The following is a 57671-nucleotide window of genomic DNA, read 5'->3' as shown; positions in this document are numbered from 1 at the left end:
TCAGCAATCTCCCCTGTTGGTATCCCGAAATCATATGAGGCTGCGTCGTTTTCTGGTAAGTTTCTCTTCTTAATTTTTTCAGAATTTCAGGTTCCGAGGAAGCGTGTGTTTCCAGATACCTGTCCATTTCAGGATTCTTTTCTTCAAAAAAACTCATTCTACAATTTTTTGTTATTCAAATTTACTTAAATATTAAGAAAAAAGACAAATAAACGCCAAGTTTCCGCGTAATGGGGAAAACCCCATATCAATTACCGTAAAAATACGGATGTTTTGGTGTCACAATAGCTCTACCTTTGCAGAGAAGGGTAAAAACACTAGAAAAAAATAAAATGAATGCAGGGGAAAAACAAATTACCAGAGAGAATCAAAAGCCCGCAGTACCGACAGGTAAGGCGGCTTCTTCTTTAGAAAAAACTAAGCCGAAAATATCCAATTCATTTTTTCAACGGATTATTTCATTATTGAAAAAAGAAGAATTAATTTGATTAAAAAAATAAATCCCGAATTATTTCGGGATTTATTTTTTATTGATTGAATGATGTTTTTAATTATTTTTTTGGCGCGATGTCCATCAGTTTCATAAATTCATCAAGTTTAGGCATGATGATAATTTCCGTTCTTCTGTTTTCTGCTCTTCCTGAAACGCTCATGTTTGTAGCTTTAGGATTGTATTCTGAACGTCCACCTGCTGTGATTCTTGCAGGATCAACCCCGAATTGAGTCTGTAAAACTTTAGCAACAGCCGTACCTCTCAAAGCAGAAAGATCCCAGTTGTCTCTTGGCAAATTGGCAGACGCCAACGGTGCATTATCTGTGTTACCCTCGATCAATACAGAATATTTATCATAATCGTTGATTACTTTAGCAACTTTCCCCAACACTTCCTGAGCAGCTGGTAAAACGTTGTAATCACCCGTTTTATATAACATTTTGTCTGAAAGTGAAATCATTACCACCCCTTTCAATACTTTTACCTGTACATCATCATCAGTTACGTTATCCAAAGATCTTTTTAACTTGTTTGATAATGCTAAATTCAAACTGTCATTTTTAGCATTGTTTGATATTAATTGTTTGATATAAGAATTGGATGCATTGATCTCTCCTACTAACTTATCAATATTGGCAGAACTTTTTCCAGAGTTTGACAAACAAGCATCAAGTGAAGATTTTAAAGCATCATGCTGACTTTTTAGTAAATTATTTTCACTCGTTAAAGCAGAATTTTGAGACTTCAGATCCTGAATTTCTCTCTGTCTTTCTCCTACGTTTTCAATACATTGCTTGTAGTTTGAGCTTAATGCGTCGTATTGCTTTTTGCTGATACAAGATGTCATTCCCAGCACCATTGCAGAAACTGCTAACATTTTAAAAATTTTCATAAATAATCATTTTTAGACGAACCAAAGGTAGAAAATTCATTTTAATTATATAAATTATCTTTGCATAAAAGAAATTCTCAACATCAATGTTGAACGCATTAAATTTTAAAAATCAATTAGAAAATCTCATTCATTCTCCTGAAAATCACCGCTATCTTTTGGCAGTGAGCGGAGGTGCCGATTCTATGGTCTTAGCTCATTTTTTTAACGGATTACGGGATTCGGGGGCTGAGTTTCAGGTGGCGCATATCAATTATAAGCTTCGGTGTGAGGATTCGGATCTGGATCAAAGCGTGGTGCAGGATTTCTGTGAGAAAAATCACATTCAATTTCATCTGTATGAGGTATCTGAGAAAGACCGGAAACCGAAAAATTCTATCCAGCTTTGGGCAAGAGAATTAAGGTATCGTTTTTTTAAGCAAATTCAGGAAAGGGAAAATCTGGAGTTTCTGGTGACCGCTCATCATCTGAACGACCAACTGGAAACTTTCATCATTAATCTTTCCAAGGCAGCCGGAATAAACGGATTGAGTGGAATTCCCGCCAATGAAAATCAAATCTTAAGACCTCTTCTGCATTTCTCCAAAGAAGAAATCTACAAGTTTGCTAGAGAAAATAAGATTGAATACCGCGAAGATCTTTCCAACCAAAAAAGTGATTACTTAAGAAATAAAATCAGGCTCGAAATTGTCCCGAAATTGTTGGAAACCAATGAACATTTTCTGGAGAATTTCAAAAAAAGCTCTTCTTATCTGAATCAGACAAAGGATTTTGTTCATCAACAGATCGAAGAAATAGAAAATCGTATTTCCATTTTTAACAAGTACCACAAAATTGTATCAAAGGAAAAGCTGGAACGGGAAAGCCGCTTTGTACAGTTTGAAATTTTAAAAAAATACGGTTTTAACCAAGAAGAGGAAATTGCGAAAATTTTTAAAGCTGAAAACGGGAGTTCTTTTTTTTCAAAAGATTATCAATTGATTGTTAATTATGATGAATTAATCATAAGCACGAAGATAGAAGATGGAAGATGGGCGTTTGATAATGAGAACAAAAACATAAAAGACGAAATTCTCCTGATTGAAAATTTTCACTTTTCTGAAAATCAGATTAATATTAATCTTGGAAAGGTTATCGGAGAAATTGAAGAAATCAATAAAAATTTCGAATGGGACTTTGATGCCGAAAAACTCCACTTCCCACTGCGATTAAGGCGCCAAGAAGACGGTGACGAATTTTATCCTTTGGGATTTTCGGGGAAAAAGAAAGTGGCTAAGTTTTTTAGGGACGAAAAAATATCTATTTTAGCGAGGCAAAAAATATGGATCCTGACCGACAGTGAAAATTCCGTACTCGGAATTATTCCTTACAGGCAAGACCGCAGAAATGCGAGGGATGAGAAAACAAATAAAATTCTCAAAATTTTTAATGAAAAGTAAAATGAAATTTAGAAACTGGTTTTTATTAATTCTGCTTTTTTTAGCAACAGGAATTAATGCACAAATCAAAAATCCTGTAAAATTTAAATTTACAATCAACGATTTAGGAAACAATCAATACGAAGCCGTGCTGAATGCCACGATGGAAAGCGGCTGGCATATTTATTCCAAAGATATTCCTGAAGATACGGGAATCCCAACAGAATATAAAGTTTCCGGGAAAAATATCGAGTTGATCGGTAAATTTACGGAAGTAGGAAAAAAACATGAAGAATTTTCCGAAGCTTTTGGAGGAAAAATTATTTTTTACTCTAATTCAGCAGGATTTAAGCAAAAATTCAAATTAAAAGACGGAACAAAACCAGGAGATGTAGTGGCCGAGATTACTTATCAAACCTGCGACGACAGGGTTTGTCTGGCTCCAAATACATTAGAATTCAACCAAAAAGTTACGCCAAAAGGAGCAACGGAAGAAGCTGCAACTGAAGAAAAAACAGAACCTGCGAAAGATTCTGCAAAAACTGTTGAAACTGTTGTAGAAAACCCTGCGAAAACAGAAATGACCGTAACGGAAACTTCAAAACTAGACCCGAAGCAATTGAAAATCCAATCAATTGATTTCCAAAAACCATTGACGGATTGCGGAACCGGTTCTACAAAAGTTGACGAAAATTACTGGACATATTTATTTTTAGGTTTCATCGGAGGATTGATCGCATTGCTTACTCCGTGCGTGTTCCCAATGATTCCATTGACGGTTTCGTTCTTTACCAAAGGCAATAAAAACAAAGCAAAAGGAAAAAGAGATGCATTAATCTACGGATTTTTCATCCTATTAATTTTTGTTTTATTAAGTCTTCCGTTCCATTTGATTGACGGGATTGCAGGAAATATTTTCAACCAAATTTCCACCAGCGTATGGCTGAATATTGCTTTCTTTATCATATTCATTTTCTTCGCGGGAAGTTTCTTCGGATATTATGATATTACGCTACCAAGCTCAATTGCAAACAAATCTTCAAAAGCGGAAGAAGCCGGTGGAATTATCGGAATTTTCTTCATGGCTTTAACGCTGGTGATCGTTTCATTCTCTTGTACAGGTCCTATTTTGGGAAGTTTATTAGGAAGTGCCGTGACAGGATCTGCCAACGTTCCGATGCTGCTTACATTTGCTTTGGCCGGTTTCGGATTGGCTTGGGCGATTGTTTTCGGATTACTGGCCTTATTCCCGCAGGCTTTGCAAAGTCTTCCAAAATCCGGAGGGTGGATGAATACGGTGAAAGTGGTTTTAGGTTTTGTGGAATTGGCTTTAGCTTTAAAATTCTTGTCAAAAGCAGATTTGGTTTCTAAAACTTTCTTCTTAAAAAGAGAACTTTTCATCGCAATATGGATCATCGTTGCGCTTGGATTGGCATTATATTTATTTGGATTAATCAGATTTCCGCATGACGATAAAAAACCGAAAATTTCTATTGCAAGAAAGATTTTAGGAGTTTTAGGATTCGGATTTGTGATTTATCTGATTCAGGGACTGATTCCTTCCGAACGTCCGAAACTGCAGCTATTAAGCGGAATTTTACCTCCGTTGAACGTCAGCTATTTCCACGATGAAAAAGACGGAATCTTAGGCATGCATCCAGAGCACGATTTCTTCAAAGCTGTTGAACTTGCTAAGAAAGAAGACAAACCGATTTTGATCGACTTCACAGGATACGGTTGTGAAAACTGTAGAAAAATGGAGGAATTTGTTTGGAGTCAACCAGATATTTTACCAATCCTTCAAAACGATGTGGTATTGGCTTCTCTGTATGTGGACGATAAAGAAGAGCTTCCTGAAGATCAGAAAACCAAGATCGATCTGGGTGACGGACAGGTGAAAAAGGTAAAAACAATCGGTGACAGATGGAGCTTATTCCAACAGGTGAATTTTAATAATAATTCCCAGCCGCATTATGTTTTGGTAACGCCGGACGGCAAAGTAATCAATACCCCGGTTTCAGGATATATGCCGAAAGAGGATTTCAAAAAGTTCCTGGAATGTGGTGTTAATTATTATAAAAAGAATAAATAATTTTTCACATAAAACGTATAAAGCCTTATCAATTAATTGGTAAGGCTTTTTTAATGCACTGATTTTAACACTATTTATAAATAAATTTTTAAGTAAAATAAAGAATTAATATCATTTTAAAAAATTAGGTACAAACTTTGTATAGATTCCATAAAACGAATAGTGAATTTTCACATTTTATTAAAAACTGTTTAACATTTAAAAAATCATTATTATGGCTGAAGTAATTGCACAAGAAAAGCAAGGAGGAAGCAAACAAAGAAAAAAACTGATCCGGGTAGATATGACTCCTATGGTAGACCTTGGATTTTTATTGATCACATTCTTTATGTTTACCACAAATTTTACAAAACCCAATGTGATGGATCTGGGATTGCCGGCGAAAAGCCCACACCCACCAAAACATGTAGTTGATACCAAGAATCAGGTTACATTTATTTTAGGGAAAGATAATAGAGTGTTTTATCATCAAGAAGCTGCAGAAGATTTAAATTCAAGTAATTTAAAAGAAACAAATTTCAGTGGGATTAATATTACTAAAATCATTTCTGAAGCTTATAATAAAGCCCCTAAAAAGGAAAACTTTACCATCATCATCGAACCGACAGATGATGCAAACTATAAAAATTTCGTAGATATTCTGGATAACATCGCGATTTCCAAAAAAGAACGCTACGGAATTACCGACATCAAACCTTGGGAAAAGAAAGTTTATGAAGAATTAACCAAATAAAACAGAAAGGGCATTTTTAAAATGCTCTTTTTTATTTACTTTTGAGTATAATTTATTTTTTTAAATGAAAAACTTTTTAACCGCCTTTGCTATTATCGCTTTATTGATTTCTTGCTCTAAAAAAGAATCAAATCCGACAGCAAACAAAACCGACAGCACAAAAATTATCGATTCCATTAATGCTGCCAGAACAAAAATAAATGACAGTATCCGAAGTAAAAATCATTTTAAAGATTTTAGCGGAAAACATAAATTCACGCATAATTTAATTAAAAAATCAGGATTTATTGATTTCAAAAAAATTGATGGAGAAGCCGACCATTATAATGTTTCAGGAGATATAAGATCTGGAAAAGATTACGTCCATATCCAAGGTTTCACAGCAATTGTTTCTGACAAACATATGAATTTCACAGGAAGCATTTCTGAAAGTATTTCTGAAAATGAAAATGGAAAAATTTATATAAGACAAGGTACTAAAACTTTCATGTCGAAAGACGGCGGAAAAACCTCCAGACTGCAGGATAAGGTAAATGGTTCGGGATTTGTTGATTATATTGATATCCACTTTTAAATTTTGAAATTATGCTAAACTTTGAAAGAAAAGGAAACGGAAAAGAAACTTTGGTGCTGCTTCATGGCTTTATGGAAAATCTCTCCATTTGGGATGATATGGAACCTCATCTTTCCGAAAAGTTTTCCTTATTAAAAATCGATCTTCCCGGCCACGGACAGTCGGAGATTTTAGCAGAAGTTCAGACAATGGAACTGATGGCTGAAGAAGTGAAAAAAGTTTTGGATGATCAGAATCTGAAAAAAGTTCACTTACTGGGACATTCGATGGGAGGCTATATTTCTCTGGGATTTGCTGAAAAACATCCTGAATATCTGAAAAGTTTAACATTATTTTTCTCTTCTTATTTGCCGGACGATGCCGAGAAAAAAGAGCAACGTATAAAAAGCTACCGCATCATAAAAGACGCTTTTGCCCATTACGTAAGAGCCGGAGTACCGAATTTATTTAATCCTAATGAAAGAGATGTTCTGGAAGGAAAAATAGAAACCGCCCTGGAAGTCGCCCTTTCTACGAATAATCTTGGCGCTTTGGCTTCTGTAAAAGGAATGGTGGAGAGAACCGACAAAAAACACGTTCTGGAAAATCTTGATGCTAAAATTTTAGTTCTTGCCGGAAAACACGATAATGCAGTAAAAACCGAACTGATGATTAAAAATCTTCCTGATAAAACCAATATCAAATCTTATGTATTAGATTGCGGACACAACGGACATTGGGAAAAACCAAGTATCTGCGCAGAAATCATCAATACGGAGCTTCTTCATCATATGCCGAAACATTTAGTTTTTTAATATGCTGGATTTCCTCTCTTTCAAAAAAAAGAAACCGATCATCGGCCTGACCCTCTCAGGCGGAGGAATGCGCGGAATTGCTCATATTGCGGTTCTGAAAGCTTTGGAAGAGTACAACCTGAGACCGGATATTATTTCCGGAACCAGCGCAGGATCTATCATCGGGGCATTTTATTCTTTCGGAAAAACACCGGATGAAATGATGGACATTGTAAGACAGACAACTTTTTTTTCCAGGTCTTATTTAAAACTTTCCAAAAACGGGATTTTTAGTTCGAAATTTATTGTAAAACTATTTACCGACTATTTTCCTGAAGACGATTTTAAAATCCTGAAAATCCCATTATATGTGGCTGCAACGGAAATGACACACGGAATTGTTGATTTCTTTTCAGAAGGCGAACTTTTCGCTCCGTTACTGGCCTCCTCAAGCGTTCCATTCGTGCTTCCTCCGGTGAAAATCGGAGAAAAAATATATGTGGACGGCGGGGTTTTAGACAATCTCCCGATCGAACCTATTATTGATAAATGTGATTTTTTGATTGCCTCTCACGTTAATTCCATTAGCTACGACAGTTTGGAAAAAATGAGTTTGATGAAAGAGTTTGACCGGATTTTACACTTAGCCATCGCAAAGTCTGTGTACTCCAAGGTAAGCTCATGTGATATTTTCCTGGATCCGCCGAAGATGACGAAATTCAGTTTGTTCAACAAAAAGTTTTTTGATGTCATGTTTCAGGAAGTGTATGAATATACTTGTAAGGAACTGGAGGATAAAGGGTGTTCCAGGGGAGCTTGAGTGGGCGTGTTTTGAGTGTGGGAGTGTTTTAGGGTTTGTGAGTGTGTCATTGCGAGTAGTGAAACGAGCAACCTTAACCTTAACCTTAACCTTAACCTTAACCTTACCTCAATCTAAACTACAAACTTTCCTCTCCTTCTATTTTACCTTTAAAAGTTTCAATTGTTCCCTGCAAAGATTCGTAAGATTTTCCGCCGGCTGCATTGATGTGACCTCCCCCACTGAAATATTTTCTTGAGAACTGGTTTACGTCCATATCATCCTTGCTTCTGAAAGAAATTTTAATGAAATCTTCATACAAATCTTCCATGAAAAATGCGGCCATTTTTACGCCCATAATGCTTAGTCCGTAGTTTACAAAACCTTCCGTATCTCCTTTCTGGAAGCCATATTCTTTCAGCTCTTCTCTGGTAAGGTACAGAACAGCAACTTTCCCGTCTTTTACCACCTCAATTCTTCCTAAAATTAAAGCTAATAAATGAAGACGCGAAACGGTATTCGTGTCCCAGGTATTGGAAGTGATCATGGCAGGATCTGCCCCGTGTTCGATTAAATTTGCAATAATTCTATGCGTCGTTGCACTCGTAGAGCGGAAACGGAAACCACCCGTATCTGTCATAATTCCTGTATAAAGACATTCTGCAATATCCTTATTTACAAGATTTTCGTCACCCATCGCTTCGATGAAATGATAGATCATCTGGCAAGTCGCAGGAATAATCGTATCAGAATACACAAAATCAAATTTTTCCGGCTGCTGGTGATGGTCGATAAGGATTTTTTTACCTCTCGCATTCGTCAGCCAATCTCCCAGAATTCCGATTCTTGAAGGCGCATTGAAGTCAAGGCAAAAAATAACATCTGCTTCATTAATAATATCAGAAGCAACTTTTCTTTTGTATTCAGCAATAAGAGCTTTTTTGGCTTCGGGCATCCATTTCAGAAACTTCGGAAAATCGTTCGGAACAATTACTTCAGCATAAATTCCTTTTGCTTTTAAATAATGTTTTAAACCAAGGCTGGAACCAATAGCATCCCCATCAGGATTGTAGTGGGTAAGAATAACTATTCTGTTTTCTGGAGTAAGTAATGCTTTGATTTCTAATAGTTCCGCTGGAGTAAACATCATTGTGTTTATTTTTTCTTAAATTTGAGTCTTCAAAGATAGAGCTTTTAAATAAATCATTAACATTATTTTTGATTATATAAAAATTCGTTTAGGAATCGGGTTTTATAAATGACCGGTAAAAAAACAGATTAAAATTTCGAAAAAAAGAGCATTAAAGTTTGTAACTTTTAAAAAAATCTATATCTTTGCAACCTGAAAATTAATAGATAATTACGATTTAAACATATAGTAATGAGTAAAAGAACATTCCAGCCATCAGAAAGAAAGAGAAGAAACAAACACGGTTTCAGAGAAAGAATGTCTACGCCAAATGGAAGAAGAGTTTTGGCTGCAAGAAGAGCTAAAGGCAGAAAGAGATTAACTGTAAGTGCATCACGCGCTAAGAGATAATTTCGATATTATCATATACAAATCATGCTTGAAAATAAGATTTTCAGGCATTTTTTGTTTGTTAAAATTTACTAAAATTTAGGTTCTATACTCTTCTTTTTCCTATTTTTAAAATCTGAAAAAATATTTTAGAAATAGTACTATAAAACTGAATTATGCCACATACAAATATTGCCGGAGATAATATCATAAGTCTACAGCATGCCAAGATTGCGCAAAAAAATTTCACGGTTCTTTCTGATGTGAATCTTAATATCAAGAAAGGCAGATTTTGCTATCTTATCGGAAAAACAGGTTCCGGAAAAAGCTCGCTTCTAAAAACTTTGTACGGGCATATTCCGTTAGCTGCAGGACATGGTGCGGTGGTAGGTTTTGATCTGGAGAAAATGAAAACTTCAGACATTCCGAACCTGAGAAGAAAACTGGGAATTGTTTTCCAGGATTTCCAATTGCTTTCTGACAGAACGGTGGAGAAAAATTTGAAATTCGTTCTTGAAGCAACGGGCTGGAGCGATAAAGTAAAAATGGAAGACCGTATCAATGAGGTTTTGGGAAGCGTAAATATGAAGAGCAAAAAGCACAAAATGCCTCACGAGCTTTCAGGAGGTGAGCAGCAACGTGTGGCGATTGCAAGAGCTCTACTGAATCACCCTGATCTTATCCTTGCGGATGAGCCAACGGGAAATCTTGACCCGGAAACATCCAACGAAATCATGACATTATTGAAGCAGGTTGCCCTGGAAAATGGCGCTGCGGTAGTAATGGCAACACACGATTATCACATGATCCAGAACTTCCCGGGAGAAGCCATCAGATGTGAAGACGGAAAAGTATCTGTGTTGGATACAGCGGAATTGTTTGAATAATTTCTAAATTAAAATAAATAAAAAAGGATACAAATTTTGTATCCTTTTTTTATGTTTTATTCATTATATAAAACTTTGGGTTTTGAAGTGACGGTAGGAAGCGTAAGATCATTCCCAAGAAGAAAACCTTCATTTATCTTGGGAATTTCATAATCGTCAACATTTTTCACAGGATAATTCGTGTTTCTTGTCATATCTCCATTTTCATTATAACTCGTAACCTGCGTTGAAGAGCCATCTTTGGTTTCAAAGATCGTTTTCTTTTTGTCAGGATAGAAGAAAATAACCTTGCCGCTTTCCAGGACTTCATTTTTCACGACTGCCTTCGCAACCGGCTGTCCGTTTTGATAAGTAATAATTTCTGCCTGTGTTTTGTAAGAATCGGCTTCTTTTGTTATCGTAACAAATTTAATTTGCTTATAATCGGAGTTTTCATCAAATATTTTCTGTTCATACATTTGTGTTTTTGGATTGAAAATATTTTCTAATGCCAGAGTTTTCATATCATTCAGATAAATTCTAAATGAAATCATCTTTCCATTTTTAAATTCAAATAATTTGGCATCTTCTATGATCTCCGTTCCGTCAAAAGGTTCTCCATTCTTATAGATCATCGTATATTTTAAACTACCATCGGGAGCGTAATGGGTTACCTTTTCCTGACTTTCATCATTTTTCAATTTCCCGTTTTCGTAGAATATTTTTCTGGTAATTACTTCTCCCGCTTTATATTCTGCAATCACTGAAATATAGCTTTTATTTCCCGTTTCATCTGTAAAATCTTCGGATATATAAGTTCCTTCAATGGGGGTGATATTTTTTTGTTCGTCAACCTCAACCTTTGCACTGGAAAGCAGTTTTCCTTGGCGGTCAAATTTTTTCAACGTTCCTGATGTTCCAGCAGTTATAATTTCGCTTTCTAATTTTTTATCAGGAAAATAATTTTTAATTACTTTATACTTGCCTTTTTCATATTCTATAATCGTTCTTACTTTCATCGGATTATAAAAATAAATAACCTCAATTCCTGATTTCCCGTCGACATAATCATCATTTAATTTTCCGATCAAAGCACCTTTTTCATCGTAATACTCATAATTGCCATCACCTTTATAGACTCTTCTAATAAGTTTAATATCATTATCATATTCGGTTTCTGTAATAGTGTCATCTTTCCATTCCGTAAAAACATTGAAAGGCTGGGTTTCACTTTTATACTTATATTTTCTTGTATAAACATTTCCTTTTTCATTTGATAAATCTTCTTCAACAAGCTTTCCGTCGGCATCAAATTCTTTTTGCAGTCCTATCTGAGTTCCATTTTTAAAAATGCTGCTTTTTTCTACCTTTCCATTCTCGAAATACCACTTCACTTCTCCTTCAAAAACCTCATCTCCATTTTCAATTTTACTGGCAAGACCTTCCATCTGCAATTTCCCGCTGATAAAAAAGTCTTTAATTCGCATTAATTTTCCCTCATTTGAAACTTCTCTGTAATAAGAAGCTTTTTCTTTGGAAGTTTCTTTCCAATTCTTATCAAAGTATGTTATTTGTTGTGCAAAACAAATATTAAATGCAATAAAAAATATAAATAAATATAGTTTTCTCATCTATTTTCAAGGTTAATTATGTTTAAAAATATGAAACTCCTTCGTGAGTGCAATATATTGGTCCGAGTATTGTCTCGGACTTTTTTCTATGGTAAATTCAGATTCTTCAAGGCTTTTCTCAGATAAAGAAAATTCCAGAATCAGTCTTTTTGTTTTTGAATTTTCGATTCCTTTAATGTTGATTTTCCGGATTAAAAACAATTGATTTTCTTTAGCAATTTCAATAAAATCATCTCCGGCTTCAACAGGAATAATTACGGAAAAAATTCCATTTTCAGAAAGCAATGTTGAGGACTTTGAGATCAACTGTTTAAAATTAAGCTCAATGGTTTGCCGCGCAATTTTATCTTTTTCAGAATCTGATGCTTCAAAATAAGGCGGATTTGATACGATTAAATCAAATTTTTCTTCTGTTTTAAAATTTTTAAAATCCTGGAGGATATTTTTCAACCTTACTGTAAAAGGAGAATTATTAAAATTAATTGCAGTGAGATTTGCAGCTTCTTCATTAATATCAATTCCTAAAAATTCTGCATCTGGATTTCGCTGAGCCAGCATTAATGAAATCAAACCCGTTCCTGTTCCTACTTCCAGAACGTTGGAAACATTGTCGACACTCGCTAAAGAACCCAACAAAACACCGTCGGTTCCTACACGGAAGACGTTTTTTGATTGTTGAATCTGGAATTGTTTAAATGTAAAAGGTTTCACTATAAATTCGTCGGCAAAGTAATGGTGAATGTTGAACCTTTTCCGAGCTCCGATTTTACGGTAATCTCGCCTTTGTAATCTTCCACCATCTTTCTCACCATCGATAAGCCAAGCCCCATTCCACTGTTTTTGGACGTGAAATTAGGTTCAAAAATCCTTTCATACATATTGTCAGCAATACCAATACCGTTGTCCTGAACGGAAATCATCACTCTTCTCTGGTGCTGTTCCACATCTACATTAATAATTAATTTCCTTTCATCGCTTTCTGCCTGTTTTGCATTGGTAACGAGATTGGTGATAATCCTGGACAGATAAATTCTATCCATATTGATCATGATATTGCTTTTGTTGGAATGCATGAAAATACTGTCGTCATTGAAAACACGCAAGACGTCTTCCACTTCATTATTCAAATTAATGACTTCATTATTTTTTTCTGGAAGTTTGGCAAATTCTGAGAAAGCAGAGGCCACCGTGGCAATCAAATCGATCTGATCTACCATTGTTTTACTCATTTGTTTAACTCTTTCCCCGATGTTTGGATCTTTCGGATCGAATTTTCTTTCAAAATTCTGGATGGTCAATTTCATTGGTGTTAAAGGGTTTTTCACCTCATGCGCCACCTGTTTGGCCATTTCTCTCCAGGCTTCCTCCGATGCCTTGAAACGAAGCCTTTCCTTTTGATCCTGAATCTGAAGAATCATCCTGTTGTAGGCTCTTGCCAAAGCATTTAACTCATCATTTTTATAATATCTGATGGGTCGCATTTCATTTTCAAACAAAGTGATACGCGTGATCATGTCGGAAAATTTGGTAATATTTTTCGCTAAACTGTTAGACATTATCCAGCTTATCCAAATACTGAATAAAATTAACAGAATATCCACTAGCACAATATATTTTACATATACATGAAGTACCTCAAAATAAGCAGATTCATTATGATAAAGTGGAATATAGACTATCGCGATCGGCTCAAGATCATTGTTTTTTAAAAGTAAATAGGAAGAAGTAAGCACAGAATCTTTAGAAGCATCATATCCTTTAATATCTACTCTAGCATTGGTTGCCAGAATTTTATTGACAATATTAATAGGAATCGCCTTCTGCTCTACCAGACTTTCTTCCTTGTTGGAAAGAAGATAATTTCCTTTAAGGTCATATAATATAATGTCGTGCTGATTGATATCTGCAATTTCGAAAATTTTATTTTCCAAAACTGTTTTCAGATCATTGGTTTCCACACGGGTTCTGCTTACGGCATAGTCGAGATATCGTATTACAGCTCCGGTTTTCCCCTGCATATCAATCTCACTCTGCTGCACAGAATTTTCCTTTAAAACAAAATAAGGAACCAGCGAAGAAGCTACGACACTTAAAAGACATACCAGCAGGAAACCGAAAAATACCCGGTTTCTTAGGCTATATCCTTTGTACATATTAATTGACATTCTGTTTTTTTATTAACCTAGCAATATACTTACCAATTATATCAAATTCCAGGTTAACTTTATCTCCTACCTTTAAATATTTCATATTTGTAAATTCCCAAGTATACGGGATAATTGCCACCGAGAACTGTGTATCCTCACTTTTTGCCACTGTTAAACTGATTCCGTTTACCGTAATAGAACCTTGAGGAACGGTCACAAAACTTCCGTTATCTTCATATTTCATGGTAATAAAATAACTTCCGTCTTTATTTTCGATACTTACCACTTCACCCGTTTTATCAACATGACCTTGTACGATGTGCCCGTCTAATCTCCCGTCCATCTTCATGCAACGCTCAAGGTTTACCACTGTTCCTACTTCCCATTTTCCGAGATTGGTTTTTTCTAAAGTTTCATTAATGGCAGTTACCACATATTTGTCGCCTTTAATTTTTACAACCGTAAGACAACAGCCGTTATGAGCAAGGCTCTGATCTATTTTTAATTCGTTCGTAAAAGGGCAAGTAAGGGTAAAATCTATATTGCTTCCGTTGGTTTCTATTCTCTCAATAACTCCTACAGCTTCAATTATTCCTGTGAACATATTATTTTTTGCTAAATTTGTAAATTATAATGTTCAAAGATAATCAAAATGAGCCCAAAAAACCATAAAGTACGAGTAGGAATTTCAATCGGAGATTTCAACGGCATCGGTCCCGAAATCATCATGAAGTCTCTGAAAGACAAAAACATCACGGATTTTTTTACTCCGGTAATTTTTGGTTCGGGAAAATTATTTACCTATCAGAAAAATATTTTCAAGCTTAATCTTAATTTCAATTACATCAATGAACCTTCTCAGGCTCAGGGAGGAAAACTGAATATGGTGAACCTTGTAAAAGACAACGTCACCGTAGAATTGGGGACTCCTACCGAAGAATCTACCAATATGGCGATCGCTTCTCTGGAAGCAGCAACGGAAGCTTTAATGAAAGGTGAAATTGATGTTTTGGTAACAGCCCCGATCAACAAAGATGAAATGATGAAGATGGGCTTCAAACATGCCGGTCATACAGGATATTTTGAAGAAAAATTCAGTAAAAAAGGATTAATGTTCCTGGTAACGGAAGATTTAAAAGTTGCTGTTTTAACGCATCACATCCCAATTGCACAGGTTGCTGAAAACATTTCCAAAGAAAAAATCAAAAAGCAGATAAGAGTTTTAAACCAGACTTTAATTGAAGATTTTAATATTTCTAAACCTAAGATTGCTGTTTTAGGACTAAATCCGCATTCCGGAGACGGCGGCGTAATCGGAAATGAAGAAATTGAAATTATTTCTCCGGCGATCAAAGAACTTTCCGACAACGGAATTCTGGCTTTCGGGCCTTTTCCGGCGGACAGCTTTTTTCAGCCGAATAAATACAAAAGTTTTGATGCTGTTTTAGCGATGTACCATGACCAGGGTCTGGCTCCGTTTAAAACATTGGCTTATGAAGAAGGCGTAAATTATACAGCCGGACTTCCATTTATCAGGACTTCTCCCGACCACGGAGTTGCGTACGACATTGCAGGAAAAAACCTTGCCGATGAGCAGAGTTTTACCGAAGCAATTTTCACTGCTATTAAAATTTTTAAAAACAGAAGTGAATACAATGATCTTATGAGCAACCGCCTGCAACCTAGAAAAATGGTTGTGGATAACGGAATAGACGAAGATCTACCAGAGGAAATTGAACCTTAAATCTTTAAAATATATTTTAAAGTAATTTGTTGGAGAATTTATTTGTTATTATAAAAAAATTGCATATTTTTGCACACTCATTTTATGGACAAGTTAAGAAACTACGACGTAAGCTTTTCCGGGCTGAAAACCGGCAAGCACGAGTTCAGGTTTGAGATAGATAAAGAGTTCTTTCAATTATTTGACACTGAACAGGAATTTACAAATCCTAGAATTGTAGTAGATGTTTTTTTACATAAACACTCTACTTTTTTAGAGTTTGAAATAAAAATTCATGGATTGGTAGAATTGGTTTGTGATATTACAAATGAAAATTTCGACCATCCTATTGAAAATCAGATCAAGGTTTTGGTAAAATTTGGTGAAGAATACGACGACAGTGAAGAAGATGTAATCACCATTCCTACCAGCGACCATGCTTTCAACGTAGCACAACTGATTTACGAAAACGTGATGCTTTCCATTCCCATGAAAAAAATATCACCGAACGTAAGCGACGAAGATCTGCAGATTCTTGAAAAATTCAGTCCGAAGGAAGTTGAGGAAGAGGAAGAACCCAAAGGCGATCCCAGATGGGAAGCATTAAGAAAATTAAAAGATAAAAATTAAATAGTTTAATGATGAGATGATGAATCTCATCGCTCATCAATTAAAAAAGTTATTAGAAAATGGCACATCCAAAGAGAAGACAATCGTCTACAAGAAGAGATAAGAGAAGAACTCACTATAAAGCTGTAGTTCCTCAATTGGCTAAAGATGCAACAACAGGAGAGCTTCACCTATATCACAGAGCTCACTGGCATGAAGGAAAACTATACTACAGAGGAAAAGTAGTATTGGAAAAAGAAGTAGCTGCTACTGAAGAAAACTAAGAGTCGCTTTTCATCGAAAAAGCCTCATTTTAATACAAAAACCGCCCAATTTTGATAAAATTTGGCGGTTTTTTGTTGTTTTTTGTCTTTTTTTGGTATCTTTGGGACAAAATCAAATATCAAATTTATGGACATTAAAGACATACAAAATCTTATCAAGTTTGTATCTAAGGCAGAGGTTTCTGAAGTGAAGTACAAAACTAAAGATTTCGAAATCACTATTAAAACTCCATTAGCTGGAAGCGAAGTTGCTTATGCTCAACCTGCAGTATACCACACTGCTCCTCAACAAGTAGCTGCTCCAGCGCCTGTTGCTGCTCCCGCTGCCACTCCTGCTGAAAAAGCTGAAGCTGCGTCTGATGACAGCAAATATATCGCGATCAAATCTCCAATGATCGGAACTTTCTACAGAAAACCATCTCCTGATAAAGATGTATTCGTAAATGTTGGTGATGAAGTTTCTATCGGTAAAACAGTTTGTGTAATCGAGGCAATGAAATTATTCAACCAGATAGAATCTGAAGTAAGCGGAAAAATCGTTAAGATTTTAGTGGATGATGCTACACCTGTAGAATACGACCAGCCATTATTCTTAGTAGATCCATCATAATTTAGTTAGAAGTTAGAAGTTAGAAATTAGAAGTTAGATAGCTAACTTTTAAGTTTCACACTCATTATCTAATTACCTAATCATCTAATTACCTAATTAAAGTTATGTTCAAAAAAATATTAATTGCCAATCGTGGCGAAATTGCAATGCGTATTTTACGTACTTGCAAAGAAATGGGAATCAAAACTGTAGCAGTATACTCTACTGCCGACAAAGACAGTCTTCATGTAAGATTTGCTGACGAGGCTGTTTGTATTGGTCCTGCGATGAGTAAAGACTCATATCTTAAAATTCCTAACATTATTGCTGCGGCGGAAATTACAAACGCTGACGCCATTCACCCAGGTTACGGATTCTTATCTGAAAATGCTAATTTCTCAAGAATTTGCCAGAAAAACGGCATCAAATTCATTGGTGCTTCTCCCGAACAAATTGAAAAAATGGGAGATAAAGCGAATGCTAAAGCTACGATGAAAGCTGCAGGCGTACCATGTGTACCAGGTTCTGACGGCTTGATCGAATCTTATGAAATTGCTGCTACAACAGCAGAAGAAATCGGTTATCCGGTAATGATCAAAGCTACAGCAGGTGGTGGTGGAAAAGGAATGAGAGCTGTCTGGAAAGCTGAAGATCTGAAAGACCACTGGGAATCTGCAATTCAGGAAGCTGTGGCTGCATTCGGAAACGGAGGTATGTACATGGAAAAACTGATCGAAGAGCCTAGACATATCGAAATTCAGGTTGCAGGTGATCAATATGGTAAAGCTTGCCACCTTTCGGAAAGAGACTGTTCAGTTCAGAGAAGAAATCAGAAATTAACGGAAGAAACGCCTTCTCCTTTCATGACAGATGAACTTCGTGAGAAAATGGGTGAAGCAGCTGTAAAAGCAGCAGAATTCATTGGATATGAAGGTGTAGGAACTATCGAATTTTTGGTTGACAAACACAGAAATTTCTATTTCATGGAAATGAATACGAGAATTCAGGTGGAGCACCCGATCACTGAGCAGGTTATTGATTATGACCTGATCAGAGAGCAAATTCTTTTGGCCGCAGGAACTCCGATTTCAGGAATCAACTATTACCCGAAATTGCATTCTATCGAATGTAGAATCAATGCGGAAGATCCTTACGCAGATTTCAGACCGTCACCGGGAAAAATCACAGGATTAAACATTCCTGGAGGACACGGAGTAAGAGTTGACACCCACGTTTATGCCGGTTATACAATTCCTTCTAACTACGACTCTATGATTGCAAAATTGATCACGACGGCTCAAACCCGTGATGAGGCTATTGCAAAAATGAGAAGAGCGTTGGAAGAATTCTATATTGAAGGAGTAAAAACAACAATTCCTTTCCACAGACAACTGATGGATAATGAAGATTATCTTGCAGGAAACTATACGACAAAATTCATGGAAGATTTTGTAATGGATAGAAAATACGATAATCATTAAGATTATTTTAAATAAAATTTGGAACCGTCTCTTTTTGGGGGCGGTTTTTTTTGTTTTAAAATTGAACGGGTCTGTCACCCTTGTCAAGGCTATTTTTTAAAAATATCCCTTAAAAAGTATTGAATTAAATAAAACTTTTTTAAAGATAGAATAACTACAACATAGAATTTGTAAGAGCAATATTTTCTGATACACTTTTCCTTCAGCCTTAAAAGTACTTCAAACCGGTCATTTTTCAGTATCCCGTTTCTGTTTATCGATCTCATTTATAATGTTTAAATTTGTGGAAAACCAAAATTTATGTCAACAGTAGAAACAGCAAAAAACTCACAGTATTTCATTGACCTTGAAGACAAATTCGGCGCTCACAACTACCACCCTCTTCCGGTTGTTTTAGACAAAGGAGAAGGCGTTTTTGTTTGGGATGTAGAAGGCAAGAAATATTATGATTTTCTTTCAGCATATTCTGCTGTGAATCAGGGACATTCTCACCCGAAAATTGTAAATGCTTTAGTAGAACAGGCTAAAAAATTAGCATTAACATCAAGAGCTTTTTACAATTCGAAATTGGGCGAATACGAACAAAAAATCACGACTTTATTTGGTTTTGATAAAGTTTTACCCATGAATTCCGGTGCTGAGGCGGTGGAAACAGCGGTAAAATTAGCCAGAAAATGGAGCTACGAAGTAAAAGGTATTTCTGAAAACGCAGCGAAGATCATCGTTTGTGAAAATAATTTTCATGGAAGAACAACGACGATTGTTTCTTTCTCCAATGATCCTGATGCCAACCAGAATTACGGGCCTTTCACGCCTGGATTTATTAAAATTCCTTACAATGATATTGCCGCTTTAGAAGAAGTTTTAAACAGAGAAGCCGGAAATATCGCCGCATTTTTGGTTGAACCTATTCAGGGGGAAGCCGGAGTTTACGTTCCGAATGATGGATTTTTGAAAAACGCTTCTGAATTGTGTAAAAAACACAACGTTCTCTTCATCGCAGATGAAGTTCAGACAGGAATTGCAAGAACAGGGAAACTGATCGCGTGTCACCACGAAGATGTGCAGCCTGATATTTTAATTTTAGGAAAAGCACTTTCCGGCGGAATGTATCCTGTTTCAGCTGTTTTGGCCAATAATGAGATCATGAATGTCATTAAGCCCGGACAACACGGTTCTACTTTCGGTGGAAATCCGATTGCCTGTGCGGTGGCGGTGGCTGCTTTAGATGTTGTTGAGGAAGAAAAATTATCTGAGAGAGCGGAAGAATTAGGGAAATTATTCAGAGCGGAAATCGAAAAAATAATCGAAAAGACAGATTTAATTACAAAAGTTAGAGGAAAAGGTTTATTAAATGCAATTTTAATCAACGACACTCCAGACAGCTCTACAGCGTGGAATCTTTGTTTAAAATTGAAGGAAAACGGACTTTTGGCCAAACCAACTCACGGTAATATTATCAGATTGGCACCACCTTTGGTAATTACTGAAGAGCAGCTTTTAGACTGCGTCAGAATAATCGAAAAAACCTTATTAGAATTTTAAACACAAATGCCACTTTCACTCGCAGTCATTACTTACAATGAAGAAGAAAATATTGTAAGATTATTAGACTCACTCAAAAACACAGTAGATGAAATTGTAATCGTTGATAGTTTTTCAACCGATAAGACCAAAGAGATTTGCACTCAAAAATATCCTCAAGTAAAATTCTTTGAGAGAAAATTCAACGGGTATGGTGAACAAAAAAACCATGCCCTTGATTTATGTTCTCATGAATGGATCCTGTTTCTGGATGCGGATGAAGTTCCTGATGAAGATCTGAAAAATTCAATCAAAAAAATTACTTCTTCGGATCATCCGGAATTCAGCGTTTATAAAACGAAATTTAACAACCATCTAGGGATTCACTTAATAAAATTCGGAGGTTGGGGAAATGTTTACCGCGAACGGCTTTTCAGGAAAGATTGTGCGAGATACTCCAACGATAAAGTTCATGAGTATTTAATTACCAATAAAAAATCAGGAATTTTAGGCGGAACACTCAATCATTACACATACAAAAGTATCCAGCATCATATCACAAAAATCAATAAATATTCTGATTTGATGGCAGAAAAAATGTTCGAACGTGGAAAGAAAATCAAGCGGTTCAAAATCATTGTAAGTCCTATCTATGAGTTTATTAAAGTTTTTATTTTTAAATTGGGCTTTATGGACGGATTTCCGGGATACTACATCGCAAAAACCATGTCTTATTATACTTTTTTGAAATATATTAAGCTGTATGAAAAAATCAGGTTAAGAGAAATTGAAAACACACAATAAAGTAATATGATTCCACTTCTTATTTTACTTTTATTAATTTTTTTCTGTGTTTTTCATTTCCGGCTGTATCTTTTTGCCTTTCCTAAAAACAGACTGATTATCCTGATGTATCATCAGGTAAAAAAAGAAACGCATGAAAATCTTACGGTAAGCCTGAAGCAACTTGAACAGCAATTTGAGTATTTAAATAAAAAAAAATACAAGACAAGGTTCTTTTCTGAACTCAACACCTTGGGAAAAAAGAGCATTATTCTTACCTTTGACGACGGATACAAGAATAACTTTGAGTATTTGCCGTCACTGCTGGAAAAATACAATCTGAAAGCCACGATTTTTATCCCGACAAAATTTATTCAGGAAGGGTATAAAAACTATGAAATGATGGGTTTTGAAGACATTAGAAATTTAGATAAAAAACATTTCGAAATTGCTCTTCACAGCCATGCTCATGAAAACTTCAGACATCTTTCCACAGAATGTATTGCAAGCGACCTGAAGACCAATATGTTAATCTTGGATAATGAAAAGATTCCTTACTCGAAGGTTCTGTGCTATCCATACGGGAAATATCCTAAGAAAAGCCCCAAAAAAGAAGAAGTTTTTTCAGCTTTTGAGAGTTTAGGAATTGATTTTGCTGTAAGAATTGGTAATAAAGTGAATTATTTTCCTACAAAAAATCCTTATGAGCTTTGTAGGATAGACATAAAAGGCAAAGATTCGTTAAGAAAATTCAAATTAAAACTTATCTTTGGAAGATTAAAATTGTTTTAGATAGATATTTTATACTTCTAAACTGTATAAAAACGTTATGATGAATATAAGTGGTTTAATCATAACACATAATGAGGAAAAAAATATGCAGGAAGTTCTGGAGTGTTTTGATTTCTGCGATGAAATAATCGTAGTAGACTCATTCAGTACAGACAAAACTGTAGAAATTGCAGAAAGCTTTCCAAATGTAAAAGTGATTCAGAATACCTTTGAAGACTTTACAAAACAGAGAAACCTGGCTTTGGACGCTGCAAAAAACGATTGGGTTTTATTCCTTGACGGAGACGAGAGGATAACTCCCAAATTAAGAGAAGAAATTATTGAAGAACTAAATAAACCCGAGAAAAAAGATGCCTATTATTTTTACAGGAAATTCTTTTTTGCCGACAAACCGATCCACTTTTCCGGAACTCAGTCTGATAAAAATTTCAGGCTTTTCAGAAAATCGAAGGCAAGATATACTGCCGGAAAGAAAGTACATGAAACACTGGAAGTAAACGGAACTATTGGGATTTTAAAAAACAAACTCCTTCATTACTCTGTCTCGGATTATGAATCTTATCGGAAAAAGATGATCCATTACGGAATTTTAAAGGGGAAAGAATTGGCTGCAAAGGGAAAAAAGTTCAATATTTTAATTCAATATTTTAAAACAGCTTTTAAATTTTTTAAAGCATATGTAATAAGACTTGGGATTTTGGACGGGAAAGAAGGATACCAGCTTTCTTATTTGCAATCATTGAGTGTTTTTGAAACATATGAATCATTAAAAAAAGAGCAAAATTAGTTGAATGAAGATCTGTATCATTAGTTATGATTTCTGGGATTACGATAAGTATATTGTTGAAACATTATGCCAACGCGGTATTGATGCGCATCATATAAAAATCAGTACCGTTACTCATTCTAATTTTAATGAAAGGGCCGTCAATGCTTTAAGCAAAACTTTCTTAAGCAAAAATTTAAAAAAAGAAAAAAGACAAAAATACGTTCTTGATTCTTTGGAAAAACTAGGACATCAGGATCAGATTCTGGTCTTAAATCCGGATACTTTCGATATTGCCACGCTTGAAAAAATCAGAAAATATACCGACAGACTTATCACCTACCTTTACGACAACCTCGAAAGAGTACCTGTAGAAGGAAGACTTCATCTTTTTGATAAGATTTTATCTTTTGACATCATTGATGTTGAAAAACACGGCTTCGAAAAAATCACCAACTATATTTATCTTCCTTTCACACCTAAGGAGCAGCAAAATCCGCAGATGGATCTTTTCTACATCACTTCTTATGACAACCGCAGAGTTTCGCTTATAAAGAAATTAGCAAAAAAACTTCTGGCTCTCGGTCTGAAATTCCAGATCATGGTCATCGGAAAAAAATCGTGGAAACATCAGCTGACCAATATTTTTATTAAAGTTCCTGAAAATCTGTTTTTAATTTTCAGCATAAAAAAAATTCCGCACGACGATCTACCGTCCTACTACAAAAATTCTAAAGTACTTCTGGATTTGATGCGTGAAGGCCAGTACGGATTAAGCTTCCGAGTTTTTGAAGCGATGTCACTTGAAAAGAAAATCATTACTGATAATGAAGCCATTAAAAGCTATGATTTTTACAATCCCAATAATATTTTGATTTTAAACGAAAATATTAGTAATCTTGACAAATCTTTCTTTGAAACACCCTACGAAAAAATTCCTGAAGAAATCTATTACAGATATACGCTGGACAGCTGGGTAAACAAAGTTTTTGAATTGAACAATAAACACTAAGGGATGGGAATTTTAAAAAAAATAAAAAAACACTTTAAAAGAAAAAAAAAGCTCAAAGATCTTAAAACCAGGGATATCGTTAATATTCATTTGTACGATCCCACAAAAAAGACCATCCTTTTTGCTTCCAGAGATTTTCCCACTCACGATAAAGATTCCGGATCCAACAGACTTAAAGAAATTATTTTAATCTATAAAGAATTGGGTTATAACTGCATTTTGTTTGCCCCTAATGTTTTTGAAGACGACTCATATGTAAAATTTTACCAGCAACATAATGTCATCGTTTTTGTAGAAAATAACATGTACAAAAATATCTATGATTTTCTTAAATCTTTTAAAAATATAGATTATGTATGGTTCAATGGTCCTCTTGCTTTGAATTTATTCTATAAAAAAATGAAAAATATTCTGCCTCGTACAAAATTCATTTACGATATGGTAGATATTCACTTTCTACGGTACAAAAGAGCTATTGAGCTTGAGCCGAACCGTATTTCTTTAAAGAGAAAGTATACGCATTTTTTCCGTCTGGAAACAGTGATTGCTCCTCAACTCGATTATATTATTGCCATTTCGGATAAGGAAAAAGAGATCATGAGCGAATATGCCGACAAGAATAAAATCATCACGATCTCAAATATACATTATCCTAAAATTGATATTTCCGAACGAAAAAATTTCAGAGACAGTAAAGGAATTATTTTTATCGGATCCATTCACGAACCGAATATTGATGCGGTAAAATTTCTGTATGAAAAGATAATGCCCCTTGTCTGGAAAGAAAATCCTGATTTGGAGGTAAGTGTGATTGGAAATGTTGCCGATAAATTAGATATCAAACTATATCCTAAATTCAGATTTTTAGGGTTTGTAGAAAGTATTGAAGATCATTTTATGAATTCTAAAATCATGGTCGCTCCGTTGAGATTCGGGGCTGGTGTCAAAGGAAAAATAGGCCAGGCTTTTGAGTATTTTTTCCCTGTTGTCACCACAGATATTGGTGCTGAAGGAATGAAACTGGCCGACAAAAAAAATGTATTGATTGCCAATGACGAAAAAACTTTTGCAGAAGCCATTCTACAATTGAATAATAATGAAGAACTTTGGGATACATTAAGCAAAAATTCGGTAGACAGCCTGAGAGCGTTTTCTCCGGAAGAAGTAAAAGAAAAACTTAAAACATTGTAAGCGATGCAGTTGAGTATAAATTATCATGGTTTTTTTGACGGGAATTTCGGAATTGCCGAAGCAACACGTCTAAATGCTATTGCTATGGAGAGCGCTGGCATACAAGTAAATAGAATTAACTACTCAAGTGACACGCTTGAAAAAATAAAAAGTGAAACCGAACCGGAATTTCAGTCCTACATTAATATTTTTCACATCAACAGTAATGTTACCCATGAATTTTTTTCGAAAAATCAGGATATTAACCTTGCCGGACATTACAATATCGTTTATTGGGCTTGGGAATTTCCGGAAGTTTCTGATAAAACGGTTGATTTTTTAAATATTTTTGATGAATTATGGGTTCCAAGTGATTTCTGTGTCAACATTTTTACAAAATATACGGGAATTCCGGTCATGAGATTCTCCCACCCTATCCAAAAAATGGCAACATCGGAAGAATTTGATTTTAATACATACCAAATTAAACCAAATTCTAAAGTATATGTTACGATTTTCGATTCTCTAAGTACAACCATCAGAAAAAATCCGGAGGCTACTATTGAGTCTTTTATTAAAGTTTTTAACAATGATCCTGAAAGTGTTTTAATTGTAAAAACACACAATCTGGAAAGAAGCAAGGATGCTCAAAAAGCTTTAGAAAAATATAATAATATACCAAACATAATCATTATTAATGAACATTTTTCTAAAGAAAAGCTCCATTCATTAATTCAGAAGTCGGATGTTCTTATTTCTCTTCATGGCTCTGAAGGTTTTGGGTTAACTATGGCTGAAGCTATGTCGTACGGAAAAGTGGTGGTGGGAACAGGCTATTCCGGAAATCTTGATTTTATGAATGTAAACAACAGTTTCCTTATTCAGTATGACTTCATCAAAACCTCTAATACAAAAGGATTAATTGCGGAAGGGTTAACTTTGGCAAGACCTAATATTGAAGATGCTGTTGAAAAGTTGAAATATATTAAAGACAATTTTAATGCTTTAGATAATATAAAAAATAATGCAGAAGCCCAAATCCGTGAAAGTTTTTCAATTGAGTCGATTGGGAATTTATTTAAAATAAGATTATCTTTTATAGACCAGTTTGGCAAAAAAGAAAACACAGGAGGTAGCAATGCAGACAATGTTTTTCATTTAGCTGAAATTGATAGACTTACTCGTAAAGTCAATTATCTGGAAAAAACTTTATACAATAAAATCAGAAAAAAAGTAAATATTTTTTTGAAAAAAATGAAGGGTAAAAAATAATTACATTTTTAATTTAAGGATAAAAAAAGGCGGCCTTATTGAGCCGCCTTTTTTGTATTCATTTCTTTTCTTTTCTTTTTCGGAAGTACATTTTGATACCGTAAATAAATTCGATAGGCTTACTTTTTTTATAAATTCTCAAATCTTTTTTAAGGTAAATATTTTCGATATATAACTTGATAAGTCCAGATCTGTTTTGTGAGATTTTTTCGCCGGAAATCAATTCTTCGCATCTTTTTTTAATCAGCTTACCAATTCCTGAAAGTGAAAAATCATTAGCAATAGTTTCACGACCTTTCTCAGCAATAATTTTAACATCTGTTTCTCCTTCATATACTTTCTTTAAATATTCAGAAGCTTTTTCTAAAGATGGTTCCGACCAGATGGTATTAGAACTGTAATTAAGATCATCGGAACCGTAAGAAACTTTTTGAGCATCAATCAGAAAACTGTTTTCATGATTCATAAACTGTAAATTTCCCGAATAATTTGTCCCAATTGTAGGCTTTCCAAAATACATTGCTTCAGCCATAGTTAACCCAAAACCTTCCGATCTATGAAGAGAAATATAACTGTCACAATTGCTGATAATATAGTTTAAAGAATTTTTATCGAATATTTTCTCAACAATTTTTATTTTTTTTGAATCTCCGATTGCCTGTAAAATTTGTTCTTTTTCATCGGCAAAACGGTTAGATTTTGAGGTTTTAATTGTTAAAAAGGCATTATTTTCATATTTATCAAAAGTATCTTTAAAAACTTTTATCAAATTGATCACATTTTTTCTCTCAATAGAACTGTTGTAATCGAATATAAATAAAAAATTAAAAAAATCTTTAGTAAAGAAATTCAGAGCATCCTCATCTTCAGTCGGTTTCAGATCAATATTTATAGGATGCGGAATTACTTTTATAGGCAATGCGATGAATTTCTCCAGACATTTCTTGCAATATTCTGAAGGCGTCCAAACCTCATCAAACAAATTGATATTTACGATATAATCTTCAGGAATTGTTTCCGATTCCCAGGCAACATAAAGAATATTGTACTTTCCTTTAAATAAAGAATAATCAAAATATTCAAAAAAGTGAAGCACTTCTGATGGAGAAACCTGAATTAAATTAATGGGGTGTACTGCATGTTCGGAAAATTCAGTAAAAGTAAAGTCATTATTATTATGATTGGTATTCACGTTATAATTAAACAGGCTCATCGGAATACCAACTGATTGTATAGACCTGCAATTCAATCTTGTAGCTTCCGCAATGCCAAATTCTCCATTAATAAATCCAAAAACACTTATTCCTAAATCTACCATTCTATTATTATTCTAGTTCTTATTAGTCTTCTAATGTTCCATAAAAATCATTCTGCTTTTTCTGCTTTTCAAAATTCTTCTTATGAATTAATGATAATTTGTAATCTTTTGGTACTTCTGTAAAATTTTTATTTCCATATAAAATTTCGTGTACTTTATTTTTCCAGAAGATCTTTTTGTTGTTTTTAAGAATTCTCATCTGATAGTCCGGGAAGTTGATATATCCATCCTCGTTCATATCCCAACCCATTTCTTTTACATATTCATCTGTAATTCCTTCTACAATATTAATCCTGGGAACAGAGAAAACTTCTACACTTTTCTCTTTTCTCAAATATGGTTTCAAAGTCTTGATAAAATATTCCGTAGGATATTCATCCGCATCGATTTGGAAAAGATATCTTGAGTTTGAGTTCTCAATAAGCTTATTTTTGAAAGTTGCAAAATCTCCATTCAATTTAGCTTCAATCACTCTTATTTTTGATTGGTATTCATCCAACAATTCCCCTACTTTCTGATCCGGATTGGTGATATCACGCAGGATAAGAATCTCATCCTTCTTATCAATCAGCGGCAATAATATATCAAGAAGAACCCTTAATTCTTGGTGTTCATTACAGACAGTTATCCCGTAGGTAATGGTAATTGGCTTTAAGAAATTAAACATTATTTTTGTTAATTAATTGTTGTTCATAAGATTTATCATTCAAAATTTCAATTTTTAAATTATTAATTTTAAAAGAATTTGGTTTGCTGAAAAGCTTTTTTATAATGCTTTTCTTCGATTGTTTCAGTTCATCTGTAATATCTGCAAGATTTCTAAAACTATACATATTTTTTTCAGAAAGCTTTTTTGCATCAAATCTTATCAGAATATCATCAGAAAAATCTGCATTTTTAGCCCTGAATTTTTCTTTTAGATCAAACGAAGTATTTTCTTGTTCTTCTTTAATATATTTTTCAGCGTTGAAATCGGAATAGATATGATCTACAAATATCTCCAATGCTTTAATAGCTTCATCACTGGGATTCTCCAGAATAAGACCAAACTTCAATTTCTTTTTTGTTCTGGACTGATTCGTAAACCCCCACTTTCTAATAAAATTACGAAGTGAATTTTCTTCTATTTTTTTTGTTTTATTCTGAAATTCTTCAGAAAATCTTGATGTTTTGCTTACAAAATGATAAACAATGGCGTTCGGACAAACAAATGTTTTTTCTCCCGACATTCTCAGCCTCAGAATAAGATCGTCATCTTCGCAGAACATGGGCTTAAAAAGCGGATCCAGTCCGTTTATTTTTAATAAAAGTTCTTTTTTGGCAGCCAGAAAAAAGCTCACATCTTCCGTATATGCACCTTCCTGTTTTTTCTGCTCACTTTCAAATCGGAAAAAATCTTCAAATCTGAACGTTTCAAAATCACTTCCAAAGTCCTGAATTTCTTTCCAAAGCCTTTTGTCTGATGCAAAAATTGGAGGCTCAATCACTTTGTAATAAACAAGATTATTTTTTGCTAATGCTTTAGCGATTTCAGATAAAAAATTTCTACCAATAACCATATCGTTATGTAAAAAACAAACATAATCTTTAGTAGAAATTTCTATCGCTTTATTATAGGTATCAGAAAGAGTTTTTTCTTCCGGGTCTGAAAAGTAAACCAGGTTTTCATCTTTTAAAGAATCCAGCCATTCATGAGTTCCGTCGGAGCTTCCATAACTCACAAAAACAATTTCCGTATCAGGATAGTTTTCTCTTATCGAGTAATAACAACTTTTAGAATATTCTAAATTGTTTTTTAATCCTATTAAAAGCGAAATATTATTACTCATGTTCATACCAGTTTCTAATTTTTCCTTAGAAAATACAAATGTAAATATCTAAGATAAAAAAAACAGTAAAAATCCTGGAATTCTTACTGTTTAAAAAATTATTATTAAAATGTTATTATTTAACTTCTATCATAATCATCCTCTATCCTCACAATATCATCCTCCCCAAAATACGTTCCTGTCTGTACTTCGATGAAAACAACGGGCTTGTCGGAAAGGTTCATCATTCTGTGTTTTGAACCCAATGGGATGAAAATACTTTCACCGTATTTCAGGTTAATTTCTTTACCATCCAGCACTACGGTAGCATCCCCTTCAATGATGGTCCACTGTTCCTGTCTTTTGTGGTGATACTGGTAAGACAGTTTTTGTCCTGGATTTACTTCGATTCTTTTCAGTTTGTAATTCGGCTCATCAGCCAATACAAAATATTTTCCCCAAGGTCTTTCTCCTATTTCTAACATAACTTACTTCTTATTAATTTATACAAATGTAGATATTCAAAACAAAAAAGCCAACAACCAAAAGATTAAACCTCCTTAAAACACATAATTTTGAGTAAATTTGCATCAAAATTTTAATTAAAATGGAGAAAGTAAGAGTACGTTTTGCTCCAAGTCCTACAGGACCTTTACATTTAGGAGGCGTAAGAACCGCATTATATGATTATCTTTTTGCTAAAAACCAGGGTGGTGAGTTTGTATTGAGAATAGAAGATACAGACACTGCAAGATATGTGGAAGGAGCAGAAGAATACATCGAGGAAGCTCTGGAATGGTGCGGAATCATCGCGGATGAAAGTCCTAAAAAAGGAGGAAAATTCGCTCCATACAGACAATCGGAAAGAAGAGATATTTACGACAGATATACCGAGCAGATCCTGAAAACAGATTATGCTTACATCGCTTTTGATACGGCTGAAGAATTGGATGCCATCCGTGCAGAGTATGAAGCAAGAGGTGATGTTTTTTCTTATGATAACAAAACGAGAAACCGTTTGAAAAACAGTATTGCGCTTTCTGAAGAGGAAGTTGAAATGCTTTTACTTAATAAAACGCCTTATGTCGTAAGATTCAAAATGCCGGTTGACAGAACATTAAATCTTGAAGACATCATCCGTGGAAAATCTTCCGTAAATACCAATACTTTAGACGATAAAGTTTTAGTAAAAAACGACGGAATGCCGACTTACCATTTTGCCAATATCATCGATGACCACGAAATGGAAATTTCCCACGTGATTCGTGGTGAAGAATGGCTGCCTTCTCTAGGTTTACACATTTTATTATATGAAGCGATGGGTTGGGAAGCGCCTCAGTTTGCGCACCTTTCTTTGATTTTAAAACCTGAAGGAAAAGGAAAATTAAGCAAAAGAGATGGTGACAAATTCGGGTTCCCTGTATTTCCTTTAAACTTTACAGACCCTGCAACGGGAGCTGTTTCTAAAGGGTACAGAGAAAGCGGATATCTTCCGGAAGCATTCATCAATATGGTTGCTTTGCTGGGCTGGTCTCCTGCTGATGATAAAGAAATTTTATCTCTGGATGAAATGGCTAAAGAATTTGATTTAAATAAAGTTCATAAAGCCGGAGCAAGATTCAGTAAAGAAAAAGCAGAATGGTTCAATCATCAGTATATTCAAATGAAATCTGATGAAGAATTGCTTCAAATGTTAAAAAGCTCAGATTTACATTTAAATATTGAAGATGAAAAATTAATAAAGATTATTCATCTGATGAAAGAAAGAGCAACTTTCCCGAAAGACATCTACGAAAACGGAAAATTCTTCTTCGAAGCACCGACTTCTTATGATGAAAAAGCATCGAAAAAAGCTTGGAACGAAGAAACTTCAGGCATTTTAGGAGAATTGGCTTCCAATTTAGAAGCTGCGGACTTTAATGCTGAAAACCTGAAGCAGATTGTACATGATTTTGCGGAAAACAAAGGTCTGGGAATGGGTAAAGTAATGATGCCTTTGCGTTTGGCATTGGTTGGAGAATTGAAAGGTCCGGATGTTCCGGATATTCTGGAACTTATTGGTAGAGAGGAAAGTATCTCCAGAATAAATAATGCGATCAATAATTTTAAATAGTTTTTGATAATTTTTCATAAATTTGAAAGATTTAATTTACTTCAAGAAATGGAATATTTAAGTTTCGAACTACCTATCAAAGAACTCATGGATCAACTTCAAACCTGTTCTTTAGTAGGAGAAGAAAGTGGTGTTGATGTAAAATTAGCATGTAGCCAGATAGAAGACAAGATTATAGAAAAGAAAAAGGAAATCTATTCTAGCCTTACTCCTTGGCAGAGAGTACAACTGTCTCGTCACCCGGATCGCCCTTATACCCTGGATTATATCAACGGAATGGTAGACAAAGGAAGTTTCCTGGAACTTCACGGAGACAGAAATTTCGCTGATGATCCTGCCATGATCGGTGGTTTAGCTACCCTGGACGGCCAGAAAGTGATGATCATAGGAACTCAAAAAGGAAGAACAACTAAGGAAAGACAGCACAGAAGATTCGGAATGCCGAATCCTGAAGGATACAGAAAAGCCCTAAGACTGATGAAGCTTGCTGAAAAATTCCAGATTCCTGTAGTAACTTTGGTGGATACACCGGGAGCTTATCCTGGGCTGGAAGCTGAAGAAAGAGGACAGGGTGAAGCTATCGCAAGAAATATTTTCGAAATGGTTCAGCTTAAAACTCCGATCTTTACCTACATCATCGGTGAAGGAGCAAGTGGCGGAGCATTAGGAATCGGTGTCGGAAACAAAGTATATATGTTGGAAAATACATGGTATACGGTAATCGCGCCGGAAAGCTGCTCATCAATCCTTTGGAGAAACTGGGATCACAAAGAAGATGCTGCGAATGCATTGAATCTTACTCCGAAAGATGCGTTAAGAGAAAAATTCATCGACGGAATCATTGAAGAACCTCTTGGAGGAGCACATTATGATCCTGAGGCTACTTATTTAAATTTGAAAAATTCAATTTTACAAAATATCAAAGCCTTCTCAAAATTCACAGGACAAGAACTTGAAACCCAAAGACAAGACAAATTCATTGCGATGGGGCAGTTTAAAGGATAAAAAAAACGGTTAAGAAATTTCTTAACCGTTTTTTATTTTTCTTTTATAAATTAATCCTCCCTCAGATTCAGTTCGATCTCAATATCCTTATTGATTTTCTTTAACGAAGAATATTTGGCATCACAAACCATTGTCGTTAAAATATATTCGCCTTTATCCACCAATAAAAAGTTTTGCCCGTTGGCCGGTACGTCAAGGTTATAATATTTTTTCCCGCTGATCTTTACAATCAGGTTACATTTGGATCTGTTCTTAATATTAATGTACGCTTCCTTATCCATAGGATCGTTGTTGAACATATGAGTAAGCATCGCGGCGGTTTTCTTATGCTGTTCACTCGGTCCCGTTTTTTTACTTGCTCCGCCTACGCTTGCGTAGGTCACTGTTCTTTCCGGAGCTGCAGCACTTGCTGTATTGGCTGCGATAGTTTTACTGCTGTTAAGACTGTTGTTTTCTAGAATTTCCTGTTTTATTTTGTCTTCACTTACGGCTTTGATGGTAGGTTTTGCTTCCGGAGAATTGTCTGCCATGATGATCTGGATCAGCTTCTTTTTGAAATAATCGGTCTTGGCATGTCCCGGATTTTGTTTTAAAAACCCTGCAATCACTCTTGCCTCTGAAGTGGTTTCAGCATCACTTTCTGTATAGATGATGGCTGTTTCCTTCTCTACAATGGCTTTAGATTTCGCTTTTTTCTTTTTTTGCGAGAACCCAAGAGTGAAAATACATAAAAATATGAGGAGAAATATTTTTTTCATTAACTAAACATTTAAAATTTTATTAAATATACAAATAACGCAAAAAGTCATTTTTTAGTTTATCATTAAAATCATTATCTTTGCACTGCTTTAAAATTAAGCTAAATATTAATACTAAATTCTTACAATAAAAAAATAATAGATATTATGTCTTATACACCAGCTGCTGCAGACGTAGCAAAATTGAGAAACCAGACAGGTGCAGGTATGATGGACTGCAAAAAAGCTTTAGTTGAAGCTGAAGGAGACTTCGAAAAAGCAGTAGACATCCTTAGAAAAAAAGGACAAAAAGTTGCTGCTAACAGAGCTGACAGAGAGTCAACTGAAGGTGCGGTAATCGCAAGAGTAAACGAAGATAACACGTTAGGTGCTATCATTTCTTTGAACTGCGAAACTGATTTCGTTGCTAAAAACGAAGCTTTCATCGAGCTAGCTTACGAATTAGCTGAAATGGCAATCTTCGCTGCTACTAAAGAAGAGCTTTTGGCTACAGACTTCCACGGAATCACTGTTGCAGAGAAATTAGTTGAGCAAACAGGTGTTATCGGTGAAAAAATCGAGATCGGTGCATTCGAAAGAATTACAGGACCTTTCTTAGGAGCTTATATCCACGCTGGAAACAAAATCGCTTCTATCACTGCACTTTCTGCTAAAGTAGACGGAGCTGATGAAGCTGCTAAATCTGTTTCTATGCAGGTTGCTGCGATGAATCCTATCGCTCTTGACGAAACTGCTGTTTCTCAGGAAACTATCGACAGAGAATTGGAAATCGAAAGACACAAACTTACTGAAGAAGGTAAGCCTGCAAACATTATCGAAAACATTCTTAAAGGTAAAATGCAGAGATTCTACAAAGACAACACTTTGGTACACCAAGACTTCATCAAGGACGGAAGTATGTCAGTTGCTGACTATGTAAAGTCTATCAACGGAGACCTGAAAGTAACAGGATTCGTAAGAGTAAGCTTATAATCTTTTCAGATTAAAAATATTGATCCCGGTGATTTTTCATCGGGATTTTTTTATTTCACCAAATTATGAATTTGTTTTAAATATTAAAAAATAATTAAATTTTCACCAAAATGAACCATGAAGTACAAATACCAGAAAAATTTATGTAAAATTTTGATTATTAATGCTTAAATTTGCTCCCCTTATTGTAAACCATGAAAAAACTTCTACTAACCATTTGTACTTTTCTTTGTTTATTATGCAATGCACAACTCGATACGGATCATTGGTTTGCACCCATGTCTTCGAAAGCAGGAACCACCGGACTTCAGGGGTATTTATACCTCTCTACCAACGAAACCACACCGTTTTCTGTACAGATCTATAATAGCAATGTGCTTTTCACAACCGTTCAGGTAAGCAAAGGAAATCCCGCTCAGGTTAGTATCCCAAATTCTTTTTTAATTACGGATAATCCAAGCGATCTTTTCGCTCCCAATGCCATGGGAATGTATGTGAAAGGACCAAAAAAGTTTTTTGCCAACTACAGATTTTCGCTTCAAAATCATGCGGAAATTATTACTTCTAAAGGATTGGCAGGTCTCGGTACGACTTTCTACGCCGGAATGGCTCCGTTGACAGGAGTCGCTTTTTATGTCAATTCTATGATCGGAGTTACGGCAACTGAAGACAATACCTCAGTAGTCGTTTCGGGATATAACCCGAATGTTGTTTTTTCAGACGGATCTTCAAGCCCAACCAAAACTTTTGTGTTAAATAAAGGAGAATCCTATATCCTGGATGCAGTGAGTACCGATTCCAATTATAATCTTAATGGATTGGTCGGAGCAAAAATCGAGGCTACAAAACCGATTTCTGTGACGAACGGTAATTTTAACGGAATTTATACCAATTTAAATTTCACCAACAACGATGTCTTGATGGATCAGGCTGTCCCTGTCGAAAGATTGGGAAAAGATTTTGTCGTGGTAAAAGGCAACGGTTCTGTATTTTCTGAAATGGAAACCGCTTTAATCATTGCCACTGAAAACAATACACAGCTTACCATCAACGGAACAGGTACCGGAATTACCTTGAATGCAGGACAATATTATATGGTTCCAAGCAGTAATTATATTTACCAGGGCGGTACTGATAATTATAATATGGGAATTTCCGCCACTAAAAATATTTATGTTTACCAATTCTTAGCAGGAGTTTCAGGAGGAAATGAATATCCGACAGGAGGGATGAATTTTATCCCGCCACTCAGTTGTTTTATGCCTAATAAAATTGACGAAATCGGATTCATTAACCGAATCGGAAGCCAAAATTACAGCACAAGATTAAACATCATCACCCAAACCGGAGCAACAGTTACTTTAAACGGAAACGCAATTGCCGCTGCAAACGGCCCTTACCCGGTGAACGGGAATCCGAATTGGGTCACTTATTCTGTTCCGAACGTTACCGGAACAATTACGGTAAATTCTACAAAATCCGTAACTGCAGGAATTGCAGCGGGAAGCGGAGCCGTAGGATATGGCGGTTATTTTGCAGGATTTTCATCCATTCCGGCGATCACAAAAACCGGCGACTGCTATACCGGGATTTTACTACAGGTTGATAATACCTATGACGGCTATCAATGGTATCTTAATGGAAGTCCGATTTCAGGGGCTACCACCTACTCTATCAATCCTGAAATATACGGAGCAGGAACGTACACTTGTTTAGTTACAAAAAACAACTGCGAATCGAAGCTTACGACTGGTTATGACTACACATTATGTCCACCGATTACGACGACAACTTACAATATCGGAGCTTGTAATACAAAGGTAATTTCGCCTGCTTTTACAACTTCTACGCAAACCATCACTCCTTCTCATACAAGCATTGTTGCAGCACCGACTTCCGGAACAGCAACCGTGAATTCTGCAACAGGAGAAATTACTTATACCCCAAATCCGGGACTGACAGCTGATGCCACAGATACATTTATCTATTATGTAGAAGGAAGCGGAAATCCTGCTGATTTTGAATATTTTAAAATCATTATTAATATTGACGTCCTGCAAACGACCAACGGAGCATTAACATCATGCGCCGATGCCAGTGGAAACGGAACATTTGACCTTACCTCTGTGAGCGTTTCTCCGGATCCGGGAACTACAGTTCAGTATTATACCAATTCTGCCTTATCGGGAACTCCGATTGCCACGCCGGCAACCTATAACGGACCTGCAGGAACTATTTATGCCAATGTAACTTCCCAATACGGATGTACGAAAACGGCTCAGATTACTTTAACAACCATTCCGTCACCAAATATTAATACTAATAATTTTAATGCAACACTTTGCGATGACAATTTTGATGGTATTGTAAATGTTAATTTTTCGAATATTACTCCGGTAATTGTAACCAATTCTGCCAGTTTTAATGTAAGATATTACTTAAATCAGACCGATGCCAATGCCGGAAACACCAATACACTGCCCGCCAACTGGACGTATACAGCAAACACCACCGTCTATGTAAGAGTGGATGTTCTTACCGGAAATTGCCCGGCTGCATTCGGACAGATCAATTTTAAAATTGGAAACAGAATAACTTTGCTTACAGGAACTGCAACATCCGATGTTTGTGACAACGACATCAGCGGCTCTGAAAGTGTAAACCTTAATGATTATAAAAATTTATTTACCACAGATCCGGGTGTCACTTTGACATTCCATGCTACTTTGGCTAATGCTCAGGCTGGAACGAATGCGATTTCCCCAATTCAGACCATCACTTCTACAAGTACATTTTATATCAGATTTACAAGTGCCACAGAATGTCCGAATACCGGAATTTTAACATTAAATTTAAAAACACCTAAAAAATCCGACAGGCTGAAAGATCAGATTGTCTGTCCTAATGAACTGGTAACTCTGGACGCCGGGCCAGGATTTACTTCTTATACCTGGAGTACCGGAGCAACTACACAGACAGTGACAGTGGGAGCAGGAAGTTACTATGTAGATTTAGGATTTAACGGCTGTATCTATCGCCAATATGTCAATGTGACGACCGCACAGCCTCCGACAATTACAAAAATTGAAGTTTCAGGATATAATGCTACTGTTTTTGCTTCGGGAGGAACACCACCTTATCAATATTCCCTGAACGGAATCGATTATCAAAGTTCGAATATTTTCACAGGATTATCAAGAGGAATGCATACTGCTTATGTACTGGGAGCCGACGGATGCTCTCCTGTTGTGAAAGAATTTTTAATATTAAATTTAATTAATGCAATTACTCCGAATGGAGACGGTCTTAATGATGTTTTAAACTATTCGGATTTAAGAATTAAGCAGGATGTTTCCATAGAAGTTGTCGATCGTTACGGTGCGCTGGTTTACAGGTCTGCAGACAAAAATTATATCTGGGACGGAAAGGTAAACGGAAGGCCACTCTCAACCGGAACTTATTGGTATTTACTGAGATGGATTGAGCCGGACACAAAATTACCGGTTTCTTATTCAGGATGGGTATTAATCAAAAATCGTGAATAAATTTATAACTTTCTTTACATTTTATTAACAATATTTCAAATATTATTCTAAATTTGTAGAAATCCTAATTTCCCACTATATGAAAAGATTTCTACTTAGTTTAGTATTAGTTTTTTTGACGATTAATACTCTCTTTGCACAAAGGGATACAGAACATTGGTTTGCCCCAATGATGAACAGAACGGGTTTAACGGGAGGTACCAATAACCAGGCTATCTACCTTTCCACTGATTCTACAACACCATTTCCAGTAGATATTTACAATAATAATACTGTCATTGGTACTGTAACAATCAGTAAAGGAGACCCTAAGGTTTTTGTAGTCCCTCTGGCGACTATCATTACTTCATCACAGGCAGATCTGTTTACACCAATCACAAAAGGACTTTACACCAAAGGTACAAAACCTTATTATGCCAACCTTAGATTCTCAATTCCGAGCCACGGTGAGATTTTGACATCTAAAGGAAAAGCCGGTATCGGTAAAAAATTCTACGCAGCTGCCGCTCCTATTACAGATATCGGAGGTGGTGGTATCTACAACTTTATGGCAGGTATCATGGCGACTGAAGACAATACGGTTGTTACAGTTTCAGGATATTCAGCCGGCGTTACTTTTTCCAACGGAACTACCGGAGCAACGACTCCTTCCATGTCTTTTACTTTAAACAAAGGACAATCATACATCATTGAAGGAAGAGGAAACATCACTGCGAATTCATCAGGTTTCATCGGTGCCAAAATCGAATCTGACAAACCTGTTTCTTTGACCAACGGTAACTTCAACGGACAATTCTCTTGGGGAGCTGTAGGTGGAAGTTCTGATATTATCATGGACCAGTCTGTACCGGTTGACAGGTTAGGAAACGAATTCGTTTTGGTAAAAGGAAACGGAAACGTAACCGCTCAAATGGAAGATGCATTGATCATTGCAACGGAGAACAACACAGAAATACAGATCAACGGGGGCCCTGTGGTAGCAACCCTTAATGAAGGACAGTTCTACAGAGTAAATGGCCCGAATAACGGAAACCCGGCGAATAACGTCAACTATATAGATCAAGGTAACGGACATTACAACATGTACATTAAAACATCTAAAAATGTATATGTTTATCAGCTTCTTGCAGGTCTTGCAACTAGTATTGCAACTTTAGGGTACAACTATATCCCACCTTTGAACTGTTTCTTACCAAGAAAAATTGACGAAATCGCTTTCATTAATGATCTTAACGGAAGTGCGAGCCCGGATATTAAATTAAATATATTAACAGAAACCGGATCTACGGTTACGTATAGTACTAATGGCGGAGCGCCCATCACACCGACTGCAGCACAAGGACCTTATCCTGTTCAGGGTACGTCAGCTTGGGTATCGTACTCCATTCCCGGGCTAGCCGGAAACGTTACGGTAAACTCCACAAAAGCAGTTACTGCAGGTATTGCAGGAGGTAGTGGAGCGGTAGGATATGGCGGATATTTTGCCGGATTCTCATCAATCCCTGTTATTGCAAAACAATCAGGAGACTGTGTACCGGGAATCGTACTGGAAGTAGACGACAGTTTTGAAACCTATCAATGGTATCTGAATGGCGTTGCTATCTCAGGTGCTACACAAGCGACTCATACACCTACACAGGCGGGGAACTACACGGTAAAAGTAACAATGGGAACATGTCCTCCTGTTACAACACCGATTTATAAAGTATTCTCTTGTGTTAAAAATACAACAGCAACATTAAATGCGTGTGCAACCAAGGTAATTACACCTACATTCTCATTCAATACATCTCAGACTCCGGTAGCAAGTACAGTAACAATTCTTACGTACCCTACACACGGAACCGCTACACTGAACCCATCAACAGGACAAATCACTTATATTCCAAATGCTGGATATTTAGGTGCAGACCAGATTGTTTATCAGTTCTGTGGCAATGCTCCTGAGTTTATCGACTGTGAACATGTAACATTAAATTTAAATGTTGTTCCTTTCGTTTTAAATGACGCTACAATCAAAGCATGTCAGTACGACGGAAAAGGATTCTTTGACCTTACAACAGCGATCGTTACTTTGTATGATCCTGTAGTGAAGAAATTCTATCCTACTCTTGCAGATCTTAATGCAGGAACCAATATGATTACAAACCCTACCAATTATCTTTCTGCGGCAGGATTTGTATATGTAAAAGTAACGACTAACGAAGGCTGTACCGGAAATGCTAAAATCACTTTAGAGTTCCTTCCTACACCAACGGTAAACGAAGCTACTTTAAGCGAATGTTTCCTTGAAATGGACGAAACAAAAGCTAAGTTTGATTTAACAATTGCAAACGTTTCATCGGTAACGCCGATCACTAAAAAATATTATCCTACATTCACGGATGCCAACAACGGAACGAATGAGATCATGAATCCTCAGGCTCATATCTCAGGAGACGGAGCGGCTTATGTAAGAGTATACAACAGCAACGGATGTTATGCGATCGCCAAAATTATCTTAAAAGTAATTCCTCCTAAGAGATCTCCTCTATTGGTTGATAAAACGATCTGTATCGACAGCAGAACCAATCTTGATGCAGGACCTGGTTATGCTTCTTACGAATGGAGCACCGGAGCTACAACTCAGGTTTTATCAGGAGTACCTGTTGGAACATATTGGGTAATTCTTGAAGACAACGGTTGTTTTGTTAAGCAATTTGTAAATGTTAAAAAAGCTGAAGATCCAGTCATTAAAGAACTTGAAATTTCTAACAATACAGTGACAGTGCATGTAACAGGTGGAAAAGCTCCTTATCAATATGCAGTGGATGCGCCTACAAACTGGCAGGATTCTAATGTATTCACAGGACTTACAAGAGGACAGCATATATTCTATGTAAAAGATTCTTACAACTGTACACCAATCTCTGTAGAAGTTACCGTACCGAATCTGATCAACGCAATTACTCCAAACGGGGATAATAAAAATGATTTCATCGATTACAGCGAATTAGCCTATAAAAACAATCTTTCTTTCGTAATCTATGACAGATATGGGAACAAAATCTTCACAGGAGATAAGTTCAACAACTATAAGTGGGATGGTAAACATTACGACAAAAAAATAGTAACAGGAACGTACTGGTATCACATCAATTGGAATGAACCAAACAAAGAAAAAACTCCAATTAAGTACACCGGATGGATTTTAGTAAAAAACATTGACTAAAATTTTCAACATAAAAATTTTGAACCACGATTTTAAAATCGTGGTTTTTTATTTGTCCCAACCCTTCTTTTTTAAGGGTATTTTAATAATTAAATAAAATTCTCCTATTTTTGCATTAATCCTAATTCCATATTTATGAAAAGATTTCTATCTTTTGTATTAATGCTGTGTGCACTTAATACACTCTTTGCACAAAGAGACACAGACCATTGGTTTGCCCCCTACTATGACGTTTCTACGGGCGGTGTCTACAATCACGTTCTTTACTTTTCTACGGATGCAACAACTCCGTTTGAGGTAAAAATCTACAACAACAATACCGTGATCGGAACCGTTACCATCAGTAAAGGCTCACCACAAACTTTTGCTTTAAATGCAAATTTAATCAGAACTACGGCTGCATCAAGTGCAGCAGTGCCTACCAATCTTGGGGTTTACACCAAAGGAGACCGGGCTTATTTCGTTTCATTAAGAGCAGCGGTAAGCTCGCACGGTGAGATCATCACCTCCAAAGGGAAAGCCGGTATCGGTACAAAATTCTACGCTGCAGCGACGCCGGTGACCGTACCCGCTACAGACAAAAACTTTACAACAGGAATTTTAGCCACTGAAGACAACACGATTGTGACTGTTTCCGGATATGATCCTAATATTTCTTTTGTTAATGTTCCCTCCCCGACTCCTCTTACCTTAACCGTTACGTTGAACAAAGGGCAATCTTATATTCTTACAGGCTTGTCTACAACCACTCCGGTAAACAGAGACGGTTTCATCGGGGCGAAAATAGAATCCAACAAACCCGTTTCGGTAACGAATGGTAATGCCAATGGATTTTATGCAACCACAACTTCATCAGACGGTGCGGATTTAATCATGGATCAGTCGGTTCCTACGGATCGTCTCGGAAATGAATTCGCCATGGTGAAAAGCATCTCCACAAGTTCCGCCAACATGGAGGGCGGAATCATCGTAGGTACAGAAAATAATACGGATATTTATTTAAATAACGGAACTACGCCTGTTGCCACAATAGATGAAGGTGAATATTACAGAATCCTCGCTAATGAATATAAAGACCAGGGAGGAGGACACTCCAACCTGTATGTAAGAACAACGAAAAATGTTTACCTGTATCAATTGGTAGGTGCAGGATCTGCAAACAATACCGGAGGATTTAATTATATTCCGCCATTGAACTGTTTCTTGCCGAGAAAAATCGATGAGATCGGAAGAATTAATGTAATGCCGAATATTACTTCCGCCATTACTTTAAAGCTTAATATTTTAACAGAAGTAGGAGCCGCCGTTACTGTAAACGGAGTTACTCCAACCGCAGCTCAAGGGCCCTACCCGCTTACTGGAAATACACAATGGGTAACGTATGCCATCACCGGAATTACCGGCAATGTTACCATTACTTCTACAAAAGCAGTTACTGCCGGAGTCAACGGCGGATACAGTTCTGCAGGGTATGGAGGATATTTTGCAGGCTTCTCTTCTATTCCTTTAATTGCCAAGCAGACCGGAGATTGTATTCCGGGAATTGTTTTGGAAGTGGATGACAGCTATGATACTTATCAATGGTATTTAAACGGAACTGCTATTCCGGGAGCCAATTCAAATACGTATACCCCTGCTGTTTCAGGAAATTATACCGTAAGAATCACGGTAGGATCCTGTCCTCCTGCAGTTACACCTGTTTACAAAGTGTATACATGTCTTCATGAATCTACAAAAGCACTGACTGTCTGCGAAGGATACAAAGCCATTATTCCAGAGTTTACCAACTCTTCTCAGACGTATGTTCCAAGTACGGTAACCATTGTAACGCCACCAACTAATGGAACAGTCATTGTCGATCCAAGCGGTGTGATCGGATATACACCGAATTTCGGATTTACCGGAACAGATACCATTGTTTACAAATTCTGCGGAAACGATCCTGATTTTACAGATTGCGAACAGGTAACTTTAACATTAACTGTTTCTGAAAGTCCTGTCGTAACGAATGCAACTTTAAGATCTTGTTTTATCCCATCTAATCCCGCAACGGCATTATTTAATTTAACATTAGCTGCAGTGACAGGTCAGACGGGCATCACCAAACAATACTACCCATCTCCTACAGATGCCCAGAACGGAACAAATGAGATTTTGAACCCGACCAATTATATCGCACCCAACGGAGTTGTCTATATTAAAGTAAGCAACGCCAACGGATGTTACAGAGTGGCTGAAGTAACACTTATTGTTCTTCCGCCTGTTTATTCTAATGTGTTGGAAGATAAAATTATCTGTATTGAAGATACGACCACATTAGACGCCGGATCAGGTTTTACTGCTTATGCGTGGAGTACCGGGGCAACTACACAGTCCATCAACAATGTAGGAGTCGGAACCTATTGGGTTGATTTGAAAACGGGAGAATGTATCACAAGACAGACTGTAAAAGTGTATGCTTCCGAACAGCCTGTAATTTCAAGCATTGATATTTCTAACAATACCGTTACCGTAAATACAGTCGGAGGAACAGCACCTTATCAATACTCTCTGGATAATATCAACTGGCAGAACAGCAATGTATTTACCAATGTTCCGAGAGGGAACAGTAAGGTCTATGTGAAAGATGATTACAACTGTGATCCTATTGATGTGGAAATTACCGTTCCAAACCTTATCAATGTGATTACACCAAATGGAGACGGAGTAAACGATATTTTAGATTATTCAGAATTATCTTACAAACCGAATTTTGTTTTCAATATTTACGACAGATACGGAACCAAAATGCACGAAGGAAATAAAGCCAACGGATACAAGTGGGACGGCGCAGTAGGCGGCAAAAAAGTATCTACCGGAAACTATTGGTTTGACCTCAGCTGGAACGAACCCAACAGCAAAAAGACATCCATAAAATACTCCGGATGGATTATGGTAAAAAACAGAGAATAACACAATTTTATTAAAATTATTAAAAACACGGCTTAAAAACCGTGTTTTTTTTATGCTTTTTCCAATTAATTAGAAATAAAATTCTATTTTTGTCAAAACTAATCACCACAATATGAAAAAACAACTCTACTCATTAGTTTTATTTTTATTTACTTTCATTGCTATTTCAGCACAACGGGATACCGAACATTGGTTTGCTCCATTTTCAGCAGCTAATCTTTCTTCGACAGCCAAACAGGCGGTTTATCTCTCCACAGATTCTGCTACACCATTCAATGTTGATATTTATAATAATAATGTGATCATAGCAACTGTGGCGATCAGCAAAGGAAATCCTCAATCTTATAATATCACTGCTGCAGATATGATAGGATCTACGGCCGGAGACCTATTTACGGTCGGCACGAAAGGATTATATCTGAAAGGTGAAAAACCATTTTTTGCTTCATTCAGATTTGTTGTTCCGGCGCATGGTGAGATTTTAACATCAAAAGGAAAAGCCGGAGTCGGTACAAAATTCTATGCCGTCGTTGCTCCTATCACGAATCCTACCCAGGGTATGAATTTCACAACAGGAATTCTTGCCACGGAAAATAATACAACGGTGACTATTTCAGGATATTCTCCCAATGTTGTTTTTACCAACGGAGTGACAGCAACATCAACGCCAAGCATGTCTATTACTTTAAATAAAGGACAGTCTTACATTGTTGAAGGCAGAGGAAACGTTACAGGAAATTCAACAGGTTTTATTGGGTCTAAAATCACTTCAGACAAGCCGATTTCAGTTACAAACGGAAACTTCCTTGGTGAATATAATATCGGTACGTCTTTAACGGGTGGAGATATTGTCATGGATCAGTCGGTGCCTGTGGACAGATTAGGAAAAGAATTTGTCATCGTAAAAGGTTTTGGAAATATTGCTGCAAAAACTGAAGATGTTTTATTGGTAGCGACTGAAGATAATACTGAAATCTATGTCAATAACAACCCGGCTCCTGTTGCCACCATCAATGAAGGGCAGCATTATCGCGTAAATGAACCCAATAATGTCAACTATATCGATCAGGGAAGCGGGCATTACAATATGTATGTAAGAACTACCAAAAATGCATATGTCTACCAGCTTCTTGCGGGAACGGCAACTTCCAGTGCTACCATTGGTTTTAATTATATACCCCCGCTCAATTGTCTGTTACCAAGAAAAATTGATGAAATCGGGATGATCGAATGGCTTCCTCAGGCTGCAAATAATATTAAATTAAATATTTTAACAGAAAAAGGAGCTGCCGTAACCGTAAACGGGGTGACACCAACTGCTGCTCAGGGACCTTACGACGTTACAGGAACCACAGATTGGGTATCTTATTCCCTTACTGGCGTAACCGGAAATGTCACCATTATCTCAACAAAAGCCGTAACTGCAGGGATTGCAGGAGGAAGTGGTGTTGTAGGATACGGTGGATATTTTGCAGGATTCTCTTCGGTTCCGGCCATCAGTAAAAGTGGAGATTGTGTACCGGGAGCTATTCTGGAAACAGGCGACAGCTTTGAAACGTATCAATGGTATCTTAATGGAAACCCTATTCCCGGAGCAACAACGTACACATACACTCCGATGCAGCCAGGAAATTACACCGTAAAAGTGGGAATGGGAGGTTGTTTTGCAACCACACCGGTCTACGAAGTAGAATCTTGCTACGAGCAGGTAACAAAAAGTTTAATTGTCTGTGAAACTCAGAAAACGATCATTCCTAAATTTACCAATCATACCGTTCCATTTATTCCAAGTACTGTACAAATTGATACGGCTCCCACTAATGGTACAGCAACGATTGATGCTGCCACAGGAACCATCACCTATACAGCCAATACAAATTTTATCGGTAATGACTTAATGGTGTATCATTTCTGCGCAAATCCGACAACAGGAGTCGGCTGCGAACAGGTAACTTTACACTTAAAAGTAGACCCAAATCCTACCGTGAAAAATGTAACCATACAATCTTGCTATCTGGATTCTAACCCGAATATGGCGGCATTCAATCTTGAGACAGCTCCGATTGTAACTCAAACCGGATACACAATTTTGTACTATCCTACGCTTGCAGATCTTAACAACGGAACGAATGTAATTTCAAATGCTTCAACATATATTTCTTCAAATACAACAGTGTATGCGAATGTAACCAACTCAAACGGATGTTCAAGCATCGCGCAGATTACGCTTGTAGTACTTCCACCGGTGAAATCTACCGTTTTATCTGATAAAATTATCTGTATTGAAAATAAAGCTACGCTGGATGCAGGTCCAGGTTTCGACGGCTATCGTTGGAGTACGGGAGAAACAACTCAGGCCATCACCGTTCCGGTGGGTGCTTACTGGGTACAGCTAAAAACAGGAGAATGCTTCACAAGACAGGATGTAAAAGTACTTGCTGCAGAGCAACCTGTCATTTCAAATCTTGAAATTAAAAATAATACCATCACTGTAAGTGTAATTGGAGGAACTCAACCATATAAATATTCCCTTGATGGTGCTACGTGGCAGGATTCTAATTTCTTCGGAAATCTTCCAAGAGGGGAAAACAGTATTTATGTGAAAGATTTTTATAATTGCGAACCGATCGATGTAACGGTAACTGTCCCTAATCTTCTCAATGCAATTACACCAAACGGAGACAACAAAAACGATTATATCGATTACTCTGAATTAGCATACAAAAAGAATCTGATCTTCAATATTTATGACAGATACGGAAATAAAGTCTACCAAGCCGACCGCTTCAGTGCCTACAAATGGGACGGAACCATGTACGGGAAAAAAGTTCCTACGGCAACGTATTGGTACGAAATCACCTGGACAGAGCCTAATAAAGCCCAAACTCAAATAAAATATTCCGGCTGGATCCTGGTAAAAAATCTTGAATAACAGCCTTTAAATAAAACTTTGAAAACCATGATTTTAAAATCATGGTTTTTTATTTATTTTTTAAGCTATTAATACTTTTTATTATTAAATTTGTGATAAAACCAATTTCTGAATGAAGAAAATTTTATCTTTTTTATTTATATTTTATTTTTTCACCTCTACTTTTGCTCAATTGGATAGGGAGCACTGGTTTGCGCCTATGGTAGACCGGACAGGCAACCCAAATCCTTATCAGAAATTATATCTTTCTACTAACCGTACGACACCGTTTCCGGTAAGTATTTATAATAACAATACCTTAATTGCCACTGTAAACATCAGCAAAGGCAATCCTCAAAAAATTGATATCTTACGAAACTATATTATTACAACGCTTCAGGCAGACCTTTTCACTCCTATTACAAAAGGATTGTATGTAAAAGCAGAATTTCCTTTCTACGCCAATCTGAGATTTTCTGTTTTTAATCACGCTGAAATCATCACTTCCAAAGGGATTCCTTCTACCGGAAAATTATTTTATGCTGCCAGCGCGCCTATCTCCGTCACCAATTCGATTCTTAATTTTATGACGAGTGTATTGGCAACAGAAGACAATACCGTCGTTACAATTTCAGGATATAAACCTACGACACAGTTCTCAAACGGAACTACCGGAGCTACCACTCCCACCATAACTTTTACTTTAAACAAAGGGCAATCTTATATCATCGACGGAAATGGAATCAATTCGGGAAACTCTGATGGTTTTATCGGGGCTAAAATTGTTGCCACAAAACCAGTAAATGTCACCAACGGAAACTTTAACGGCCAATATGCCGGAAACTTTTCTTCCAGTTCAGACATCCTCATGGATCAGGCGGTTCCGGTGGAGCGGCTGGGAAATGAATTTGCTTTGGTAAAAGGTAACGGAAATATTGGCTCACATATGGAAGGCGCCTTGGTTATTGCAACAGAAGACAACACTGAAGTTCGTGTAAACAATGAGCTTGCTCCTATAACAGTACTCAATACCGGGCAATATTTTATGATCCCCGATTCTAAATATCAGCTTCAGGGAAACGGTCATTATAATTTATATATTAGAACGACAAAAAATGCCTACATCTATCAGGTTCTTGCGGGAGCCAATAATGTAGGAAATGAAGTGGCAACGGGTGGTTTCAATTTTATTCCGGCTCTTAACTGTTATTTACCGAAACAAATTAATGAGCTTGGTTTTATTGATGAAAATTTTGTTCATTCTAATGCCAATCCGGGTGGGATTTTAAATATTCCTACCAAATTAAATCTTATTACAGAAAAAGGAGCTGTTGTTACCGTAAATGGTGTTACTCCGCCGGCGACAACAGGACCATTCAATATGACAGGAACCAACAATTGGGTAACTTACGGAATTCCGAATACCGTGGGAACCATCACTGTGGTTTCTTCAAAAGCAATTACAGCGGGAATCAATGCGGGAAGTGATGCAGTCGGCTACGGAGGATTCTTTGCGGGATTCCCTACTCAACCGGTGATTTTAAAATCCGGAGGAGATTGTATTCCGGGAATTGTTCTTACCGTCGATCCTATTATTTACGATACCTATCAATGGTATATCAACGGAACTCTTATTCCTGGTGCGACAGGCACTTCTATTACCCCTACCCAACCGGGATATTATACCTGCTCTGTAACTATGGGAAGCTGTGCTCCTCTGGTAACTGAGCAATTTAAAGTTTTAAATTGTACAAAAGAAACCTCGACAACGTATGATTTCTGTACATCAAAAACCATTACTCCTGCGTTTACAAATTCAACTCAGACACCGGTTCCTTCTACCGTGGCGATTCTTACTCCACCGACATTAGGAACAGCAACCGTAAATGCAACAACGGGTGTAATTACGTATACTCCGACCAATCCGGGGACTCCTGCAACTGATACTTTTACCTATACATTCTGTGGAAATGATGTCAACTTCCCCGATTGTGAAACGGTGACAGTAACACTTAATATTCAGGTTTTAACGGTAAACAATGTTGCGATCAATGCCTGTAATGTTAACGGGACAGGACAGGGTGTATTTAACTTAACAACAGCCAATGTGACAGGTAGTTCGCCAGTTACGATTACTTATTATACAAGTTTAATAAACGCTCAAAACGAAACACCGGGAACTTCAATTCCTACTCCGACCACATATACCGCAGCCAATGGAACGATAGTATATGCCGTTGTAAAAAATAACATCGGCTGTAAAAATATTGCGGAAATTACCCTTAATTTATTTCCTTATGCTGTCGTAACGGATAACTATTCAGGAGTATTTTGTGATGAAAACGTAGACGGTACCGTGAATGTTACTTTATCGGATATTACCGCGATTGTTTTAAGTAACCCTGCTTATTTTACAGGAGTAAGGTATTACGCAAGTTTAACCGATGCCAATGCCGGAAATACAAATACACTTCCCAACAACTGGTCGTACACGACGACGACAACGATCTACATCAGGGTTGATTCTCCTGACGGATGTCCTCCTGTGATAAAACCACTTACCTTCAACGTTGCCGGAAAAATTCCTTTGATAAGAACCACTTTATCCGTTACAGTGTGTGATGATGATTTGGATGGTATTAAATTGATGGATTTACTTCCTTATATGACCCAGTATACCATAGATCCTCTTGTGACATTCAGCTTCCACGGAAGCTTGGCGGATGCACAAAATGATCTGGCTCCAATCGGTAACCCGATGAACTTAACGGGCGTGCAGACTATTTATATCCGATTTGAAAAACCGGGAGAATGTCCTAATGTTGCGTCTATTACCATCACCATTAAAATTCCTAAAAAATCTGATATTTTAGTGGATAAAATTATTTGTCCTAAAACAAAAACCACACTAGACGCTGGACCAGGCTTCGACAGCTATTTATGGAGCACAGGAGCAACGACTCCTTCTATTTCTAATGTTGGTGTGGGAAGTTACTGGGTAGATCTTACTGTAAACGGATGTACATACAGACAAAATGTAACCGTTACAGAATCTCCTCTTCCGATCATTACCACTATTGAAATCAATGGAACGACCGTTACTGTAGGTGTTGGCGGCGGAACTCCTCCTTATCAGTATTCTTTGGATGGTGTAAACTGGCAGGATACCAATGTCTTTACGAATGTTCCTAGAGGAAATCATATCGTTCACGTGCGTGATTCCAACAGATGTGAAGAAGTGACCAGACCTTTTGTTATTATTAATTTAATTAATACCATCACGCCAAATTCAGACGGCTACAATGATACGATAGATTATTCTGCATTAATGGATAACGATAACGTAGAATTCAGAATTTTCGACAGATATGGAGCTGAGGTTTTCAGAGGGAATTCGGCCAACAGATTCATCTGGGACGGCAAAATCACCGGAAGACCCGTGAATACGGCAACGTATTGGTATTTCATCAGCTGGACAGAATTCAAAGGAAGCACGACGGTGAAATATACAAGCTGGCTTTTGGTAAAAAATTATTAATTCCATTAATAAAAAGAACATTTTTCGTCTATTTTTAATAAAATGAAAGTCTTATAACATTCATTAACAATTTTATAGCAAAGTTTAATATAACTTTAACCTGTTTTCACTAATTAATTAGGTATAAATTATTGCTTTTCTCCGTAATTTTGCCACATTATATGAAGAAGCTATTCACCCTATTGCTGTTGATTTTTCTGGCAAAAATTAACGCTCAAATTTATTCTGGAGAAGTTTTTCTTAGAGATAATTCGATATTGTATCTTAATCAGGTATATGTCACCAATCTTACTACCCAAAAAACCGTCCTTACCGATTACAACGGTGATTTCAACATCCCTGCAAACCCGGGAGATGTAATCCGTTTTACGTCTATCGTTACAGAGAGGAAAGATATTAAACTGACGCCTCAGATGATGGGGCCTAAAAATTTAATTGAATTAAAAATAGCCTACCGAGAAATTCAGGAGGTGGTAATCAGCAGATTCAAACCGACCGGAAATTTGAGATACGACGTAAATTCCCTGAAAAAAGAAGACAAAGGACTTGCCATAAAAAAAGTGATCGGCCTGCCTGAACCGAAAGGTGACGGAACCCCTCCACAGCTTCCTGTTGCAGGATTGCGCGATGGCGGACTTACCTTCAGCCTGGAAAGTATCTATGATATTTTATCCGGTGAAAGAAAGAAAAAACAGCGGTATGTGGCATATGAAAGGATGAATAATTCAATCACGCAGATTAAAAATTATTTAGGAAAAGACTATTTTACAAGATTCAAAATTCCTGAAAATTTAATTGATAATTTCCTTCAGTTCGTTTATAGTTCAGAAAATATTGAACCTTATGTGTTGGCTGGTAATTTCGAAGCGGTAAAAATCCCGATTGAAAAATATTTACCAATTTATCAAAAAAGGTTAAAGAATTCTCATCTTCAGGAAGTTATAAAATAAATTAAAGCCCTGATATAAGATCCGGAAAATGTATATTCTGAAAATTAAGATATTCATTTTCCGGATTTTTAAAATATTGCTTATTTTTAATAAAAAAATCCAGTGTTTAAAATAAAAATGGCGTAATTTTCGTTATCAATTTAGACACTAAAAAAACTAATACCAAAACACCAACGCAAATCAAAAGGAAAAAAATATTGTATTTTTTAACTTTAATATTAGTGAATGAAAAAGCTACTTCTACTCTTTAGTGTAATTTTTTTCGCCCATCTTTCCGCTCAGTCAAGAGGAAAAGATTATAGCGAAATTTTAAAAAGTAAAAGCATCTACGAGATCAATGCTTTCCTGAGGGATGCCCATCCCGACGATCCACGAAGATCTGTCCTGAAACCCCGCGTGATGGACATGATGAAAGAGTACATCAAAAATGCCAAGCCCGGAGATCAGAAAGTAAAGCAAATGCAGGATTGGCTTGCCATGCTTAAAAGAAGGCCATCCACCAAAATATCTTTCGAAGAAATGAATGCTATCATTAAACAAAAGCAGATAGCAAAGTATCAAAAACAGTTGCAGATGGGCCAGGCTGCAGTGGTTTATACACCAAGTACTCCAAAAAATGTTTTTATCGAACCTACAACTCCTGAAGTGGCCAAACCTTCGGCGGCAATTCCCGATGCAGAAGCTTCTGAATTCAATATGCTGATGGCGGAAAATCCGGTAGAACATAAAAATAAAACGGTGAAAATTCTTAATTCTCTTTTCGACAACGACCCGAATACAAAAGAATGCATCGTAATGATCGAAAACAAATCCGACTGTAACATCATCGTAAGAATGGATGGAATCGGTAATACGAAATACAGACTTCCCGTTCCTGCGCACGGTGACAATTCGGTTGTAGTACAAAAAGGAGATTACCTGTTTACCAGTATCGTCTGCGGTGCTCAGTATGCCTCCCAAAAGACCATACAAAAGGCTCTCATGGTAGCTTTAGGAAGTTCTGCAAAAAAATAAAACCCTTTTGTTTCGATTTTTTCGTGGCTAAAAACAAGGCATTTGCATAAATTTTCATTATTTTTGCCGATTCAGAAATTACTCATGGGTAAAAATAAATTAGCAAGATTCGCAGAAAACAAAATATTACCAAACGTCATTCAGCCCACAAGGGAAGATGCTTTAAACGGCTTCGAACTTAAAGGTAAATGGCGCACAGATTTTTTCAAGAATGACCATCCCATCGTTCTGGAACTAGGCTGTGGAAAAGGAGAATATTCTGTAGGTCTTGCCAAAACGTTCCCAGAGAAAAACTTTATCGGTATTGACATTAAAGGAGCAAGGTTCTGGTTTGGCGCTAAAGAAGCAGTCGAAGCCGGGATGAATAATGTTGCTTTTCTAAGATCTCAAATCGAGCTTGTAGAATATTTTTTCGGAGAAAATGAAGTAGATGAAATTTGGATCACGTTCCCGGATCCTCAGATCAAATACAAACGTACAAAGCACAGATTGACACATCCTGACTTCCTGAACAGGTACAAAAAATTCCTGAAACCGGGTGGGATTATCCATCTAAAGACAGATTCCGAATTCCTTCACGGATATACTTTAGGCCTGCTGCAAGGGTTGGGATATGAAATTCTTACCGCTCACCACGATATCTATGGTGCACCGGAGTACGATCCGAAAACAGAGCATTTAAGAGATATCAGAACCTATTATGAAGAATTGTTTTCTGCAAAGGGCAAAACAATTACTTATATCAAGTTTAGAATTAATTAAAAACAGTACACAGATTGAAAAAAAATTATGAAAAATTCCGCAAACACATCTAAGTAAATTTTAAGGTTTTTAAGTGAAAATTTTTCACTTAGCAATTCCGGTTGTCATTTTGCAACCCGGTCTTTGGTATGTATACCTTACAAATAGAACACACACTCTAACAAATGAAAATTAATTTATTAAAAATCCCCATTTATGAAAAAAATTCATGTTGTTGTTTCACTATGTTTAATGCTCATTTCATGTAGTACCAACAAAAACGCTCACAAAAATGCCAACATTCTTGAAAGTAAAAATATTGCTGAAATTGAAAATTTCCTGAAAACAGCGCATCCCGAAGATCCCAGAAGAAGAGTTTTAAAACCCAAACTTATTGCTTTAAAAAATCTGGAATGGACAAAAGGTAAGAAGGACGCCAAACCAATGGAAGCAAGACCTGTGATTTCCGAAATTCCCAACAGTGTTATGAAAAACTCTAATTCGGCAGAAGCTGAAGAGTTTAAAAATTTAATTGCATCCACTTCAAAAGAACATAAGGATAAAACTGTAAAACTGCTTAATGCCATGTTTAATGAAGACATCAGCAGCAAGGAAGTTATTCTTTTATTTAAAAATCAGTCGGACTGTAATCTGGTGTTAAGGATTCAGGGAAAGGATTTCTATAATATGGCAGTTCCGGCGAAAGGAGAAAATTTCATTGTAATTAATAAAGGAAATTATACATTAACAAGCAATGTATGCGACGTTGTTTATTCTTCTAAAAAAGAAATTAATAAAAGTATTTTTTTAACCATAAACAATCCGGAACATATTGGAACTAAAAATTCTTTGAGTAAAAAGTAAATTATTTTATTGTTTTTTATAAAATTAAATAATAAAACACAATATGGTGCGTTATTTGCCTTAAAGAAAAAACATAAAAAGCGGGATCCGAAAAGCTTAGAGAGTAGGAAACAACAAATGAAACAAATATGAAAAATTTTAAAAAAATCTCGAGAGAAGGGTTAAAAAACATTGTTGGAGGAATAAGAAATCCTCATGAAGCTGAAGATCAAATTACAATGTGCTACAGTCTTCTTTATTGTTATTCAACATCAGCTAGTGATACTGCGCCTATTGTGTGGCATGTTGGTACAGCTCAACCACCAGCAGATGCAAATAATGCACACATATGTGGATGGACTCCAAATGGAAATATGGCAGGATGCCCATAATTGAAATTTAAGAAAAAAGCAGAGACTGAAAATCAGTCTCTTTTTTATTCCATGTTTTGTATTTTTGACAATCAAATACTAATAAATGAAAAAGCTATTACCTTTTTCCACAGCTCTTATTGCTGTATTCCTGACAAGTTGCGGTAGTACAAATTACAATACCAAACAGCCTGTCAGAAAACCGTCTTACCCTACTTCAAACACCGGAAGCAGCAATACCTCAGCCACACAGGTTGAAAGGGAATATCAGGCTTTAATAAAGACCTATAAATCTGAAACGGCAGAAGTTTTAACGGATCTTTTGAATGATTCATCGGACAGCCCAAAAACAGCCATTACGGTGGAAAATAAATCCCCTTGTAATATGGTGCTTACCATAAGCGGAAATAATTATTTTAAGAAAATCCCGATCGGAGCGAATAAAATTGGCTCTGCAATGGTACTGAAAAATCAAAACTATAATCTTTCCGGAATGGTTTGCAATTCTGTTTACCAGAAAACTAAGTTTGTTACCAGTTCGTATAATATTACAATATCAAATTAATCTTAAAAAATATAAAACAAAAAAGCGTCGGGAAAACCCAACGCTTTTTTTATTTTCAAGAAAATCTTTACTTATTCTCCATCGAAATCAGCATCTGTATCAGCAGATACTTTTTCTCCTTCTTCTTTAGATTTTTCTTTATCAGCTTTTCTTTGAGACTGACCTTCTTTGATAGCTTCAGAAACTACGCTAAGGATCATGTCAATAGATTTAGAAGCATCATCGTTTCCTGGGATAACGAAGTCTACTTTTCTAGGATCAGAGTTTGTATCAACGATACCGAAAACTGGGATACCTAGTTTTTTAGCTTCAGTCACAGCGATGTGTTCTCTTAAGATATCAACTACAAATACAGCAGATGGAAGTCTCACCATGTCAGCGATAGAACCTAAGTTCTTCTCAAGGTTAGCTCTTTGTCTGTCTACCTGTAATCTTTCTTTTTTAGATAAAGTTTCGAACGTACCGTCTTTTTTCATTTTGTCGATAGAGTTCATTTTCTTTACAGCCTTTCTGATTGTAACGAAGTTCGTCAACATACCACCCGGCCATCTTTCTGTAATATAAGGCATATTAAGTTCAGAAGCGTGTTTTGCAACCACTTCTTTCGCTTGCTTTTTAGTAGCTACGAAAAGAACTTTTTTACCTGCAGACGTTAATTTTTCTAAAGCGTTACAAGCTTCATCCAATTTAACAGCTGTTTTATGTAAGTCTACAATGTGAATACCATTTTTCTCCATAAAAATGTATGGAGCCATATTTGGGTTCCACTTTCTAGTCATGTGACCGAAGTGTACGCCAGCCTCTAGAAGGTCTTTTACATTTGCTTTTGCCATGTTTTTTGTTTTTGTTAGTTTACTTTCCGTCTTTTAAACAATCAACAACTTCTTTAGATGGGAGAAGCGTTTGGATGCTAAACGTAACGGGCAATTTGCTTTAGGCTTTAGGCACTAAGCTGTAAGCTTCAAGCGAGTTAAAAAGTTTAATAAGTTTTTCAAATAGCTTATTGCATATTGCTTTAAGCTTACCGCAATTCTTAACGTTTTGAGAATTGGAATCTCTTTCTTGCTTTTTTCTGACCTGGCTTCTTTCTTTCCACCATTCTTGCATCTCTTGTAAGTAAACCAGCTGGCTTCAATGCTAGTCTGAACTCAGCGTTGATCTCGCATAAAGCTCTTGAAATACCTAATCTGATAGCTTCTGCCTGTCCTGTATTTCCACCACCGAATACGTTTACGGTAACGTCATACTGACCAACAGTTTCAGAAAGGATAAATGGTTGGTTTAATTTGTAAACCATTACATCTGTAGAGAAGTATTCTTTAGCATCTTTACCGTTTACTGTAATGTTACCAGTACCTGGCTTTACGTAAACTCTTGCTACAGAAGTTTTTCTTCTTCCGATTTTGTGAACTGTAGACATATTAATTATTTAAATTCGTTAACATTAATTGTTTTAGGCTGTTGAGCTTCATGTTTGTGCTCAGTTCCTTCATATAAATAAAGATTCTTAAGAATAGCAGCTCCAAGTTTGTTTTTTGGTAACATTCCTTTTACTGATTTTTCTAATACTTTTAAAGAATCCTTCTTTTGAAGTTCAGCTGCAGTCATAGACTTTTGACCTCCAGGATAACCTGTATGCCAGATATAAGTCTTGTCGTTCCACTTATTTCCAGAAAGAGTAACTTTCCCAGCGTTCAAAACGATTACGTTATCACCACAATCTACGTGAGGTGTGTAGTTCGTTTTGTGCTTACCTCTCAAAATCTTCGCAACCGTAGAAGCTAGTCTTCCTAACGGCTGTCCTTCAGCGTCTACCACAACCCATTCTTTATTAGCAGTAGCTTTGTTCGCTGAAACAGTTTTGTAACTTAATGTATTCACACGTTTTAGTTAAAGATTAAACATAATTTCCCCCTAAAAGGGTGTGCAAAGGTACAAATTATTTTTGGAATGCAAAAACATATTTTTATTTAAACTGCTTAATCCTGTCTTTCACAGCTCGATTTTCAACATTTTAAATAGCCGGATAAGATTCTTCAGAAGATCAAATGTAAAGTATATTACTAATATTATATGAAAACAGAATTTATATTAATTTAAAACCAAAAATCTTTTCGTTTTCCTGAAATAATTATATTTGTTCAAATTTCTTAAAACTATGAGCCACGGAAAACTGAGAGAAGAAAAAAACTGCCTTAATTGCGGACATCTGGTAGAAGAAAGGTTTTGCCCACACTGCGGGCAGGAAAATATTCAGCCAAAACAGCCTTTTCATTATCTGTTTACTCATTTTATTGAAGATTTCACACACTATGACGGGCAGTTCTGGAAAACGATAAAATATCTGTTAATCCGTCCTGGGAGATTAACCAAAGAATATCTTGAAGGGAAAAGACAAAGCTATGTAGCTCCCGTAAAACTTTATATCTTTATAAGTTTCATTACCTTTTTTCTTCCGTCACTGTTTGGAGACTCAGAAGAAGCGCAAGATCATAAGAAGAAAACCCATGCTTCTCAGGAAATTGATAAAGAAAAAGCAAGGGAAGAGAAAATTGCAAAATTTACAGACAGTTTAGCACAGCATTTTTCTAAGGACCAATTACAAAAAGATTCACTAACTAAAGTACAAGACATCAAAGTAAGCGAAATCAACGGTAATGATATTGAAACCGACGCTTTGGAAGAAACCGAAGATGGGAAAATGATGGTCTTGGGCGCAAAAAATATGAAACAATACGATTCTCTGCATAATATAAACAGTAGAAATCGTCCCGTTTTTGTTTTTTTAAAACCTTTCGCAGAGAAAATATTTCACATGCAGGAACAGGGAATGAACAAAGATCAGATTTTTGACAGGTTCAGCGACACGTTTGTCCATACCATTCCAAAAGCATTATTTGTCTATCTTCCTCTATTCGCGTTTTTCCTCTGGATCTTTCATAATAAAAAGAAATGGTGGTTTTTCGACCACGGAATCTTCAGCCTGCATTATTTTTCCTTCTTATTATTAGGAACCCTTATTTTAATATTTTACTCAAAACTTTCAAATCTTCTTCCTGATAATGGTTTCTTGACTATATTAAATATAATCATCTATACTGCAGCCATTTTATA

Annotated in this window: 51 protein-coding genes (2 of these 51 cut by a window edge); 36 read left to right on the top strand and 15 right to left on the bottom strand. The window is 36.2% G+C overall.

Annotation, left to right across the window (positions count from 1 at the left end; genetic code table 11):
* Positions 1–157: the beginning of an O-methyltransferase gene (locus BMX24_RS19000; protein ID WP_089795653.1), read on the bottom strand. Its footprint begins 491 nt before the window's first position; the window shows 157 of its 648 coding nt (coding positions 1–157); its start codon is at positions 155–157; the stop codon falls past the left edge of the window.
* Between the two features lie 175 nt (positions 158–332).
* Between BMX24_RS19000 and BMX24_RS21390 the strand changes: the two genes are divergently transcribed.
* Positions 333–488 (top strand): hypothetical protein, encoded by a 156-nt coding sequence (locus tag BMX24_RS21390; protein ID WP_228404931.1) that lies wholly within the window; start codon positions 333–335, stop codon positions 486–488.
* A gap of 63 nt (positions 489–551) precedes the next feature.
* On the opposite strand, the gene BMX24_RS18995 is transcribed toward BMX24_RS21390, so the two are convergent.
* The gene (locus BMX24_RS18995) at positions 552–1385 is read right to left on the bottom strand and encodes an OmpA family protein (protein ID WP_089795651.1); all 834 of its coding nucleotides are present in this window, start codon (positions 1383–1385) and stop codon (positions 552–554) included.
* A gap of 86 nt (positions 1386–1471) precedes the next feature.
* On the opposite strand from BMX24_RS18995, the gene tilS reads away from it, so the two are divergent.
* The 6 genes from tilS to BMX24_RS18965 all read left to right on the top strand — a co-directional run bounded on the left by tilS (position 1472) and on the right by BMX24_RS18965 (position 7795).
* Positions 1472–2824 (top strand): tRNA lysidine(34) synthetase TilS, encoded by a 1353-nt coding sequence (gene tilS, locus BMX24_RS18990; protein WP_089795649.1) that lies wholly within the window; start codon positions 1472–1474, stop codon positions 2822–2824.
* A gap of 1 nt (position 2825) precedes the next feature.
* A complete protein-coding gene (locus BMX24_RS18985; RefSeq protein WP_089795816.1) occupies positions 2826–4895 on the top strand; it encodes a protein-disulfide reductase DsbD family protein in 2070 nt (689 codons plus the stop codon).
* A gap of 214 nt (positions 4896–5109) precedes the next feature.
* On the top strand, positions 5110–5628 hold the full coding sequence (locus tag BMX24_RS18980) for an ExbD/TolR family protein (RefSeq protein WP_089795647.1): 519 nt from the start codon (positions 5110–5112) through the stop codon (positions 5626–5628).
* A gap of 64 nt (positions 5629–5692) precedes the next feature.
* Entirely contained in the window at positions 5693–6202 is a 510-nt protein-coding gene (locus BMX24_RS18975; RefSeq protein WP_089795646.1) for a hypothetical protein, read from the top strand.
* Between the two features lie 11 nt (positions 6203–6213).
* Positions 6214–6996: an alpha/beta fold hydrolase gene (locus tag BMX24_RS18970; protein ID WP_089795644.1), complete on the top strand. Its 783-nt coding sequence runs from the start codon at positions 6214–6216 to the stop codon at positions 6994–6996.
* A 1-nt stretch (position 6997) separates the two neighbouring features.
* The gene (locus tag BMX24_RS18965; protein WP_228404929.1) at positions 6998–7795 is read left to right on the top strand and encodes a patatin-like phospholipase family protein; all 798 of its coding nucleotides are present in this window, start codon (positions 6998–7000) and stop codon (positions 7793–7795) included.
* A gap of 118 nt (positions 7796–7913) precedes the next feature.
* Here BMX24_RS18965 and BMX24_RS18960 read toward each other — a convergent pair whose 3' ends face one another.
* Positions 7914–8921, bottom strand: coding sequence for a DHH family phosphoesterase (locus BMX24_RS18960; protein ID WP_089795642.1), 1008 nt, complete (start codon positions 8919–8921; stop codon positions 7914–7916).
* A 234-nt stretch (positions 8922–9155) separates the two neighbouring features.
* Between BMX24_RS18960 and rpmH the strand changes: the two genes are divergently transcribed.
* On the top strand, positions 9156–9314 hold the full coding sequence (rpmH, locus tag BMX24_RS18955; RefSeq protein ID WP_076443849.1) for a 50S ribosomal protein L34: 159 nt from the start codon (positions 9156–9158) through the stop codon (positions 9312–9314).
* Positions 9315–9469: 155 nt separating this feature from the next.
* Positions 9470–10180, top strand: a complete 711-nt coding sequence (locus tag BMX24_RS18950; protein ID WP_089795640.1) for a cell division ATP-binding protein FtsE — start codon at positions 9470–9472, stop codon at positions 10178–10180.
* A 56-nt stretch (positions 10181–10236) separates the two neighbouring features.
* On the opposite strand, the gene BMX24_RS18945 is transcribed toward BMX24_RS18950, so the two are convergent.
* The 4 genes from BMX24_RS18945 to BMX24_RS18930 are packed head-to-tail and all read right to left on the bottom strand — an operon-like array spanning position 10237 to position 14541.
* Positions 10237–11790, bottom strand: coding sequence for a toxin-antitoxin system YwqK family antitoxin (locus BMX24_RS18945; protein WP_089795638.1), 1554 nt, complete (start codon positions 11788–11790; stop codon positions 10237–10239).
* 12 nt (positions 11791–11802) lie between these two features.
* Positions 11803–12501, bottom strand: a complete 699-nt coding sequence (locus tag BMX24_RS18940; RefSeq protein WP_089795636.1) for a tRNA1(Val) (adenine(37)-N6)-methyltransferase — start codon at positions 12499–12501, stop codon at positions 11803–11805.
* Positions 12501–13955, bottom strand: a complete 1455-nt coding sequence (locus BMX24_RS18935; RefSeq protein ID WP_089795634.1) for a sensor histidine kinase — start codon at positions 13953–13955, stop codon at positions 12501–12503. Before BMX24_RS18935 ends, BMX24_RS18940 begins: the two co-directional genes overlap by 1 nt.
* A complete protein-coding gene (locus BMX24_RS18930) occupies positions 13945–14541 on the bottom strand; it encodes a riboflavin synthase (protein ID WP_089795632.1) in 597 nt (198 codons plus the stop codon). The genes BMX24_RS18935 and BMX24_RS18930 overlap by 11 nt, the downstream gene beginning before the upstream one ends.
* Before the next feature lie 48 nt (positions 14542–14589).
* On the opposite strand from BMX24_RS18930, the gene pdxA reads away from it, so the two are divergent.
* The 12 genes from pdxA (at position 14590) to BMX24_RS18870 (ending at position 25942) form a co-directional block, all read left to right on the top strand.
* On the top strand, positions 14590–15681 hold the full coding sequence (gene pdxA, locus BMX24_RS18925) for a 4-hydroxythreonine-4-phosphate dehydrogenase PdxA (RefSeq protein ID WP_089795630.1): 1092 nt from the start codon (positions 14590–14592) through the stop codon (positions 15679–15681).
* An 84-nt stretch (positions 15682–15765) separates the two neighbouring features.
* Positions 15766–16290, top strand: coding sequence for a YceD family protein (locus BMX24_RS18920; protein WP_089795628.1), 525 nt, complete (start codon positions 15766–15768; stop codon positions 16288–16290).
* Between the two features lie 59 nt (positions 16291–16349).
* Positions 16350–16553, top strand: coding sequence for a 50S ribosomal protein L32 (rpmF, locus tag BMX24_RS18915; protein WP_002976251.1), 204 nt, complete (start codon positions 16350–16352; stop codon positions 16551–16553).
* A gap of 127 nt (positions 16554–16680) precedes the next feature.
* Positions 16681–17163 (top strand): acetyl-CoA carboxylase biotin carboxyl carrier protein, encoded by a 483-nt coding sequence (gene accB, locus BMX24_RS18910; protein WP_089795626.1) that lies wholly within the window; start codon positions 16681–16683, stop codon positions 17161–17163.
* A gap of 104 nt (positions 17164–17267) precedes the next feature.
* Positions 17268–18623: an acetyl-CoA carboxylase biotin carboxylase subunit gene (gene accC / locus BMX24_RS18905; protein ID WP_089795624.1), complete on the top strand. Its 1356-nt coding sequence runs from the start codon at positions 17268–17270 to the stop codon at positions 18621–18623.
* Between the two features lie 300 nt (positions 18624–18923).
* The gene (gene rocD / locus BMX24_RS18900; protein WP_089795623.1) at positions 18924–20168 is read left to right on the top strand and encodes an ornithine--oxo-acid transaminase; all 1245 of its coding nucleotides are present in this window, start codon (positions 18924–18926) and stop codon (positions 20166–20168) included.
* 6 nt (positions 20169–20174) lie between these two features.
* Complete coding sequence (locus tag BMX24_RS18895; RefSeq protein WP_089795621.1) at positions 20175–20951, top strand: glycosyltransferase family 2 protein; 777 nt, start codon at positions 20175–20177, stop codon at positions 20949–20951.
* A 6-nt stretch (positions 20952–20957) separates the two neighbouring features.
* The gene (locus tag BMX24_RS18890) at positions 20958–21722 is read left to right on the top strand and encodes a polysaccharide deacetylase family protein (protein ID WP_089795620.1); all 765 of its coding nucleotides are present in this window, start codon (positions 20958–20960) and stop codon (positions 21720–21722) included.
* A 37-nt stretch (positions 21723–21759) separates the two neighbouring features.
* The gene (locus BMX24_RS18885; protein WP_089795618.1) at positions 21760–22509 is read left to right on the top strand and encodes a glycosyltransferase family 2 protein; all 750 of its coding nucleotides are present in this window, start codon (positions 21760–21762) and stop codon (positions 22507–22509) included.
* A 4-nt stretch (positions 22510–22513) separates the two neighbouring features.
* Complete coding sequence (locus BMX24_RS18880; protein WP_089795616.1) at positions 22514–23500, top strand: WaaS/CpsH family glycosyltransferase; 987 nt, start codon at positions 22514–22516, stop codon at positions 23498–23500.
* 3 nt (positions 23501–23503) lie between these two features.
* Positions 23504–24691 carry a glycosyltransferase gene (locus BMX24_RS18875; protein ID WP_089795614.1) on the top strand — a complete coding sequence of 396 codons (1188 nt, stop codon included), beginning with the start codon at positions 23504–23506 and terminating at the stop codon, positions 24689–24691.
* A 3-nt stretch (positions 24692–24694) separates the two neighbouring features.
* On the top strand, positions 24695–25942 hold the full coding sequence (locus BMX24_RS18870) for a glycosyltransferase (protein ID WP_089795612.1): 1248 nt from the start codon (positions 24695–24697) through the stop codon (positions 25940–25942).
* 58 nt (positions 25943–26000) lie between these two features.
* Here the strand turns inward: BMX24_RS18870 and BMX24_RS18865 are convergent, their stop codons facing one another.
* From BMX24_RS18865 to BMX24_RS18850, 4 genes are all read right to left on the bottom strand, one after another.
* Entirely contained in the window at positions 26001–27260 is a 1260-nt protein-coding gene (locus tag BMX24_RS18865) for a glycosyltransferase (RefSeq protein WP_089795610.1), read from the bottom strand.
* A 22-nt stretch (positions 27261–27282) separates the two neighbouring features.
* Positions 27283–27927 (bottom strand): glycosyltransferase, encoded by a 645-nt coding sequence (locus BMX24_RS18860; RefSeq protein ID WP_089795607.1) that lies wholly within the window; start codon positions 27925–27927, stop codon positions 27283–27285.
* The gene (locus BMX24_RS18855; protein ID WP_170835755.1) at positions 27920–29089 is read right to left on the bottom strand and encodes a glycosyltransferase family 2 protein; all 1170 of its coding nucleotides are present in this window, start codon (positions 29087–29089) and stop codon (positions 27920–27922) included. The genes BMX24_RS18860 and BMX24_RS18855 overlap by 8 nt, the downstream gene beginning before the upstream one ends.
* 119 nt (positions 29090–29208) lie before the next feature.
* Positions 29209–29553 carry a phosphomannose isomerase type II C-terminal cupin domain gene (locus BMX24_RS18850; RefSeq protein ID WP_089795603.1) on the bottom strand — a complete coding sequence of 115 codons (345 nt, stop codon included), beginning with the start codon at positions 29551–29553 and terminating at the stop codon, positions 29209–29211.
* A gap of 122 nt (positions 29554–29675) precedes the next feature.
* Here BMX24_RS18850 and gltX point away from each other — a divergent pair, with 122 nt between their 5' ends.
* Positions 29676–31181 (top strand): glutamate--tRNA ligase, encoded by a 1506-nt coding sequence (gltX, locus tag BMX24_RS18845; RefSeq protein WP_089795601.1) that lies wholly within the window; start codon positions 29676–29678, stop codon positions 31179–31181.
* Positions 31182–31229: 48 nt separating this feature from the next.
* Positions 31230–32186: an acetyl-CoA carboxylase carboxyltransferase subunit alpha gene (locus tag BMX24_RS18840; RefSeq protein WP_089795599.1), complete on the top strand. Its 957-nt coding sequence runs from the start codon at positions 31230–31232 to the stop codon at positions 32184–32186.
* Positions 32187–32236: 50 nt separating this feature from the next.
* On the opposite strand, the gene BMX24_RS18835 is transcribed toward BMX24_RS18840, so the two are convergent.
* Positions 32237–32944 carry a DUF6759 domain-containing protein gene (locus BMX24_RS18835; protein ID WP_089795597.1) on the bottom strand — a complete coding sequence of 236 codons (708 nt, stop codon included), beginning with the start codon at positions 32942–32944 and terminating at the stop codon, positions 32237–32239.
* Between the two features lie 147 nt (positions 32945–33091).
* Here BMX24_RS18835 and tsf point away from each other — a divergent pair, with 147 nt between their 5' ends.
* The 12 genes from tsf (at position 33092) to BMX24_RS18775 (ending at position 54557) form a co-directional block, all read left to right on the top strand.
* Positions 33092–33916: a translation elongation factor Ts gene (tsf, locus tag BMX24_RS18830; RefSeq protein WP_089795594.1), complete on the top strand. Its 825-nt coding sequence runs from the start codon at positions 33092–33094 to the stop codon at positions 33914–33916.
* Between the two features lie 194 nt (positions 33917–34110).
* Complete coding sequence (locus tag BMX24_RS18825) at positions 34111–37461, top strand: T9SS type B sorting domain-containing protein (protein ID WP_089795592.1); 3351 nt, start codon at positions 34111–34113, stop codon at positions 37459–37461.
* Positions 37462–37540: 79 nt separating this feature from the next.
* Entirely contained in the window at positions 37541–40672 is a 3132-nt protein-coding gene (locus tag BMX24_RS18820) for a T9SS type B sorting domain-containing protein (protein WP_089795590.1), read from the top strand.
* A gap of 135 nt (positions 40673–40807) precedes the next feature.
* Positions 40808–43624: a T9SS type B sorting domain-containing protein gene (locus BMX24_RS18815; RefSeq protein WP_089795588.1), complete on the top strand. Its 2817-nt coding sequence runs from the start codon at positions 40808–40810 to the stop codon at positions 43622–43624.
* A gap of 112 nt (positions 43625–43736) precedes the next feature.
* The gene (locus tag BMX24_RS18810) at positions 43737–46556 is read left to right on the top strand and encodes a T9SS type B sorting domain-containing protein (RefSeq protein ID WP_089795586.1); all 2820 of its coding nucleotides are present in this window, start codon (positions 43737–43739) and stop codon (positions 46554–46556) included.
* Between the two features lie 112 nt (positions 46557–46668).
* Positions 46669–50073 (top strand): T9SS type B sorting domain-containing protein, encoded by a 3405-nt coding sequence (locus tag BMX24_RS18805; RefSeq protein ID WP_089795585.1) that lies wholly within the window; start codon positions 46669–46671, stop codon positions 50071–50073.
* A 161-nt stretch (positions 50074–50234) separates the two neighbouring features.
* A complete protein-coding gene (locus tag BMX24_RS18800; RefSeq protein WP_089795583.1) occupies positions 50235–51023 on the top strand; it encodes a hypothetical protein in 789 nt (262 codons plus the stop codon).
* Positions 51024–51248: 225 nt separating this feature from the next.
* Entirely contained in the window at positions 51249–52037 is a 789-nt protein-coding gene (locus BMX24_RS18795) for a DUF6759 domain-containing protein (protein WP_089795581.1), read from the top strand.
* Positions 52038–52121: 84 nt separating this feature from the next.
* Entirely contained in the window at positions 52122–52799 is a 678-nt protein-coding gene (trmB, locus tag BMX24_RS18790; protein ID WP_089795579.1) for a tRNA (guanosine(46)-N7)-methyltransferase TrmB, read from the top strand.
* A 195-nt stretch (positions 52800–52994) separates the two neighbouring features.
* Positions 52995–53642, top strand: coding sequence for a DUF6759 domain-containing protein (locus BMX24_RS18785; RefSeq protein WP_089795577.1), 648 nt, complete (start codon positions 52995–52997; stop codon positions 53640–53642).
* A gap of 128 nt (positions 53643–53770) precedes the next feature.
* Positions 53771–54013 carry a bacteriocin-like protein gene (locus tag BMX24_RS18780; RefSeq protein ID WP_089795575.1) on the top strand — a complete coding sequence of 81 codons (243 nt, stop codon included), beginning with the start codon at positions 53771–53773 and terminating at the stop codon, positions 54011–54013.
* Between the two features lie 85 nt (positions 54014–54098).
* Entirely contained in the window at positions 54099–54557 is a 459-nt protein-coding gene (locus BMX24_RS18775; RefSeq protein WP_089795572.1) for a DUF6759 domain-containing protein, read from the top strand.
* A 71-nt stretch (positions 54558–54628) separates the two neighbouring features.
* Here BMX24_RS18775 and rpsB read toward each other — a convergent pair whose 3' ends face one another.
* The 3 genes from rpsB to rplM all read right to left on the bottom strand — a co-directional run bounded on the left by rpsB (position 54629) and on the right by rplM (position 56438).
* The gene (gene rpsB / locus BMX24_RS18770) at positions 54629–55390 is read right to left on the bottom strand and encodes a 30S ribosomal protein S2 (protein WP_089795570.1); all 762 of its coding nucleotides are present in this window, start codon (positions 55388–55390) and stop codon (positions 54629–54631) included.
* 200 nt (positions 55391–55590) lie between these two features.
* Positions 55591–55977: a 30S ribosomal protein S9 gene (gene rpsI / locus BMX24_RS18765; RefSeq protein WP_072883409.1), complete on the bottom strand. Its 387-nt coding sequence runs from the start codon at positions 55975–55977 to the stop codon at positions 55591–55593.
* Between the two features lie 5 nt (positions 55978–55982).
* The gene (gene rplM / locus BMX24_RS18760) at positions 55983–56438 is read right to left on the bottom strand and encodes a 50S ribosomal protein L13 (RefSeq protein ID WP_089795568.1); all 456 of its coding nucleotides are present in this window, start codon (positions 56436–56438) and stop codon (positions 55983–55985) included.
* Positions 56439–56715: 277 nt separating this feature from the next.
* Between rplM and BMX24_RS18755 the strand changes: the two genes are divergently transcribed.
* On the top strand, positions 56716–57671 hold the 5' portion of the coding sequence (locus tag BMX24_RS18755) for a DUF3667 domain-containing protein (RefSeq protein ID WP_089795566.1). It continues 157 nt past the right edge of the window; 956 of the gene's 1113 nt are visible here — the first part of the coding sequence; its start codon is at positions 56716–56718; its stop codon lies off the right edge, out of view.

It is taken from the genome of Chryseobacterium wanjuense (assembly GCF_900111495.1).
GTDB classification, from domain to species: domain Bacteria; phylum Bacteroidota; class Bacteroidia; order Flavobacteriales; family Weeksellaceae; genus Chryseobacterium; species Chryseobacterium wanjuense.
This window is presented reverse-complemented; position numbering and strand designations above follow the sequence as displayed.

Excerpts from the sequence above, each read along its gene's own strand:
- BMX24_RS21390 (WP_228404931.1), top strand. The coding sequence starts at position 333 with ATGAATGCAGGGGAAAAACAAATTACCAGAGAGAATCAAAAGCCCGCA.
- BMX24_RS18995 (WP_089795651.1), bottom strand. The coding sequence starts at position 1,385 with ATGAAAATTTTTAAAATGTTAGCAGTTTCTGCAATGGTGCTGGGAATG.
- tilS (WP_089795649.1), top strand. The coding sequence starts at position 1,472 with ATGTTGAACGCATTAAATTTTAAAAATCAATTAGAAAATCTCATTCAT.
- BMX24_RS18985 (WP_089795816.1), top strand. The coding sequence starts at position 2,826 with ATGAAATTTAGAAACTGGTTTTTATTAATTCTGCTTTTTTTAGCAACA.
- BMX24_RS18980 (WP_089795647.1), top strand. The coding sequence starts at position 5,110 with ATGGCTGAAGTAATTGCACAAGAAAAGCAAGGAGGAAGCAAACAAAGA.
- BMX24_RS18975 (WP_089795646.1), top strand. The coding sequence starts at position 5,693 with ATGAAAAACTTTTTAACCGCCTTTGCTATTATCGCTTTATTGATTTCT.
- BMX24_RS18970 (WP_089795644.1), top strand. The coding sequence starts at position 6,214 with ATGCTAAACTTTGAAAGAAAAGGAAACGGAAAAGAAACTTTGGTGCTG.
- BMX24_RS18965 (WP_228404929.1), top strand. The coding sequence starts at position 6,998 with ATGCTGGATTTCCTCTCTTTCAAAAAAAAGAAACCGATCATCGGCCTG.
- BMX24_RS18960 (WP_089795642.1), bottom strand. The coding sequence starts at position 8,921 with ATGTTTACTCCAGCGGAACTATTAGAAATCAAAGCATTACTTACTCCA.
- rpmH (WP_076443849.1), top strand. The coding sequence starts at position 9,156 with ATGAGTAAAAGAACATTCCAGCCATCAGAAAGAAAGAGAAGAAACAAA.
- BMX24_RS18950 (WP_089795640.1), top strand. The coding sequence starts at position 9,470 with ATGCCACATACAAATATTGCCGGAGATAATATCATAAGTCTACAGCAT.
- BMX24_RS18945 (WP_089795638.1), bottom strand. The coding sequence starts at position 11,790 with ATGAGAAAACTATATTTATTTATATTTTTTATTGCATTTAATATTTGT.
- BMX24_RS18935 (WP_089795634.1), bottom strand. The coding sequence starts at position 13,955 with ATGTCAATTAATATGTACAAAGGATATAGCCTAAGAAACCGGGTATTT.
- BMX24_RS18930 (WP_089795632.1), bottom strand. The coding sequence starts at position 14,541 with ATGTTCACAGGAATAATTGAAGCTGTAGGAGTTATTGAGAGAATAGAA.
- pdxA (WP_089795630.1), top strand. The coding sequence starts at position 14,590 with ATGAGCCCAAAAAACCATAAAGTACGAGTAGGAATTTCAATCGGAGAT.
- BMX24_RS18920 (WP_089795628.1), top strand. The coding sequence starts at position 15,766 with ATGGACAAGTTAAGAAACTACGACGTAAGCTTTTCCGGGCTGAAAACC.
- rpmF (WP_002976251.1), top strand. The coding sequence starts at position 16,350 with ATGGCACATCCAAAGAGAAGACAATCGTCTACAAGAAGAGATAAGAGA.
- accB (WP_089795626.1), top strand. The coding sequence starts at position 16,681 with ATGGACATTAAAGACATACAAAATCTTATCAAGTTTGTATCTAAGGCA.
- accC (WP_089795624.1), top strand. The coding sequence starts at position 17,268 with ATGTTCAAAAAAATATTAATTGCCAATCGTGGCGAAATTGCAATGCGT.
- rocD (WP_089795623.1), top strand. The coding sequence starts at position 18,924 with ATGTCAACAGTAGAAACAGCAAAAAACTCACAGTATTTCATTGACCTT.
- BMX24_RS18895 (WP_089795621.1), top strand. The coding sequence starts at position 20,175 with ATGCCACTTTCACTCGCAGTCATTACTTACAATGAAGAAGAAAATATT.
- BMX24_RS18890 (WP_089795620.1), top strand. The coding sequence starts at position 20,958 with ATGATTCCACTTCTTATTTTACTTTTATTAATTTTTTTCTGTGTTTTT.
- BMX24_RS18885 (WP_089795618.1), top strand. The coding sequence starts at position 21,760 with ATGATGAATATAAGTGGTTTAATCATAACACATAATGAGGAAAAAAAT.
- BMX24_RS18880 (WP_089795616.1), top strand. The coding sequence starts at position 22,514 with ATGAAGATCTGTATCATTAGTTATGATTTCTGGGATTACGATAAGTAT.
- BMX24_RS18875 (WP_089795614.1), top strand. The coding sequence starts at position 23,504 with ATGGGAATTTTAAAAAAAATAAAAAAACACTTTAAAAGAAAAAAAAAG.
- BMX24_RS18870 (WP_089795612.1), top strand. The coding sequence starts at position 24,695 with ATGCAGTTGAGTATAAATTATCATGGTTTTTTTGACGGGAATTTCGGA.
- BMX24_RS18865 (WP_089795610.1), bottom strand. The coding sequence starts at position 27,260 with ATGGTAGATTTAGGAATAAGTGTTTTTGGATTTATTAATGGAGAATTT.
- BMX24_RS18860 (WP_089795607.1), bottom strand. The coding sequence starts at position 27,927 with ATGTTTAATTTCTTAAAGCCAATTACCATTACCTACGGGATAACTGTC.
- BMX24_RS18855 (WP_170835755.1), bottom strand. The coding sequence starts at position 29,089 with ATGAGTAATAATATTTCGCTTTTAATAGGATTAAAAAACAATTTAGAA.
- BMX24_RS18850 (WP_089795603.1), bottom strand. The coding sequence starts at position 29,553 with ATGTTAGAAATAGGAGAAAGACCTTGGGGAAAATATTTTGTATTGGCT.
- gltX (WP_089795601.1), top strand. The coding sequence starts at position 29,676 with ATGGAGAAAGTAAGAGTACGTTTTGCTCCAAGTCCTACAGGACCTTTA.
- BMX24_RS18840 (WP_089795599.1), top strand. The coding sequence starts at position 31,230 with ATGGAATATTTAAGTTTCGAACTACCTATCAAAGAACTCATGGATCAA.
- BMX24_RS18835 (WP_089795597.1), bottom strand. The coding sequence starts at position 32,944 with ATGAAAAAAATATTTCTCCTCATATTTTTATGTATTTTCACTCTTGGG.
- tsf (WP_089795594.1), top strand. The coding sequence starts at position 33,092 with ATGTCTTATACACCAGCTGCTGCAGACGTAGCAAAATTGAGAAACCAG.
- BMX24_RS18825 (WP_089795592.1), top strand. The coding sequence starts at position 34,111 with ATGAAAAAACTTCTACTAACCATTTGTACTTTTCTTTGTTTATTATGC.
- BMX24_RS18820 (WP_089795590.1), top strand. The coding sequence starts at position 37,541 with ATGAAAAGATTTCTACTTAGTTTAGTATTAGTTTTTTTGACGATTAAT.
- BMX24_RS18815 (WP_089795588.1), top strand. The coding sequence starts at position 40,808 with ATGAAAAGATTTCTATCTTTTGTATTAATGCTGTGTGCACTTAATACA.
- BMX24_RS18810 (WP_089795586.1), top strand. The coding sequence starts at position 43,737 with ATGAAAAAACAACTCTACTCATTAGTTTTATTTTTATTTACTTTCATT.
- BMX24_RS18805 (WP_089795585.1), top strand. The coding sequence starts at position 46,669 with ATGAAGAAAATTTTATCTTTTTTATTTATATTTTATTTTTTCACCTCT.
- BMX24_RS18800 (WP_089795583.1), top strand. The coding sequence starts at position 50,235 with ATGAAGAAGCTATTCACCCTATTGCTGTTGATTTTTCTGGCAAAAATT.
- BMX24_RS18795 (WP_089795581.1), top strand. The coding sequence starts at position 51,249 with ATGAAAAAGCTACTTCTACTCTTTAGTGTAATTTTTTTCGCCCATCTT.
- trmB (WP_089795579.1), top strand. The coding sequence starts at position 52,122 with ATGGGTAAAAATAAATTAGCAAGATTCGCAGAAAACAAAATATTACCA.
- BMX24_RS18785 (WP_089795577.1), top strand. The coding sequence starts at position 52,995 with ATGAAAAAAATTCATGTTGTTGTTTCACTATGTTTAATGCTCATTTCA.
- BMX24_RS18780 (WP_089795575.1), top strand. The coding sequence starts at position 53,771 with ATGAAAAATTTTAAAAAAATCTCGAGAGAAGGGTTAAAAAACATTGTT.
- BMX24_RS18775 (WP_089795572.1), top strand. The coding sequence starts at position 54,099 with ATGAAAAAGCTATTACCTTTTTCCACAGCTCTTATTGCTGTATTCCTG.
- rpsB (WP_089795570.1), bottom strand. The coding sequence starts at position 55,390 with ATGGCAAAAGCAAATGTAAAAGACCTTCTAGAGGCTGGCGTACACTTC.
- rpsI (WP_072883409.1), bottom strand. The coding sequence starts at position 55,977 with ATGTCTACAGTTCACAAAATCGGAAGAAGAAAAACTTCTGTAGCAAGA.